The 57671-nt window shown below is 58.2% G+C and carries 39 protein-coding genes, 1 tRNA gene, 1 other RNA gene and 8 pseudogenes (1 of these 49 only partly in view); 17 read left to right on the forward strand and 32 right to left on the reverse strand.

Annotation, left to right across the window (positions count from 1 at the left end):
- The 3 genes and pseudogenes from MLPF_RS04060 to MLPF_RS04070 form a co-directional block, all read right to left on the reverse strand.
- Positions 1–646, reverse strand: the 5' portion of a protein-coding gene (locus tag MLPF_RS04060; protein WP_045843224.1) for an ESX secretion-associated protein EspG. It extends 257 nt beyond the left edge of the window; the window shows 646 of its 903 coding nt (coding positions 1–646); its start codon is at positions 644–646; its stop codon lies off the left edge, out of view.
- Positions 647–742: 96 nt separating this feature from the next.
- Positions 743–1012 (reverse strand): annotated as a pseudogene (locus tag MLPF_RS04065) (WXG100 family type VII secretion target); the annotation flags it as partial.
- A 586-nt stretch (positions 1013–1598) separates the two neighbouring features.
- Positions 1599–1909, reverse strand: a pseudogene (locus tag MLPF_RS04070) (PE family protein).
- Positions 1910–5154: 3245 nt separating this feature from the next.
- On the opposite strand from MLPF_RS04070, the gene MLPF_RS04075 reads away from it, so the two are divergent.
- Entirely contained in the window at positions 5155–5343 is a 189-nt protein-coding gene (locus MLPF_RS04075; RefSeq protein ID WP_237817253.1) for a hypothetical protein, read from the forward strand.
- Positions 5344–5886: 543 nt separating this feature from the next.
- On the opposite strand, the gene MLPF_RS04080 is transcribed toward MLPF_RS04075, so the two are convergent.
- Together MLPF_RS04080 and eccB are read right to left on the reverse strand one after the other, a co-directional pair.
- Positions 5887–10044: a type VII secretion protein EccC gene (locus MLPF_RS04080; RefSeq protein ID WP_045843225.1), complete on the reverse strand. Its 4158-nt coding sequence runs from the start codon at positions 10042–10044 to the stop codon at positions 5887–5889.
- Complete coding sequence (eccB, locus tag MLPF_RS04085; protein WP_045843226.1) at positions 10041–11561, reverse strand: type VII secretion protein EccB; 1521 nt, start codon at positions 11559–11561, stop codon at positions 10041–10043. The genes MLPF_RS04080 and eccB overlap by 4 nt, the downstream gene beginning before the upstream one ends.
- Positions 11562–12154: 593 nt before the next feature.
- Here eccB and MLPF_RS16120 point away from each other — a divergent pair.
- The 5 genes from MLPF_RS16120 (at position 12155) to MLPF_RS04105 (ending at position 14198) form a co-directional block, all read left to right on the forward strand.
- Positions 12155–12250, forward strand: coding sequence for a hypothetical protein (locus MLPF_RS16120; protein WP_337588828.1), 96 nt, complete (start codon positions 12155–12157; stop codon positions 12248–12250).
- A 71-nt stretch (positions 12251–12321) separates the two neighbouring features.
- Complete coding sequence (locus MLPF_RS04090) at positions 12322–12669, forward strand: hypothetical protein (protein WP_050039161.1); 348 nt, start codon at positions 12322–12324, stop codon at positions 12667–12669.
- A gap of 206 nt (positions 12670–12875) precedes the next feature.
- Positions 12876–13106 (forward strand): 4-alpha-glucanotransferase, encoded by a 231-nt coding sequence (locus MLPF_RS04095; RefSeq protein ID WP_236685058.1) that lies wholly within the window; start codon positions 12876–12878, stop codon positions 13104–13106.
- Between the two features lie 709 nt (positions 13107–13815).
- On the forward strand, positions 13816–13965 hold the full coding sequence (locus tag MLPF_RS04100) for a hypothetical protein (protein ID WP_175266396.1): 150 nt from the start codon (positions 13816–13818) through the stop codon (positions 13963–13965).
- 62 nt (positions 13966–14027) lie between these two features.
- A complete protein-coding gene (locus MLPF_RS04105) occupies positions 14028–14198 on the forward strand; it encodes a hypothetical protein (protein ID WP_237817104.1) in 171 nt (56 codons plus the stop codon).
- Here MLPF_RS04105 and MLPF_RS04110 read toward each other — a convergent pair.
- From MLPF_RS04110 to MLPF_RS16125, 7 genes and pseudogenes are all read right to left on the reverse strand, one after another.
- Positions 14195–14425: a hypothetical protein gene (locus MLPF_RS04110; protein WP_237817136.1), complete on the reverse strand. Its 231-nt coding sequence runs from the start codon at positions 14423–14425 to the stop codon at positions 14195–14197. The genes MLPF_RS04105 and MLPF_RS04110 overlap by 4 nt on opposite strands.
- A 370-nt stretch (positions 14426–14795) precedes the next feature.
- Positions 14796–17792, reverse strand: coding sequence for a bifunctional [glutamine synthetase] adenylyltransferase/[glutamine synthetase]-adenylyl-L-tyrosine phosphorylase (locus MLPF_RS04115; protein ID WP_045843280.1), 2997 nt, complete (start codon positions 17790–17792; stop codon positions 14796–14798).
- A gap of 52 nt (positions 17793–17844) precedes the next feature.
- On the reverse strand, positions 17845–19185 hold the full coding sequence (gene glnA / locus MLPF_RS04120) for a type I glutamate--ammonia ligase (protein ID WP_045843281.1): 1341 nt from the start codon (positions 19183–19185) through the stop codon (positions 17845–17847).
- A gap of 95 nt (positions 19186–19280) precedes the next feature.
- Positions 19281–20800, reverse strand: a pseudogene (locus MLPF_RS04125) (alpha/beta hydrolase).
- Positions 20801–20886: 86 nt separating this feature from the next.
- Complete coding sequence (locus tag MLPF_RS04130) at positions 20887–22449, reverse strand: alpha/beta hydrolase (RefSeq protein ID WP_156147147.1); 1563 nt, start codon at positions 22447–22449, stop codon at positions 20887–20889.
- Between the two features lie 57 nt (positions 22450–22506).
- Positions 22507–22752 (reverse strand): WS/DGAT domain-containing protein, encoded by a 246-nt coding sequence (locus MLPF_RS17080; RefSeq protein WP_420329612.1) that lies wholly within the window; start codon positions 22750–22752, stop codon positions 22507–22509.
- A 391-nt stretch (positions 22753–23143) separates the two neighbouring features.
- Positions 23144–23755, reverse strand: a pseudogene (locus MLPF_RS16125) (wax ester/triacylglycerol synthase domain-containing protein).
- Positions 23756–24079: 324 nt separating this feature from the next.
- On the opposite strand from MLPF_RS16125, the gene panB reads away from it, so the two are divergent.
- Positions 24080–24940, forward strand: a complete 861-nt coding sequence (panB, locus tag MLPF_RS04140) for a 3-methyl-2-oxobutanoate hydroxymethyltransferase (RefSeq protein WP_045843295.1) — start codon at positions 24080–24082, stop codon at positions 24938–24940.
- A gap of 1916 nt (positions 24941–26856) precedes the next feature.
- Here the strand turns inward: panB and rnpB are convergent.
- An RNA gene (gene rnpB / locus MLPF_RS04145) (RNase P RNA component class A) lies at positions 26857–27274 on the reverse strand.
- Positions 27275–28572: 1298 nt separating this feature from the next.
- On the opposite strand from rnpB, the gene MLPF_RS04150 reads away from it, so the two are divergent.
- Positions 28573–28788, forward strand: a complete 216-nt coding sequence (locus tag MLPF_RS04150; protein WP_237817254.1) for a hypothetical protein — start codon at positions 28573–28575, stop codon at positions 28786–28788.
- Between the two features lie 218 nt (positions 28789–29006).
- Here MLPF_RS04150 and MLPF_RS04155 read toward each other — a convergent pair whose 3' ends face one another.
- The 5 genes from MLPF_RS04155 to MLPF_RS04175 all read right to left on the reverse strand — a co-directional run bounded on the left by MLPF_RS04155 (position 29007) and on the right by MLPF_RS04175 (position 33002).
- The gene (locus tag MLPF_RS04155) at positions 29007–30146 is read right to left on the reverse strand and encodes a bifunctional RNase H/acid phosphatase (RefSeq protein ID WP_045843284.1); all 1140 of its coding nucleotides are present in this window, start codon (positions 30144–30146) and stop codon (positions 29007–29009) included.
- On the reverse strand, positions 30143–30841 hold the full coding sequence (locus MLPF_RS04160; RefSeq protein ID WP_045843285.1) for a zinc ribbon domain-containing protein: 699 nt from the start codon (positions 30839–30841) through the stop codon (positions 30143–30145). The genes MLPF_RS04155 and MLPF_RS04160 overlap by 4 nt, the downstream gene beginning before the upstream one ends.
- A gap of 48 nt (positions 30842–30889) precedes the next feature.
- The gene (locus MLPF_RS04165; protein ID WP_045843296.1) at positions 30890–32047 is read right to left on the reverse strand and encodes a Nif3-like dinuclear metal center hexameric protein; all 1158 of its coding nucleotides are present in this window, start codon (positions 32045–32047) and stop codon (positions 30890–30892) included.
- Positions 32048–32386: 339 nt separating this feature from the next.
- On the reverse strand, positions 32387–32602 hold the full coding sequence (locus MLPF_RS04170) for an aminotransferase class I/II-fold pyridoxal phosphate-dependent enzyme (protein WP_237817255.1): 216 nt from the start codon (positions 32600–32602) through the stop codon (positions 32387–32389).
- A gap of 94 nt (positions 32603–32696) precedes the next feature.
- Entirely contained in the window at positions 32697–33002 is a 306-nt protein-coding gene (locus MLPF_RS04175; protein ID WP_156147149.1) for a hypothetical protein, read from the reverse strand.
- 417 nt (positions 33003–33419) lie between these two features.
- Here MLPF_RS04175 and MLPF_RS04185 point away from each other — a divergent pair, with 417 nt between their 5' ends.
- Together MLPF_RS04185 and MLPF_RS04190 are read left to right on the forward strand one after the other, a co-directional pair.
- A complete protein-coding gene (locus MLPF_RS04185; RefSeq protein WP_420329613.1) occupies positions 33420–33953 on the forward strand; it encodes a low molecular weight phosphatase family protein in 534 nt (177 codons plus the stop codon).
- Entirely contained in the window at positions 33953–34765 is an 813-nt protein-coding gene (locus tag MLPF_RS04190; protein ID WP_045843286.1) for an SURF1 family cytochrome oxidase biogenesis protein, read from the forward strand. Before MLPF_RS04185 ends, MLPF_RS04190 begins: the two co-directional genes overlap by 1 nt.
- Here MLPF_RS04190 and MLPF_RS04195 read toward each other — a convergent pair.
- The 8 genes and pseudogenes from MLPF_RS04195 to MLPF_RS04230 all read right to left on the reverse strand — a co-directional run bounded on the left by MLPF_RS04195 (position 34747) and on the right by MLPF_RS04230 (position 43224).
- A pseudogene (locus MLPF_RS04195) lies at positions 34747–35657 on the reverse strand (cobalamin biosynthesis protein). The gene MLPF_RS04190 and the pseudogene MLPF_RS04195 overlap by 19 nt on opposite strands.
- Positions 35618–36774, reverse strand: a pseudogene (locus MLPF_RS04200) (epoxide hydrolase family protein). The pseudogenes MLPF_RS04195 and MLPF_RS04200 overlap by 40 nt, the downstream one beginning before the upstream one ends.
- Before the next feature lie 2317 nt (positions 36775–39091).
- Positions 39092–39364, reverse strand: a complete 273-nt coding sequence (locus MLPF_RS04205) for a hypothetical protein (RefSeq protein WP_156147150.1) — start codon at positions 39362–39364, stop codon at positions 39092–39094.
- A gap of 104 nt (positions 39365–39468) precedes the next feature.
- Positions 39469–39696, reverse strand: a complete 228-nt coding sequence (locus tag MLPF_RS04210; RefSeq protein ID WP_237817256.1) for a hypothetical protein — start codon at positions 39694–39696, stop codon at positions 39469–39471.
- 2234 nt (positions 39697–41930) lie between these two features.
- Positions 41931–42005, reverse strand: a tRNA-Val gene (locus tag MLPF_RS04215).
- Between the two features lie 75 nt (positions 42006–42080).
- Positions 42081–42513, reverse strand: a pseudogene (locus MLPF_RS04220) (redoxin domain-containing protein).
- Positions 42513–42935, reverse strand: coding sequence for a DUF3052 domain-containing protein (locus MLPF_RS04225; protein WP_045843288.1), 423 nt, complete (start codon positions 42933–42935; stop codon positions 42513–42515). Before MLPF_RS04225 ends, MLPF_RS04220 begins: the two are co-directional and overlap by 1 nt.
- Before the next feature lie 151 nt (positions 42936–43086).
- Positions 43087–43224 carry a hypothetical protein gene (locus MLPF_RS04230; RefSeq protein WP_236685070.1) on the reverse strand — a complete coding sequence of 46 codons (138 nt, stop codon included), beginning with the start codon at positions 43222–43224 and terminating at the stop codon, positions 43087–43089.
- Between the two features lie 640 nt (positions 43225–43864).
- Here MLPF_RS04230 and aceE point away from each other — a divergent pair.
- From aceE to MLPF_RS04265, 7 genes are all read left to right on the forward strand, one after another.
- Positions 43865–46678: a pyruvate dehydrogenase (acetyl-transferring), homodimeric type gene (gene aceE, locus MLPF_RS04235; protein ID WP_082082386.1), complete on the forward strand. Its 2814-nt coding sequence runs from the start codon at positions 43865–43867 to the stop codon at positions 46676–46678.
- A gap of 80 nt (positions 46679–46758) precedes the next feature.
- A complete protein-coding gene (locus tag MLPF_RS04240) occupies positions 46759–48078 on the forward strand; it encodes a PucR family transcriptional regulator (protein WP_045843289.1) in 1320 nt (439 codons plus the stop codon).
- Between the two features lie 134 nt (positions 48079–48212).
- The gene (locus MLPF_RS04245) at positions 48213–49127 is read left to right on the forward strand and encodes an ACP S-malonyltransferase (RefSeq protein ID WP_045843290.1); all 915 of its coding nucleotides are present in this window, start codon (positions 48213–48215) and stop codon (positions 49125–49127) included.
- Between the two features lie 99 nt (positions 49128–49226).
- Positions 49227–49574 (forward strand): meromycolate extension acyl carrier protein AcpM, encoded by a 348-nt coding sequence (acpM, locus tag MLPF_RS04250; RefSeq protein ID WP_045843298.1) that lies wholly within the window; start codon positions 49227–49229, stop codon positions 49572–49574.
- The gene (kasA, locus tag MLPF_RS04255) at positions 49571–50821 is read left to right on the forward strand and encodes a 3-oxoacyl-ACP synthase KasA (protein ID WP_156147151.1); all 1251 of its coding nucleotides are present in this window, start codon (positions 49571–49573) and stop codon (positions 50819–50821) included. The genes acpM and kasA overlap by 4 nt, the downstream gene beginning before the upstream one ends.
- Positions 50822–50848: 27 nt before the next feature.
- On the forward strand, positions 50849–52111 hold the full coding sequence (gene kasB, locus MLPF_RS04260; protein WP_193386753.1) for a 3-oxoacyl-ACP synthase KasB: 1263 nt from the start codon (positions 50849–50851) through the stop codon (positions 52109–52111).
- Between the two features lie 30 nt (positions 52112–52141).
- Complete coding sequence (locus MLPF_RS04265) at positions 52142–53563, forward strand: acyl-CoA carboxylase subunit beta (protein WP_045843293.1); 1422 nt, start codon at positions 52142–52144, stop codon at positions 53561–53563.
- A gap of 293 nt (positions 53564–53856) precedes the next feature.
- Here MLPF_RS04265 and MLPF_RS04270 read toward each other — a convergent pair whose 3' ends face one another.
- The 6 genes and pseudogenes from MLPF_RS04270 to sepIVA form a co-directional block, all read right to left on the reverse strand.
- Positions 53857–54087 (reverse strand): hypothetical protein, encoded by a 231-nt coding sequence (locus MLPF_RS04270; protein ID WP_237817102.1) that lies wholly within the window; start codon positions 54085–54087, stop codon positions 53857–53859.
- Between the two features lie 123 nt (positions 54088–54210).
- Positions 54211–54337, reverse strand: a pseudogene (locus MLPF_RS04275) (OsmC family protein); the annotation flags it as partial.
- A 107-nt stretch (positions 54338–54444) separates the two neighbouring features.
- On the reverse strand, positions 54445–55293 hold the full coding sequence (gene mutM / locus MLPF_RS04280) for a DNA-formamidopyrimidine glycosylase (protein ID WP_045843299.1): 849 nt from the start codon (positions 55291–55293) through the stop codon (positions 54445–54447).
- A gap of 55 nt (positions 55294–55348) precedes the next feature.
- Positions 55349–56065, reverse strand: coding sequence for a ribonuclease III (gene rnc, locus MLPF_RS04285; protein WP_045843300.1), 717 nt, complete (start codon positions 56063–56065; stop codon positions 55349–55351).
- Positions 56062–56667 (reverse strand): YceD family protein, encoded by a 606-nt coding sequence (locus MLPF_RS04290; RefSeq protein ID WP_050039192.1) that lies wholly within the window; start codon positions 56665–56667, stop codon positions 56062–56064. The genes rnc and MLPF_RS04290 overlap by 4 nt, the downstream gene beginning before the upstream one ends.
- Positions 56668–56753: 86 nt before the next feature.
- A complete protein-coding gene (sepIVA, locus tag MLPF_RS04295) occupies positions 56754–57491 on the reverse strand; it encodes a cell division protein SepIVA (RefSeq protein WP_045843323.1) in 738 nt (245 codons plus the stop codon).
- Positions 57492–57671: the final 180 nt, after the last annotated feature.

Below are 57671 nucleotides of genomic sequence, written 5' to 3' on the forward strand. Positions count from 1 at the left end.
GCGCCTGGCCCAGCGCGGCCACCGTGGCGGCGCTGATACCCATACGCCGTAAATCTCTGCCGGAGAACACGTTAAAGCCCGCTTCCTGCCACGATTTCGTCGTTTCCAGCATTTCTTCTAGAGGCACGTTGACCGCGTTAATCGCCGCGGGATCCGCGTGGTGAATCGATTCCAGGCCATCCATCACTAGAGAAGTGATCGACGCGCTGTCCGCAACGACGACATCGTCAATGGTGATGTCGTTGCCAACCCGAACCGCTGACACCCAGCGCGAGCCACGACGAACCAACACCACCCGGAACTCGTTCTCGGGGATATCGCGCGAACCCGGTGGTTGGTTCTCGTCGTTGACCACTCCGTAGAGCAGTTTTCCCCGCGACAGCAAAGCAACAACTTCAAGGTCGGGTGCGGCGAACGCCCGCATTCGAGTCGCGACATGCTCGTTCACCTTGCCATTGACGACGATGCCCTGCTCACGCATGACTGCCATCCCGGGATGTTCATGCAGCCAGTCGTTGGAGTCGAGCGATACAAACGGCCTGCACCGTAGCTCCGGCGCGACATGTCGGATGTCCAGGAGTGCCTGGAGCATCCAAAAACCATCAACGTTGACAGTGATATCAGTGCGGGTGCTCTGTTGGTCCATCAGTACCTCAGGGGATCGACATGGTCGGACATTGCAGCACACAGACAACACACCGACGGGGGTTGTGCTGCCACGCCTAAGTATTGGGTGTTACGTTCAGCCGCCACCAACAACGCTATCGGTGCTAGCCATGTTAATGCTGGTCGTCTGCACTTTCTGCCCATGGACGCTAGTTTGCTTGTAAATTCACCTGGAAGTTACGACCCAGCTGGGTGATAAACTCCTGACAAGTCACCGAACCAACACCACCCCAAAAGTCCCTGAGCAGCAAGTTATCACGGATGATGCCCGGGTGCTCGTCTTCCAATGCCGTGGCTTGGGGCCGAATATTAGCCCATGGGCGTCGACGTCTCCGAACTGGTAACTGAATCATATTTGATATTCTCCTTACGGGTAGAAGGGTACGCAGCCACGGCTTTCCGTGCTAGTTGCCAAAGGCCTCTTCTTGCTGCTTGTAGTTGTTGGCGAAACACCTGACTCATCTGCCCTATGGGTCGTACAAATGCACCTGGGCGGTACCCATTGCAGCCCACGCTCGCAGTATTCAGCGAGAAAGGTCTACATATTGCGGACCGCATCCTCGACCTTCTGGGTATGCATCGCCAATCGGCCCGCAATATCCCGCATGGCGATCAGATAGATCATAAAACGTGGTGCCATGTTAGCTGGTGGACAGCGGTGGCCGAATCGATTACCCACCACGCAATCGCCGACCCGAATAATTTACCGATAGATCCCCCTTGCTTCTTTCAGCCGGCGACCGCCGAGCGCTGTAACGCGGTTAAACCCAGGACGGACCGCGACCGCAGCGTCCGCGTTGAGGAGATCCTCGTGGTTCTTCGCGGCACGGTGGCCGTCCACTCATAAGGACCCAAGATCACCAGCTGGCTGAAAGGTTGCCATGACGCCCACGCCTGTGGCGATCCTGTCCAAGCCTCACTTGCCAGCCGGATTAGCCGGCAGCAGCCGCATTGGCGGCCTTGGTAGCAGCGTAAGCGAAGGAAGAGGAATTGGTATTAAGGTTTGTCACAAACGACTCGTGAATTTGCGCTGTCAAAACATTAGCCGCACGGTACAGCTAGGCGTGCACAGTGAACTAGAGCGCGATCAGCAACTACACCTCATCGGCAGCTGCTGAGCAACCCACGCACCCGTCGTTGGGACCGCCGAAGCGACGTTCTGAGCGCTCATGGCCGTGCGGATAACCTGTAAGACGCAGCGACCGCGGCCAAAACCTCGGACCTGTGTAATCGCAAACAGGATGACTGTTCTTCCTCTAATATATCCCCAGCAATCGCTCTCTGTCGAGGATAGATGACTGTCTATGCACAACTGTTCACGGTACGACACCATGAATTCATCGTCGGTAACGCCACCGTAACAGCGGCCGACTCTGCTTGTGGTCGGATCAACACGATTAAAAACCTGTAAAAAATTGCAGTACACGCAATTCAAAAGCAATACTAACCAGTGCTTTTCAGAAAAAATTTATTGTAACACTGCATTAAAAATCGATCCACTGGACTAACCTTCGGAAGCACCGTCTAGTTACGGCCTAAGCGAGTGGTATTGAGAGGTATCCTTAGGACTCGGTGTTGATATCGCAACGCTATAACCGACCACTTCAACCACTGACAAACCAAAGCCAGGAAAAACGAACGAAAACGCTCAGGTGACTTTGTCAGAACGATTGTCCGCAGCAACTGCTGACGTCAGATTTGCGTGGTAATCCAGCAAAGGGTGGGCTGGCCATGACGATGGGGAGGTGGAATCCATATCAATGACCAGCAGCCGACCGCACCGACTACCTAGACCGGCCAGTGTCATCCCGCCCAGGAGGGGTTTCCGAACCCGCCAACTTCGGGATGACACTGGTATAGTGCTGATAGGTAACGGAGCAGCCGCGTTTGCCCCCGACAGCAGTCCGCCCCATACCGACGGAACCGACAGAAACTCGACTGAAGCCGTAGTGCCCCGCCTGCCGATATCAGTCCCCCGCTGTCACCACGCAAATCATCCCCACCTAAGCCGCCCCAACCCCCCCCTTTGCAGCCTCCCAGCTGCAGCCACCAGCGTCGCCCCACCACTCAACCTAACAGGCCTTTGCGGTCTGAACGAAGTTGCGGTGACCACACCGACACCGCAATAAGGCAGCCCCCCTCGGGGCTATAGAAGCTATAGCAGAAGCCCACTTACGGTGTATACGCGGTCAAAGCACTTCAAGTTTGGACAGAAAAGTGGCCGTAACGAACAGGATCTGCCCACAACAGCGACAGCATACTCACCGACGACCCCTAGGAACCCAATTCGGTCTGAAAATAATCTGAAAATAAGTTGGGTAATGGGTACCGTGAGAAACGACGTAACCACCAAGAGGCCGGCGCAACTATACACCGCCGCGGCATCTTGATCCCACACCTGACCCATATTGGGCCTCCAAGGCCGCAATCGAACGGTGTTTTTGGCGCAACACATTGCTTGACAACAACTAGCACCACCTCAGCACGATTGGCCGCGCTCAACAGCGGTGCACCACAGAGGCAAACGCGGTCTCAAAAGCCACTGAGGCCACCCTCGCCTGCATAGCCTTAGCATTAATCCAAGACATATTGCGGCCCGACCACTTCAGTAATCAACGCCGACGCGGACCCTGCCAACACCTCGCTCGAATTCGAAAGAGCGGTAACTGCCTAATCATAATCCATAACCACCGAATTCAACTCGGCAGCCAACGCATTCTCAGCTGACGCTGCAGCCGTCAACACTTCACGCTGAATAGTCACAAACGACACGCCCTCTCCCTCTCACTAACCCTTTAGTTCAAGGAACCTCGAAAATTAGTTCTTCATGACGCTAGTTGGTTCTCTCCGTGAGCCACCGCAATCGCTACTAATTGTTCATTTCCAAAAGACTACTGTTTATCCGCCGGTCCACCGTTTCTTCCCGCAATTCGCTTGTTGATACAGTCTTTGGGGAAGTGTCGAACATCCTTCCGGCGGATGTTGTTTGGGTAAGCACATTTTGGCATAATCTGTATCGGTGGATAAAGCCCGTGGCAGCGCGCTATATAATCGCCGCCCATCGGTCGCCCCCACAGTAGACCTCCAGCTCCCTTTGACGAACTATCGGATACATATGCTGACGGCCGCCAACTGGGCAACCAACTGTTCCACCGATCCGAGCAACGCACCCCTACGTAGGCGGCACCGAAATCAGCTCAATCCTGTTCACGGAGAAAAACAATTTACAACGCCTTACCACCCCATACCCAAACTAAGGTCGGCAAATTGCGAAATCAGATACCGTGTCCCGACCGAGCCTACCGTAGTTCCGTTGCCGAATGTCAACTGCCGTCCGGCTCAGCCGAAAAATTCTGGTATGCCTAGACCGAAATACGAAAGCTGCAGCCACCGCTATCAACTTTCGGTGTTGACAATAACGAGACGTGCCTTTCGCCTCAAATCCGTTCGGCGCTAACCGCGATCCGCCAAAGTTAATTCGTAACGAACATCCTAGCTACGAGACTCTAAGAGAAAAACATGATTCGTAAGATGGGTATGCTAAATATTAATGCAGAGCAAACCATTGTTAAGCTGCCATAAAAGTTCCAATAGACTCGGTCATGGCCACCTGCACAAACACCTAACTTCTAGATAGCCGATCGGAAGCGAGTTCAGTTAGTCCTCTTCGAAAATGAACGCCATTGCTAAGTAAGCTGCGACACCACCTCGGTGTCGACTGTGCGTCCTCCGACCGTATCTCATACTCCTCAAGGGTAGAATAACCCGAGTCACCAATCGGGGAAAGTAGTGAACCACACGGCGTAGCATTGCTCGCGCCCCACGCACTTGGACTGTTCTAGAGAGGAACCTTAACACCGGTATCCTCACTCACGTAAGTCGGACAGAAGCCAAATCCGGCCATAACTGGGTCAAGACGTAGATTAGCTGCTGGGCAAGCAACGGCTACGGCGGCTCGCCACCGAAAACCATCCGCCAGCGCTACAAACCGGCAACTAAGGCCAGACCCCATACGGACAGCCTGCAAAGGAGGGGTTCCGAGAACAGAGAACAAACAAACGAAAGACATGAGCACCATTCGACGAAGGCCAACCCGACACAATTCATCTACTGCAGCTTGAATTCTCAGCATTGCCTACGGCCACCGACAGAAGTGTGAGATGGAAGATACTGCACGGTGCAAGGCCGATGATTTTCATGAACGGCTGATATTATCTAACATGTCGTGAAAATGTGTTCTCCCCACTGCATCAATAACGCAAGAGTTCTCCTCAAGGGAAGCCACTGCCGTTGCTTCCACTAAACATTCAACCCAGCCGCCTTAAATCTTGAATAAGGCGCTGCCGGCATTGCGTAACCACACTGTTGCCATGCTCAAGACTATCGCCAGCCGGGAGGAGTGTGAGACTATGGCCTCTCTGTTCCCTTTGTAGCTGTTCCTTGTCCTGTACGGACTATCAGCCGCAGGATCATGACTATCTGATTGCCTTGAATGACGTCGTCATCGGCATGTCAGACAAGCCCTTCCACTCCCAAGCCGACATTGCTGCTCAGCGAGAACTGCGCGAATATCTCGTGGATGCCATTACCGAACGCAAACAGAACCCTGCCGGACGTGCTGTACCAGGTTCTCATCGGCGAAGAGCCGCTCAGCGAAATCAAGATATTAGGCTTTGAGTCACTTGTTGATAACGGCTGAACTGGACACTGTGACGGCGACCGCAAGTTTCCCCCTGATCGAACCCACACGCAGACAGCAGCTGCGCGCGATGCTTCGTGACAAGCCCAAGCAGATCAGGTATTTATCGAAGATAATCGTACAACTCGAACCGTCAAAGTCAATAATGGCTTACATTACTACCGAATCCGTCCACGTCGACGGCATGACGCTTTCTCCAAGCTCACGGGTGCAGTTGTGTATATTCGCGATCAACCGCAACGACACCGACGAATTGGTTATAGACAGAAAAGTTCACCGAAGCTAGGGGTTGCGGTAGACCGCACCAATGCCCAGATCATATTTACGCGAATGGAACTAGCCATTGCTGTCGATTAGTGGTTGAAACATATCCGAATTCGAACTGATGTAGAGGCTACCCAACCAAAAAACCAAAAGTCAATGCCTGTCGAAGTTTTTCGTGCTTAAGGTATTGCCGCTACGCTGAAACTAGTCAAATCCAGGTAGTGCAAACGCGCTAACGAGATAACGTAACTTGCCCACTATCGGCGCACATCGGTCGCTGCCACCTGCACCAACACACCGGTGTCTTCGGCCATCAACAGGCCTCGGCCGCAGGGCAACGGACCGCCCTTCATCTTGCCGCGGATGAAGCCCTCATCGGGATCAGCGTCCATAACCAGCAATGGTGCGTTCGCCTGATGCAGGGCCCGCAACATCGGGTCACTGCCCGCCGAAGACCAGCCGCCGAACGTGCGGGTGGCAATGACATGCAAACCGACATCACCGGCTCGAGTCACCCAGGGAACAACCTTCTGCAGCGGTGAATCGAAACCGGACGGTAGTTGCTGGATGTCATCGATGATCAAGAAGATCTCGGGGCCGCTCCACCAAGATCGCGACAATAACTCTTCCGCAGACAGACCAGGCGGCGGCTCACGGCTGGCCAACAACGCCGCTAACTCACCCACCATGGCAGATACTCCATCGAGGTTGTAGGCGAACTTTTCCATATAGCTGGAGCCCAGCGCCGTCAGCAGCTGACGACGCGGATCGATCAGCCATACCTGCGCAGAACGTTCTGACGTCGGCGGTGCACTGGTACCTCCCGGCGCATAGAGCCGGCCGATTTCGGACATGATGGTAGACAGCACCGTGGTCCGGCCACATTCACGTCGACCCGTTATCATCAAATGCGCGTTTTCGGCGAAGTTTAAATAGACCGGTTGCAAGTCCAATTCCGATATCGCCCAAGCGATTCCTCCTACACCAACCCCTTGACGGGTGTCTCGGACTGCCCACTCGCGCACTTGTTCCACACCGAACCGAGCTGGCAACCGGCGCACAGGTGGGGCCTGGGCGCTCGTTAACCGACTGACCGCTGCGACCACGCTGTCGGACTCGAAGACGTTAGCGGGGGTATTGGCCAACGCTGGCCGGGCGACTAACGCGTGCAAACCCGCCTGTGGATCGCTGTCAAGTCGGACGTAGTTGACCGTCACCATGCCGCGTCCCGGCTGGACCGGAACGTCCTTGGCAAACCGAGAACGCACCAACTTGGCGTCTTCCACAGCAGCCAAGCGCAACTCGACTCGGGAACCGAAGCCGCTACGCACCGGTGGCCTTAGCTCTGATTCACGATCAGCAGTGACGATAACGTGCACACCGAACGAGGGGCCTTGATTGATGATCTGGTTCACCTGCTCGATCAACACCTCGTTTTCCTCGAACAGCGCCCGGTAGTTGTCGATCACCAGGTAGACATCACCGAACCCATCATGAGGCGCCGGACCCAGCTCACCACCGAACTTGCGGCGCCGGAACACCTCCATCGAGGCAATCCCGTGTTCGAGAAAGCTACGTTTACGATCGCGAACCAGGGCCAGCAATTCGGCCACGGTACGGCGCACACCGTAAGGATCCGTAGGACCTGCTACCTCGCCGACGTGGGGCAAGTGCGCCACCGTGGTTAACGCGGTGCTGCTGTAGCCCAGACAGTAGAATTGAACCTGTTCAGGGGTGTGAGTCAGTGCTGCCGAGCATATCAGTGTCTGCAGCGCAGTGGTTTTTCCAGAACCACCAGCTCCCAGAACCAACACGTTGGAGCCAGATCCGGAGGTGTCAACCGTCCACGCCGGCTGGTCATGCTTGAATGGCCGGTCAATAATACCTATGGGAAACACAAGATTCTTGCTCGAGCCGTAGTCCTTTTGCCAGGGGTGACCCAAAAACCGGTTGACCAAATCGTCGATGGCAACGGGCTGGTTCAGCGGGGGTTGCCACAACCGGTAAGGTTCAAAGTCGATCCTGCGAAGCTGATCAATGATTACCGTACCGATTTTCGGTGTCTTGATCCCTCCTTCGACTTCTTCCCCAGCGATCTCCTCGTCGAACACCTGACCATTGGCCAAAACAGCCTCCGAATCGACCTCGGGGCCTCCTACACTCACCTCGAGTGGCGTGAATAAGTTGGTAAACAATTGCGGGCGAACATAGTCGATGTTGTGCACCAACACTGGTTGTTCTTCGCCGTCGAGGGTGACGGCGCGGAAGTAGTCTCGCCACAGGAACTCAGCCTGAAACCGGATGACGTCTTCACGACTCTTACGAAAATACCCCAGACCCGCCTGAGCCGGTAGGTTCACCGCGTTCGGCACGCCAGCCGCCTGCGCCGCGCCAACAGTACGTGCTTTCAGCACCAAACGGTAGCCCATGTTCTCCATGAGCTTTTCCGCTCGGCTCTCAATGGTCTGCGACGCCATCATCAAGTGAATCCAGTAGGCGCGGCCCTGCCGGCCGATTGAGTCGAGCACGTCGACCGCCGTCGGCATGATGCGGAACCACTCGTAAAACTCGTCGATGACCACCACCAGCATCGGCAGCGCCGGCATGTCCTGGCCGCGCGTCCGCATCCTGGTGCGCACCGAGTTGTATTCTTTAGCGTCGTCCACACCGGCGTTGTCGCAGATCGCTTTGCGGCGGGCGATTTCGCCCCACAGAGCATCCAAGAAGCGCTCCATAAGCACTTGGTCTTCTTCAAGGTCGGTGATGATCCGGGACACGTGCGGAACGCCGGCGAATGGCTTGACCGCTGACCCGCCTTTAAGGTCGGCCAACACGAACTGCAGCTCCTCCGGCGGATGAGCGAGCATCAACGATTCGATCACGGTTCGCACTAGTGTCGATTTGCCCGAACCAGTTGTCCCCGACATCACCCCGTGCGGACCATCGCCGCCTTCGTCAAGCGATTTCATGTCCAAAAACAACAGTTCACCGTTGTCGGATCGATTGCCGAACGGTACCCGCAATCGCGACTTGCCCATTGCATCGGTGCGGCGGTTCCACAGCGCGTCAAAGTCGATAGCAGATGGATCATCAATTCCATAGTAGGACAAGATATCTCGAGCGCCGATATGGACCACTCTCTGACCAATCTCTTCGTAGGCCTCGGCTGGCCGCCAACGCGCCAGCTTTTGGGCGAACTCTTCAGCTTCGGCGAAGCTAAGTTGGTCGGCGAGGGCGAAAAACCAAGGCTTGTCGTCAATCACCATCCAGGTATCACGGTCGCGCGGCAGCGCGTCAATCACACCTTTTTCGTTAAACCGCAAAGTGCGCTTCGGGACTCCTGTCCACATCGAAGAACCGGTCAGGTCGAAGAACGTCACACCGTCGACACCTTCGGCGCTGATCACGTACTCCCACTCCGGATCGACGACGTCCGCGACTATCAGGTGGTGAGGTGTCGGGGTTTGTGCCGACGAACTGACGTGCCGAGGCATAAACGACCCCCGACCGGTGAACAATTCGGCTTGCTCCGCGGCGAATTCCCGTACCGAACTGTACACCATCCGCGCGTTGCCTGCTGCGTCCTGACGTCGGGGATCACCGAAATGCGGCAGCCACTTCACCCAATCCCACTGCTCCAAATCGGAACTGACAACCACCATCTGCACGTGGTCAGGACCGTGCGAGAACGTCAGTTGGCAAATGATTGACCGCATCAATCCCAGCGTCTGCTCGCGGTCCCCAATTAGCGCATACCAGGGTTCCACCAGCAACGAAACCATTTTTGGCAGGTTGTAGACAACGTTTTGATAACGCCCGAACTCCTGTAGCGCCTTCCCGGTTACCGGCTCCAGCTCGATGTCGGTCGGCATATTCTGCGGTTCTCCCCACGTCACCTCGGGACGCGTCATACCCACGCCAACTCGGACGACGCAGAAATTGAGGTCCTTGCCATCAGGCTTGCGCTCCCACATTCTGGACGATCCCACGGCAGCAACCAACGTGGTGGGCGCCGGGTGAAACCACCGGTAATTGGCGTCCATGCTGTCGGCCGACTCATTAGCGGCCTCACGCAGCGTGTCCAGCATCAACATGAACTGGGCGCGCATCGCGTCCAGCTTCGGCCGGCTCATTTGCTGCTGTCCACCCATTCGGCCGCTGAACATCATCATCGAAACACCGCCGATCATGAAAAGCGGAAAAATCGAGCCGACGCCCCCGAACACCCGTGAACCGCTGGCGAACGTCATGGCGACCATGCCGCCCACCAGGCCGATCACTACGACGCCGACCACGATCATCCACCAGGGCTTGCCCTCTGGTGGCGGAATACTCAAAGGTGTTGGCAAGACAATGTTTTCCGGCCTGACAACCGGAGCCTTTTCCGGTGTCGGCCGTGCGAAGCCACGTTTCACTTCGGTACTACCAACTCGGCAGGAGTCATGTCCATCGGTAGCGTTTCATGCTCAATCAATGCATCCACTCGGGACAGTGTCGGTCCTTGCGGCAATAGCCGCAAGGCCACCCAGGGTGCCAAACTGGGCGTGCCGTTCAAACCTAATGAGTCACGCACGTCCTTGGTGTCTTCCACCCCAAACCGAGCGCCCGTCCGCGTGACCCACCATAACGATTCCGTTGTTTGTGCCGATGGATTGTTGCCAGTGACCGCAACGAAGTTGGCATAATTAGAACCGAAGTAAACTTGGTCAGCTTCGCGTCCAGTCGTGTCCGCCTTCACCAACGACACCACCTTATTCACATCGGCTGAGTTAATCGGAATGGTTGACCCAGTTATCACCTGGATACGAGACCGATTCTCACCAGCGGTCCGTTCCCACCACCAGCAGGTTGACGGATTCTCTCGGAGGTCCACCACCTGCAACGGGGTGTCGGGATAAGCAGACAGATCCAGCTTGTTGACCACCGGCATCTTTACCAACACAGAGGGTGCCACGGTAATTAGTTTGGTGTTCCCTGGTTTACCGGCGTTTTGCATAATCTGGGCCACCAGTGGGGGGAGCGTCTCCACGCCGTCAGCCAACACCAGCGAATACTGTTGCGGACCACTGATCTGTGGTGTAGCGATCACCGTACCCACCGGGCCCGGAGCACCCGGAAAAGAGGCCGGATTGCCCTCGTTTGGTACGTCTGGCACCACCAAGTCGGGCCCCACCGGCAAAGCATCGAACAACGCCCGACTCATCGGGCGCGCTTGACTGACTTGCTCTGGCGTCAAGCCCAATGGCAACAGCACCGACCGGTTCATGGCATCGATGCGGGACCGGCGTCCCTGCCGGATGACCCAGGCATCCCCGCCATAGTTCAGCACTACCGCATCCGAGCCGGTCAACACCCGCCGATGGCCGGACAGGTCTGGGGATCCGTCGATCACTGTGACTGTCACCCCCGACGACGACCCAGCCCCGGTCGAGGTGGCCACCGTGTCGCACACCAACCATGATGATGTTTGCGGAGTTTTGGGCGAGAACTCCGACGGTGCACCTGGAATACCCACCAACGGTCCATGCGGTAGTGTGGCGATCTGACTGGGCCGAACCAGGTGCGGATTGTCCGGTCGTCCGGTAATCAGCCGCGCGGAAGCCAGATTCAAAGCGGGGTACAACCTATCCCCTACCCGGACGTACAGCGCGCCGGAGTCACGGTCAGCGATGATAGGCGACTCATTCAGCTGGCCGGATGGACTGATAAACGACCACAGCAGCGCTCCCAGACAACCCACCAATGCCGCGGAAACCGAAGCCACCACCGCCAGCGTCTGGCGGCGACCTGGTTCGACTTCCATGCGGACACGCCACCGCGTCAACGCCATTGCAGTTCGGCGGGCCAGGAACTGGTAACCCGTCACCTGGGTCCGTGTCGACAAACCAAGGCCATACTCCGACCCCCGCTGCCCACGGCTCTCTTCGGCCACGTTAGATCGCCTTCCGGTCTAAAAACTCCTGTACACTGACATGGCTTTAAAGGCTATGCATTACTCATTCTCGATAACCGTAAATCACGTGTATCTACCTTGGCCAAAGTAGATACACTCGCCCATCTCGACACCGGACTACAATTCTTGAATGCGGTCAGCCTGCCGGTCAACGGAACCGCACCAAAACCGGGGTAGTATAGCTGTCAAGGTGATTACTGAACCGCCACGTTCATGTCCCACATCCGCACTTTCACAGCATGGTAGCCGTGGATAGCTAGGCTCGGTCCTGTTGAGCGTCCACTCCGGCCTCCGTCTCACTGACTGCGAAATAGTTCATTTGGCAAACCACCCCAAGGGGGCTATTGGGCAGAACGTACCGTCACGGGGCGCATCCGGGACTCAAGATTGGCGGCATGGCTAAACGTGCGCCGGTAAGCAAACGACATTTTGGGTGCAGGTGAGCCACGGCACTCCCGCCGAAGTATAGTTGCAAGCTCGATGACGACAAGAAACGGGGCGGGCTGCAGCAAGTCAACAACTTCACTCCGCCTTTCGATCTGGACGGACGCTGAATCGACAAGGCCAGTTTCGTGACGCCCACCGATTTGCCGCTGGGCTACCACCGCGTACAGCTATGTTCTGGCAACCCCCAGACCAACACAGCGCTCATCATGACATCGGATTGAATCGGTCTGCCGGAGCAGCTCGGCACCCGCCAGGCACAGGGCCTAACCGCCCAGCTCTCCAGCGCTATAGGGTGCGGTCCCAACAGTCCTGGGGTATTGGTGATCTCACCGATGCATGGCCGGCATCCCAGCACGACGCTGACTATGTGGTGCTGATCACTCCATTACGCGCGTCCACCCCGGCGATTCCCATAGAGTCGTCGGGGTATCTGCCGACTGCGCGACGCTTTATTATTAATCTTAATCGGCTACATATAGACGTCGAAGCAATCCCGGAATTCTCCGGCCTGAAGAAACGTGGCCGGGTACAGGAGCTGCGGACCGAGGTCCGGCACGCGCCGGTCGACTCGGCACTAGCGACCGTGACAGCGTATAGGTGGCCAAGCGGGCGACGCTGCTGCTGTATCGGATTACCGTGATCAGCAAGCCGACAGATGGCTTACACCGCCTTCTGCCAAAGTTAAGTACGCGCATTCGACGACTTCGCCACCTGGTGCGCGTTGGCCGAATGCTACGGCGGCAACTGGCCCTGCTGGCCGAGCTTTCTGCAGCATCTGGCCGGCACCAAGTGTCGCCCGTTTCGTTGAAAACATTCGAATGCCATTGATTTCCACAGCTGGCTGCAATGGCAGCTCCACGAAGAACTCACCGTGGCACAATCGCATGTAGTGCCAACCGAAATGTCTTGGTCATCGGGCACAACCTGATTGTCGGCGTGCACCCGAATGGGACCGACGCGTGGGCACAACAAGATACGCTGGCGCAGCGCATAACCGCGGGCTCGCCGCAAGATGAATTCAATCAACTCGGCCAAACTTGGTCGCAGCCGCCATGGCGGCCGGATAGGTTAGATTGAGCTGAAATACCACCCCTTCCGTGTGCTGATCCAGGCTGTGCTACGTCACCCCGGTGGAGTACGTGCATCGACTAGGTTGTTCCGGCTGTGATGGATCACGTGAGGGGGCACTGTCAACCCACGGCACCTACGTGCACTACGACCCATGAAGCGATGATCGACATCGTCTCCTTGAAAGCGCACTGGGCCGAAGCGGTTATCTTCGCCAAGGACCTCCGGCACGGTCGAACCGCGAGTGCGTGACTAATCTTACTGCAGGGGCTTGTCAGGCACCTCGATTCTCTGGTTTGAGGCTGGATCGGGACGGAACTGGCGGTCCATTTCGACCGGAACTCTGGCACAAATACTGCTTGTCGTCGGTACCCAGGATCTACCGCCAACCGCCGGCTACCCGACTGGCGACTATATGCGGCTACGGGAGTCACTAGGGTCTGTTGACCCGGCCGGGCGAGGTAAAGTCAAGTCCAGCTACGCCGACCTGGAGACTTGGATATGTGAGTTGCGCCGGGTCGGGTTGCTAGAAGACCAGGAAGCGGACTCTAGAACAGATTGCTCTAGCCTTTTATCAGTATCGGGGCTGAATGCCCTCACGGCTGTTGGGGGTGATGCTGACCGACGCAGTCGATGACCAACGGACGCAGATCAGCCAGGCATGAACAGCGAATACCCAACTAGCAGATTCCGCTGAACCGGCCCCGACGGCCAGCTGTTGCTTGAAGACGTGTTCGCTGGCTTGGTCACTGCCGCATTTGGTGCACCTGAACTGCTCGCCCGAGCCGTTGTTGTTGTGTGGTGGCCGGGGGTGTTGGTGTTTGTGGCAGGAATTGTTGGTCGGTTTCATAGGTGGCAGGTGAAGTAGTGTTCTGGTGTGCCATCGCTGGCCGATACGGTCGGGAGTTTGGTGGGCTAGCCTAGATCTTGTTGGCGCTGGGTGTTGGGGGCGCTTTCGGGTGCATGCTATGGCTGTGGGGTGTCTGTTTGTTCACCGGCCCTCGGCCAGCCGGTGTGCCCCCGGCTGTGTTGGTGCCGTGTTGGTTTCACAGTTCGTCGATGACCTCGCAGCCGGTGATGACGCGTACGGCGGTGCTCTAGCCTAGGGCAGTACTTGACTTTTTGTGGGGATCGACCGCGGAAGGAAGATAAAAGCCATCCACGGCGTGATCTGGTGACTTGTGCGCGTGGCGGGCTAACACATCACCAGAAAAGCGCAACTGATCCCCGGCCACCCGCCACACCATACGCACCCCCAGCATCGCCAGCTTCGATGTCGCGGCCGGCGACCAACACCAACTACTCAGCGGCCCTTGCAAGCAGCCCACCTACGCCGCGACCAACCCTAAACCACCAACACAACCCAGGCAGTGCGAACTAGCTCATCCACCAGCGCCTCACACACTGATGGATGAGCCCAATCAGGCCGCGGCTTGCCCCATAGCAGCAGGCGACCGCCAACCCGATACTTCACGCCCCATGGCCAAAACAACTCACTGAGCAGTGATTCGGTAACCGCTTAGACCGCACTCGCGCCTGGCCGATGAAGTCATAGTCAGCCTGGGTAAGAACGGTCGCATCGACCCTAGACCCCGAACATCACACGGTGTCAATCACGCACTGAATGACCGGCAGCACCAAGATTAGCTCCTCTTCGCTTAAGACCTCGATGGCAGCCAGCCGGAGCAGATTCCTGCTTCAACTACCAAACACCTTGCGCACAAAAGTTTTTGCACGTCGCGTCACCCGTAGATAGTTGTCCAAGAATTCGCTGCCGTCGCCATTTGGCCAGCCGGCGGCGACAGCGACCGCGTTGAGCTGGCGTCCAGGCCCTGGCAGCTGGTCGGTGGTCTTACCCCGGACCAGCACCAGCGCATTGCGGGCCCGGGTAGCGGTCAGCCACGCTTGCCGCAGCAGGTCCACGTCTGCTTCGGGGACCAAGTTGGCAGCAGCGATAACATCTAGGGATTCTAATGTGGAAGTGTTGTGCAGAGCCGGCAGCTCGTGCCCATGCCGCAACTGCATCAGCTGCACAGTCCATTCGATGTCGGCCAGTCCCCCGCGGCCTAGCTTAGTGTGCGTGTGGGGGTCGGCACCGCGCGGTAATCGTTCGGCCTCGACGCGCGCCTTCATCCGGTGAATCTCACGCACCATCTCGGCCGATACACCATCGGGCGGATAGCGCGTCTTATCGGCCATCAGCAGGAACCGCTGGCCCAGATCCACGTCGCCGGCAACCGCGTGCGCGCGGAGTAAGGCCTGAATCTCCCAAGGCTGAGCCCACTGCGCATAGTAGGCAGCATAGGCACCCAAGGTACGAACCAATGGCCCGTTGCGACCTTCGGGTCGCAAATTGACATCAACATCCAGCGGCGGGTCAACGCTGGGTGTCCCCAACAGTCTGCAAACCCGTTCGGCGATCATCCCCGACCACCGCAACGCTTGCGCATCCTCGACCCCAGTGGCCGGCTCGCAGACAAACATCACGTCTGCATCTGACCCGTAACCCAGTTCAGCACCGCCTAATCGGCCCATACCGATGACCGCGATGGCCGCCAACGCCTTGCCATCGTCAGGCAGGTGAGCCCGGATCACTGCTTCCAAAGCGGCCTGCAACACCGCCACCCACACCGACGTCAGTGCCTTGCACACCTCGGTGACCTCCAACAAGCCCAGGAGGTCCGCGGAACCGACCCGGGCCAACTCACGACGCCGCAGGCTACGCGCGGCGGCGATGGCCCGCATCGGGTCAGCGTAGCGGCCTGCCGAAGTGATCAGCGCGCGAGCCACCGTCGCAGGCTCGACCTCCAGCAGCTTCGGGCCCGTTAGCCCGTCTCCGTAAGACTGAATGACCTCGGGCGCGCGCATCAGCAAATCTGGCACATACACAGAGGTACCTAGCACATGCATGAGCCGCCTGGCCACCGCTGGCTTGTCACGCAACGTGGACAGGTACCAGGTTTCGGCCGCCAACGCCTCGGATAAGCGCCGGTAAACCAATAGCCCGCCGTCAGGGTCGGGCGAATACGACATCCAGTTGAGCAGCCGGGGCAACAGCACCGACTGCACCCGCCCTCGCCGCCCGCTCTGGTTTACCAGCGCCGATATGTGTTTCAACGCGGCCTGCGAACTCTCATAGCCCAGTGTGGCCAGCTGCCGCTCGGCTGCCTCCGATGTCATGCCGTGGCGAATTTCTAGGCCGGCCGGCCCGATCGACTCCAACAGCGGCTGATAGAAGAGCTTGTCATGCAGCTGCGAGACCCGCAGGTTCTGGTGCTTGAGCTCCTCGCGCAGCACCCCCGCAGCGTCGTTCCGGCTGTCCGGATGGATGTGCGCCGCGCGGGCCAGCCAACGCACCGCCTCTTCATCGTCGTCTTCGGGCAGCAGGTGAGTGCGTTTGAGTCGCTGCAGCTGTAGTCGGTGCTCAAGCAGCCGCAGGAACTCATAGGAGGCGGTCAAGTTCGCGGCGTCCTCGCGGCCGATATAGCCGCCCTCGCCCAACGCCGCCAGCGCGTCTACCGTGGAAACCACACGTAGCGTCTCGTCACTGCGGCCGTGCACCAACTGCAAAAGCTGCACGACAAACTCCACGTCTCTCAAGCCGCCTCTTCCGAGTTTGAGCTCGCGGCGGCGGACATCCGCAGGCACCAGCTGCTTCACGCGCCGCCGCATAGCCTGTACCTCGGCCACGAAATCCACACGCTCACAGGCGACCCAGACCATCGGCATCAACGCGGCTAAGTAACGCTCGCCCAGCTCCGCATCGCCAACCGCCGCGCGGGCTTTCAGCAACGCCTGGAACTCCCAGGTCTTCGCCCAGCGCTGGTAGTAGACAACGTGCGACTCGACCGTACGGACCAGCTCACCGCTGCGGCCCTCCGGGCGCAGCCCGGAGTCCACCTGGAAGAACGCCGCCGAAGCCACCAGCATCATCTCACTGGCCACGCGAGTGCTGAGCGGGTCAGCGTGCTCGGCGACAAAGATGAGGTCGACATCGCTGACGTAGTTCAGTTCGCGGGCCCCCCATTTGCCCATCGCGATGACCGCCAGCCGCGGTGGTGTGCGATCACCACACACAGTTTTCTCAGCCACCCGCAGTGCGGTCGCCATCGCGGCGTCCGCGATATCGGCTAGCTGAGCGGCGACCAGGGTAAACGGCAGTACCGGCTCGTCTTCGACCGTTGCTGCCAGATCGAGCGCGGCCAGCACCAGCAGCTGGTCATAGTATAACGTACGCAATCGAGGCAGCACCGAGTCTGGCCCACCCAAAGTGTCGTTCCCCAACTTGCTCACGCACTCGTCGAAAGCTTGGTGCAGCTGGGCACGGGACGGCAATCTGACCCTGCCCCGCAACAGCTTCCAAGACTGCGGATGGGCGACCAGGTGATCACCTAACGCCAACGACGAGCCCAATACGGCAAATAGCCGTCCACGCAGACCGCGATCGGTGAGCAAAGCCGCGTTGAGCTCGTCCCATCCGGTGGCTGAGTTCTCGAACAGCCGGACCATGGCGCGCAGCACAGCATCGGCGTCGGGTGCCCGCGATAGCGACCACAACAGGTCCACATTTTCCGGGCTATCGTAGTCATACCAGCCCAGTAGCGCGAGATTCTCCGCGGCAGGAGGGTCAAGCAACCCGAGCCGGCCGACGCCGGGCAGCTTGGGGCGCTCCGTCGTGGGCTTGCTCACAACCACAACGGTAGTCGCAACACATCCTCCGGTCGAACCTAACCGTAGAGAATCTAGGCTACAACGACAGGTAGGTCTTCAGCTCATAAAGCGTGACATGACTGCGGTAGTTAGCCCATTCCGCACGCTTATTACGCAAAAAAAATTCAAAAACATGCTCCCCCAGGGCTTCCGCGACGAGCTCGGAGGCCTCCATGGCACCAAGAGCACTGTCAAGACTGGTTGGCAACTCGCGATATCCCATCGCGAGCCGTTCTTCGGGTGTGAGGTCCCAGACATTGTCCTCGGCCTGTGGCCCCAGCACGTACCCCTTCTCCACCCCACGCAAGCCAGCGGCTAGCAGCACGGCGAATGTTAGGTAGGGGTTGCAGGCTGAATCGGGACTGCGCACCTCGACCCGCCGCGATAAAGTCTTGTGCGGCGTGTACATCGGCACCCTCACCAGGGCAGACCGGTTAGCCGCCCCCCACGAGGCAGCGGTGGGCGCTTCGCCGCCAACCACCAACCTTTTGTAGGAGTTGACCCACTGATTGGTGACCGCACTGATCTCGGAGGCATGCTCAAGTATCCCAGCAATGAACGACTTGCCCACATCCGACAGCTGTAACGGATCGTCGTCGCTGTGGAAGGCATTAACGTCACCCTCGAACAAGCTCATATGGGTGTGCATCGCTGAGCCAGGGTGTTGCGCGAATGGCTTGGGCATGAATGACGCCCGCGCACCGTTTTCGATCGCGACTTCTTTGATGACGTAACGGAAGGTCATCACGTTATCGGCCATCGACAGTGCGTCGGCGAAGCGCAGATCAATCTCCTGCTGGCCGGGCGCGCCTTCATGGTGACTGAACTCCACCGAGATACCCATGAATTCCAGGGCCTCGATTGCGTGCCGGCGAAAGTTCGACGCGGAATCGTGCACTGCTTGGTCAAAATAGCCGGCGTTGTCCACTGGAATGGGCATCGACCCGTCCTCAGGCCCCGCCTTGAGGAGGAAGAATTCGATTTCGGGATGGACGTAGCAGGAAAAGCCAAGGTCGTTGGCCTTTGTCAGCTGACGTCGCAAAACGTGTCGCGGATCCGCCCACGATGGCGAGCCGTCCGGCACAGTGATGTCGCAGAACATCCGCGCCGAGTGGTGGTGGCCGGCGGTGGTAGCCCAGGGCAGGATCTGAAAGGTCGACGGATCCGGATGCGCTACGGTGTCGGATTCCGAGACCCGGGCAAAGCCCTCGATCGAGGATCCGTCGAAGCCGATGCCTTCCTCGAAGGCACCTTCTAACTCAGCAGGAGCAATCGCGACCGACTTGAGGTAACCAAGCACGTCGGTGAACCACAGGCGCACGAAACGGATGTCCCGCTCCTCAAGCGTGCGCAACACAAATTCCTTCTGTCGATCCATAACCCGAACATTATGCAACTGCTGCTAATCTGATGTTACCAAGCTAGCCCATTGGCATTGCGAAGTTCCCAGGTAAACAGTCGTTTATGGGCAGCTTAGGGATGGCATTGCAAGGACGCTGGTGGCAACGTCTCATCCACGAAATAACGCATCACCGCGCTATCCACACACTGGTCGCCATTGAACACGGCGGTGTGTTGGGTTCCGTCGTAGGTGATCAGCGGGCAACCCAGTTCGCGAGCGAGGTCTACCCCGGCCTGATACGGAGTGGCCGGGTCGTGCGTTGTGGAGACCACGACAACCTTGCCCAACGCGATCGTCGGCGCGGGGTGTGGCATCGATGTCGCCGGCACCGGCCACAGTGCACAGATATCGCGGGGTGCGTTGCCGGTGAATTGCCCGTAGCTGAGGAACGGAGCGGCCTGACGGATCTGCTGATCAGCCGATACCCAGCTCGCTGAGTCCGTTGGTGCCGGCGCGTCTACGCAGCGGATCGCGTTAAACGCGTCCTGCTCGTTGGTGTAGTGCCCATTGCGGTTTCGGCCGTTGTAGTCGTCGGCGAGCAACAGCAGGTAACCGGCGTCGGTGCCGCGCTGCAGCCCAAGCAAGCCGCTGGTCAGGTATTTCCAGTGCAACGGGGTGTAGAGGGCATTAATGGTGCCTGTGATCGCGTCAGCATAGCCCAGGCCGCGTGGATCCGACGTCCGCCCCGGCTTGGTGGCCAAGGGATCGATCAGCGCGTGGTAGCGGCTGACCCATTGGCTGGGGTCAGTGCCCAGGTCCCCGAGCGGGCGCAGTCCGCGGCGTAGTCGGTAAATGCGGTCTGAAATCCGACCATTTGCTGGATGTCTTTCTGGATTGGTCCGACAGTCGAGTCAATGGCGCCGTCAAGCACCATCGCCCGCACACGGTTGCTGAACCGCTCAAGATAGGCGGTACCCAACTCGGTTCCGTAACTATAGCCGAGGTAGTTGATCTGCTCGTCTCCCAGGGCCAAGCGAACTATATCCATGTCGCGCGCGGCCGACGCGGTGCCCACGTTCGCCAAGAATGCGGTGCCGACTCGGGCAACACACTGTTGGGCGAGCTGCTTGTAGACTTCCTCGATGTGCGCCACACCGGCCGGACTGTAGTCAACCATCGGTTCGGTCCGGTACGCGTCGAACTCTACGTCAGTGCGACATCGAAGCGCCGGGGTTGAGTGGCCGACTCCTCGCGGGTCGAAGCCCACCAGGTCGAAGTGACGGCCAATATCGGTCGATCGTAACCCTGGTATCATTGCGACGACCATGTCAACCGCGGACGCCCCGGGTCCTCCAGGATTGAACAGCAGTGATCCGATCCGTTGACCAGTCGCCGGAACGCGGATGACCACCAACTCGGCGTGCATCCCACCAGGATTATTGTAGTCGACCGGCACCGACACCATTGCACATCGTGCCGAAGGGATGTCGCTGGTGTCGGACAGGAACACGCTGCAGTTACCCCAGTTCTGTTGCGGCACCGGGCTAGGGGTCTGCTCTGGGCTAGCACCAACCACCGGCAGTGCCATTGTCGATTGCAGCAACAGCCCTAACGAAAGCAGCGCTGAGCTCGATGATCTCAAGCGCAGCATAACTTCTATCGTTGCATCACTCGTATACCCACAGCAGCGCGAAAAGATCACGCTTTGGTCACTTAAAAATCTATTGTCTTCAGGCGTCAGCACTTCGCCCCGATCGGCGGCGTGGTGCCGCCGATCAGATACTCCGTCACGTAGTCGTCAACGCAGCTGTCGCCCTGGAACACCACGGTGTGCTGGGTTCCATCAAATGTGAGCAACGAACCCCGAAGCTGGTTCGCCAAATCCACCCCGGCCTTATACGGTGTCGCCGGATCATGAGTGGTCGACACCACCACTGTCGGTGCCAGTCCGGGAGCCGAGACGGCGTGCGGCTTGCTGGTCGGTGGTACCGGCCAGAACGCGCAGGTGCCTAGCGGGGCGTCACCGGTGAAATGCCCGTAGTTCATGAACGGTGCGACCTCCCGTGAGCGGCGATCTTCGTCTATGACCTTGGCCCGGTCCGTAATCGGGGGCTGATCAACGCAGTTAACTGCCACCCGTGCATCGGTGGCGTTGGTGTAGTGGCCGTGCGAGTCACGACGCATGTACATATCAGCCAAGGCAAGCAGGGTATCTCCGCGGTGGTCGACCAGCTCGGACAGACCGTCGGTGAGGTGGTGCCATAGCGTGGGCGAGTACAGCGTCATGATCGTGCCTACGATGGCGTCGCTATAACTCAACCCGCGCGGGTCCTTCGTCGGCGCGGGCTTGCTGACCATCGGGTTCTTGGGATCGATCAGCGGGTTAACCAAGTTGTGATAGACGTCGACAGCTTTGGTCGGGTCAGTGCCAAGCGGGCAAGACAGTTTTCTCGCACAGTCTGCGGCATAGTCGTTGAACGCGTCTTGGAATCCCTTGGCCTGGCGCAGATCCGCCTCGATGGGATCGGCGTTGGGGTCAACAGCGCCATCGAGAATCATCGACCGCACGTTCTGCGGATAGGCCTCAGCGTAGGCCGCACCGATCCGGGTGCCGTACGAATAGCCGAGGTAGGTCAGCTTATCGTCGCCCAACGCCGCACGGATGGCATCGAGATCCCTGGCGACGTTGACCGTCCCGATGTTTTCCAGGAATACCTTGCCCATCTTGGCGATACAACGACTGATGAACTGTTTGGTCTCGTCCTCGATGTGCGACACACCTGCCGGGCTGTAGTCAACCTGCGACTCGGATCGCAACCGGTCGTTGTCAACATCGGAGTTACACCAGACCGCGGGCCTCGATGACCCCACCCCACGGGGGTCGAACCCGACCAGGTCAAAACGTTCGCGGACCCGCTTCGGCAACGTCTGAACCACACCCAACGCGGCCTCGATGCCGGACTCGCCGGGCCCTCCAGGGTTGATGATTAGCGAACCCATCTTGTCCCCGGTCGCGGGAAAGCGAATCATCGCCAGCGCCGCCACCTCATCATCGTGGTGGTCGTAGTCGACCGGCACGGCAAGCTTTCCGCACAACGCACCGCTGGGGAGTTTCACCGCAGGATCGCTAGGACGACACGGTGCCCACGCCACCGGCTCGCCCAGTTTCGGCCCAGCCATCAGAGCACGCCCGCCAACAACGCGGACACAGCCAGCGAGAACTAGCGCGACGACTGCGATCGCAGTCCCAATCAGCAGCATACGCGCGATCTTGTCGCGATTAGACAGGGCCATACTCACCTATGCTGCCAGAGAGGGCTTCGGCTCCTGGTGAGCGGTTCGTCACCTAAGTAGCTACTAGATGGCTGGGCGCAGTTCTTCTAAACCAATGCTGGACTCGTTGGCCATCTCCCATAAGGCCGGCAGCAATTCCGGGCACGATATGAGCCCGCATCTAAGTTGCCGTTCAAGTACATCACGGTGACGTTGAGACCTGCACCGTAAAAAAATCGGCCCAAACGGATACATCGCCCTGACCTCACAGCCCAATATGGACAACCACGACTGGGGACCGAGCGCATCGGAGACCACCGAGTTATGCACCAGCAGGATCTCAGTCTATCGGGTTCGAGCGTAGAGCCGCATCACCACCTCAAAGACCTCTAACGCGGCAAACTACGACCAATCATGCAACAACATGGCGCTGATAGCCGAACTAGATTTCTTAGCAAGATAATTCACTCGCACTATAGCGTTCAGTCATTCTACTGGATCGGCAACATGGATCTGTAATCCTGGAAACCAGGCCCGAAAACCGTTTGTGAACAGGATGATCGGACTGTCATGCACGGAGAGTAACACCCGAGCCACCAATGACGAATCGGGCAACGCGTTGCGCTAGCCCCAAAAATTTTGTCAAAGAATCACCGAAAATCATTTTTTCACAATATTATTAACCTTGACGGCGAAATAATTCTTCACCGTCTTGATGTCCTCAAGATCCAGTTGAGCGTAAGCGATGTTGCAGCGGTCGTTTATTGCGCGCATTGCACGACGTTCGGAGCGCTGTGAACGGACGCGCCATGGTCAGGCCGTCGTGGTCCCGGACCGCCGTCGCGATCACTGAAGACACCATTCCGGGCAACACATTGGCCAGAGGCAATGACCGGATGGCGAACCGCAAGAACCCGCCCGCGGGGATCTGCCAGCCGGTGACATAACCTGAGCAGTATACCGGGGTCCTGTGGGAGCGCATCAGCGTCGGTGGCACACAGCCGCGATAGACATCAGATTGGCGACAATCATTAATCATTCCATCCAGGCCAATACGGTGCACCTTGGTCATCATCGCCACGCAGCCGCCGTTGCGATGGTATTCGGCACCCACCATGCCTTCGATCATCCACATCTCCAGCAACGGTCGTCGGCGGTTCAATGGCAGCTATGCGATATGGCCACAAATTTCCGAAAGTTTGGCCTGCCCTCCTAGGGATGACAACCCGATGCGATGCAGATGTCGGTCCACATGGCAGTTCGGATCGTCCACCCAGACCGGACGGTCGAGGGTAAGCCGATTCGTGGCGAGCTGTTCGCGAAACTCCGGCATCTCCTTGATGCACAACGATTTAGTGCGCACAGCCGGCTAAAAGTGTAGCCGAACGGCATCGTCGAGGTGTCCAAGTGGCCATGATCGAACAGACATGCACGGGCTGCGAGGAGGTGTCCAGGTACAGGAAGCTGGCATCTAGTCCATCTAAGCTGCTGCATGCGACGTGGTATAGTGTGGCTCACAGAGCCAGAGGGTGCAACTGCGCAAAAGAGATGGCAAACTGTCAGTGTTAGACGAACCCGGGGACCCTATCGAACCAGGATTCTTCAGGGCTACGAGGATCGACTCGACCTAAATACAAAATAGCTACAAAGGCCAGTGATGTCTGAGCAGAATGTTAATGTTTATGGGGTTGACCCCTCTACACCCTCCACCCAAGCAATACAGCGCACCAAAATCCGCACCCAGCATCTCCAAAAAATGAAGGCCGAAGGCCACAAGTGGGCCATGCTGACAGCCTATGACTATTCGACTGCTCGGGTTTTCGACGAGGCCGGTATCCCGGTGTTGCTGGTGGGTGATTCGGCGGCCACCGTGGTGTACGGCTACGACACCACGTTGCCGGTTGCGGTCGACGAACTACTCCCGTTGGTTCGCGGCGTGGTGCGGGGTGCGCGGCACGCTCTGGTCGTCGCCGACCTGCCATTCGGCAGCTACGAACCCGGACCCACTGCCGCACTGGCTGTCGCCACCCGATTTATGAAGGAGGGCGGTGCAGACGCCGTAAAACTCGAAGGCGGTCAGCGGGTAGCCGAACAGATCGCGTGCCTGACCAGGGCGGGCATTCCAGTGATGGCGCACATCGGGTTCACACCGCAAAGCGTCAACAGCCTCGGCGGTTTCCGGGTTCAGGGCCGCGGCGACACCGCCGAACACATCGTCGCTGACGCCGTCGCTGTTGCCGAAGCCGGAGCATTTTCCGTCGTAATGGAAATGATGCCGGCCGAGTTAGCCACCCAGATCACCGGTAAACTAGCCATTCCGACAATCGGGATCGGTGCGGGTCTGAACTGCGACGCCCAGGTCCTAGTCTGGCAAGACATGGCCGGTTTAAGCAGCGGTAAAGTGGCACGCTTCGTCAAGCGGTATGCTGATATCGCTGGTGAGTTGCGCCGTGCCGCAACGCAGTACGCAGAGGAAGTAGCTAGCGCAGTTTTCCCTGCCGAAAAACACTGCTTCTGAAACACTAGCCGTGGATCCGCGCAATCTCGCCAGAGTCCTTGGTCAACAAGGACTTCCATCACTGAATACCAGGTCTTTTAGATGTGGTCAGGATCGCAAGTCAACGTACCGAAACCAGGCCTGATGCAGTGCCAAAAGACAATTGTGCGACAAAAATTTTCAGACTGTCATCAGCAATGGCGTTAAGCCAGAAGATACCATTGCTCACTATGGCCCGCTGCTGCCGGATGATGCGCCAGCGTACATACTGCAGCACTCACCAGTAACCACGTATTGTGGTGTACCACGCTAGGTATGCCGGTCTACGTCACACCCACGACTGCGCCACAGAACCCTCATCGGACGCGAAAATGCCGATAAACGCGCCTAAACTATCGCACTATTTTGGAGGTGGAACGCAGGTTCGAAGTGGTCGAGTCGACAGTGTCCCCATCCTTCAAGGACATCGCCGCGGTGGCTCACATCGAGAAGTCACCGACGCAATCTGCTGGATGGCGATCTACTTAGACAAGCCGAAGCAGAACCTGGTGCGCAATAAAATTATCCTGCAGCGCCACGCTGGTGGCCCCGATCCAGGTTGGCACCTGGAGTTGCCGGCTAGAACCGATGTCCGTACCGAGATCTGTGCGCGCCCTTGGTCGCGTCCGGCAATACGGTGCCAACCGAGTTGCTGGATGTGATGCTGACATTGTTCGCAACCGCCAGGTAAAGCCCATAGCACAAATTACCACTCAACGGAAAAATCAAGTCCTGTAAGACATCAACGGCACCGCGCTGGCGGAACTCAGCAACGTGCATGTCACCTGCGTGGTCTACCAGCAGTTCGGCGAGCTCCGGTTAGGACCCGGTCGAAAAAACATTGGCTCGAATGGGAACTAAAATTCGTCAATGGGAACGTCAAATACGAGCCGTTGGATCGGCTGAAGCAACTGACTGCTCGATACAGGTGTCACATCCGCCGCCCACGACTCCAAGAAGCTAACGTGGGCTCCTGGCACAACGTTGCAGCCGCACAACACACGAGCACCCGCGAATCCAATACTCCAATATACCAAAGGCTTAGCATGGCAAGTTGACGAACTGCTGGTGCGGGATCGCGCTTTGCGCACCAACACATATGACGCCGTGCATCAGATGAGGGTAACTACCCGCATCTGATGCTTGCTGCGGGATTCCCGGGATTCGTTCGGATTGTCCAACAGCGCGTGGATCCTCAATGAACTGCGGGAGCTTGCCAGTGTCTTAGTGGCGAGCGACACCGCGGTTATCAGGAGTGCTGCCAATGCTATTAGACTAGCGAGCGCCGGAGCTGGTGCGTGAACCGGTACCGGAACGTCTCGTTGAGAGCGCGCAACACCGCTATCAGACCGGGCTGCTGCGGTAGCTGATCGCTATGCGGTCGCAATGATACTTCCGTCTGCTCGACGCCCTCGATTCGGTTATGGCCATCATCCCGGCCAGTCCGGTCGACAAAAACTGGCACCGTTCACCATTGACTCGGCCCACAAACCGGTCCGCAAGGCCGAGAAGGCTGCTGCCCAACGGAGCAAAGCGGGACACGGCGGTAAAGTAAGCACTATACCGATGAAGAACTAAATCGAATCAGTAAGTGCACCAATCTATTACGATAGAACTCGACAGCGACCGGAGTGAACCGCGTGTCGCAGTAAGACAAGGCCATCCACACTCTGCTGGACGATCGCCAAGACAGCGTAGTCAGCCGCGAGCATCTTATTGGCCAGACCGAGGCCATGAACGCCGCTGGCGAGGACACCTTTACCTATGGTCTGCTCTTCCAGTTAGAGGCCAACTTGGCTGACCGTTGCCGTGAACAATTCGACGCTGCGCTGAGCAAAACTCGACAAGGCGGTGCGCAAAAGCGTGGCGTTGAGCCGGACCATCAAACCAAAAGATGACGGGCGAGTTGGCCTGTAAGCCGGATTCTGTTCCCCGCCGCCGTGGCATTGCCTACGGTGGCGCGGCGGCGGCCATCCATCTGGACACACCGTTGCCGGGTGCCTCGAGCGGCCTACCCGCAGGCTCGGGCGAGCAGCTCTCGAACGCCTGCGCGGCTGCACTTGTGGTGCGGCCTTCTTGGCCTTGCTTCGGGTGGGGTTTACCAAGCCATCCCGGTCACCCGGGATGCTGGTGCGCTCTTACCGCACCGTTTCACCCTTACCACCGCGAGGATGGCGGTTTGTTTTCTGTGGCACTATCCCGCGAGTCACCTCGGATTGCTGTTAGCAATCACCCTGCTCTGTGAAGTCCGGACTTTCCTCGACTCGGTACCGGGCTTTTCAGACCGACACGAGCCGCGGCCGCCCAGCCAACTCGTCCGCAACAAATACGGTACTCGTTGCGGGGTGCCAGGGCCAGGGACGACAACGCTCGTTATCGACAATCACCATCATTGTCCAAGGATAATGATGGTGTCAGGTTGGCCAAATGACACCAACTGAGCTGTTTTCGTCGAACACAGATATTCTATCTGAGTAACGTGCGCCGGCTCATTCCCTAGCAAATCAACCCGACCAAGCATACGAAACACCACCGCGTCCTGGATCCGCTATCACTCTGTAGGAGATGGACCGACGGAAGCTACCCGGTGCATAACGCCCGCGATGGCGCGTGGTTCTAATACTCGAGAGCAACGGTCGAAGCAGCTGTCGTACCCGAGCAGACTGACGCGGCATCACAATACCCACGACTACACTAGAAGCCATTCGGCGGTGTTGGCCAGTAGGGCATTGGGCCGGGAACTCGGAACGTCGACGGAATCAAGCCATACACCCAAGCGCACAGGTTCATCCAGCACCCGATCCCACGTTAGCTGAAAACGCCAGTTGCTGTACCACCAGCCACTCATGCTACAGCTAACCACTTTATAAAAATGATAGTGCATGCAATATCGGCATTTCGAAGCCCGTCCGATTACGTCGCTCAAAGTCCAAAAAATCAGAGGTGGTATGACTTATGCGCAATCACTTTGCTAAATCGACTCTGCCCAGTTTGTTGAGCTTGATCTGGTAGATGTGACTGGACACAGTCGATACTCAATGCCATACCCGGCACAGTTGCCAACTTTGCATTGATTGCCCCACATCTGCTCCTGAACATGCATCTTGCCCAGATGAGGACTACGGTGGCGCTCAACGCGCTGCATCACCGTCACCACCGAGCGACTCAAACTGGTTGGGTTGACAACGAGGGAAACCGTATACTTGCGGATTCGATTGTCAAGATGACCCAGACCCTATTCAATCAGCATGGCCCGCAGGATCGCCGAGCGCATAGCGATGGTGGCCGCATCCTTATTCTGCCGTACCCGACAGTATCGCCTCCGCGAAGCCGGAACCCGTTGTTCCAATGGACTTTATGGCACTGCAGAACATCGAATCCAACAATCCTGCAGGACATCCACTACTTTACGGCGCACAACTTCATCGGCGGCCCCATCACCGGCTACGAGACGCCAACGTGCATTCTCACTTGTGATGCGAACGAAGGACTCAAACGCACACAAGAACAGTTGGATCAGCGAAATTTCATCTTGAAAATGTATGACCGCTGCCGTACACGGCGGACGGTTAACTACTTGGCCTTCGTGGACTAACGATCGCAGTAATCAGCGGATGAACGTCGAGTTCTACCCGCGCGTCGATAAATCGATCATCTTCCGCGGCGGGTACATCGCCGAGAAGTCGAGACACCGTCGTGGCATCACGATAGACCTCACACCGGTGGAGCTCCCGGTCTATACCCGCCCTGCCATACGTGCCCAGCAAGGTCTTAATCAATTATACCGCAACGGTATCGGCGAGATTGTCAGAAAAATCAATAGAGTATAGGAATCGGCTTTGACTGCTTCGACTCCCTTGTGCCCATACGCTCGACTCTTAGATCCAGGGCGACCAACTCGCAAGCTGGCTGCTTAAAGACACACTTCAATCTCAGGGCTTTGTTAACTACGAGGACGAGTGGGTGGCATTACACCTATCAACCAGAGCGCCATCCGTACACCTACTTTGACTTCCCAGTCTGCACAACCTTCGCTTGGTTCATTTGATTATGAGGGCCGTTCCGACACGCTTCGGAGGTAGCCAGTTTGATTCATCAACCGCACCGAAGACGCGCCATCGGGATAGAACTCAGCGATGCTCAACGACCCCAAATCAAGATGGAGCCTGTACAGGATGCCCGCCCCGGCATCCAACGCGAGCCGCAGCAGCATCTTGATCGGTGTGACGTGTGACACCACCAGCACCGTTTCACCCTGATAGCCGGCGATGATCCGTGCACGCGCTAAGCACACCCGGCCCAGCACATCATCGAAGCTTTCACCGCCCGGCGGCAACGTGGCAGTGTCGTGCAGCCAGCAATGATGCAATTCCGGATCGCGCGCGGCGGCCTCGGCAAACGTCAACCCCTCCCAGGCCCCGAAGTCGGTTTCAATCAGATCATCATCAACCGTCAAGTTGGCACCCAGCACGTCGGCGACGGTTGCCGCGGTGTCGTAAGCCCGTTGCAATGGCGAGGAAACCACTGCGGCGATGCCGCCAAGCTGCGCAAAATATCGCGCCGCAGCTCGAGCTTGACGCCAACCCACGTCATTTAGTGCCGGGTTACCGCGTCCCGAATAACGTTGTTGAACCGACAGCTCGGTCTGGCCGTGTCGCAACAATAACAGGCGGGTGGGCGCACCTCGCGCACCCGTCCAACCTGGCGCTGTTTGCAATTCCTTCGCAACAGCTTTCGTGGACTGAGTAAGCGGCGTAGCAGCTTGGTCAACCCGGCCTTCAGCGCAAGATGCGGCGTCCATCGCCTCGTTGGCCAACCGGTCAGCGTGCGAGTTCCGGGTGCGCGGAATCCACGTATAACTGACACGCGCCAGCCGCGACGCTAACGTCTGCGCGTGTACGTATAACTCAATCAAGTCGGGGTGCTTGACTTTCCATCGCCCCGACATCTGTTCCACAACCAACTTGGAATCCATCAAGACCTCGGCTTCGGTGGCACCCATTTTCACGGCATCGTCCAACCCTGCTATTAGGGCACGGTATTCGGCGACGTTGTTAGTTGCTCTGCCGATTGCCTGCTTGGTTTCCGTGAGCACAGTCGAACGGTCCGCGATCCATACCACGGCACCATATCCGGCTGGTCCGGGGTTTCCTCGCGACCCACCGTCAGCCTCGATGATAACTTTCACTGGTCAAATCCTTTGACCAGCAACTGGCTAGCTCCAGATTCCGGGTAACTCACTACTTCGTCGTCAGCGTCCACCGAGATGCAGGACAGCTCGCCGTGGCTGATCTCGCTCCGACAGGCCCTGCAAGGATGTCCCTGCAATTGGCTGACGCCCAACCCTCCGGCAGCACAAAGTCGTTCGTAAAGGGCGGAGAGAGCAGGGGCCAGTTCCGCGATCAACACATCGCATCGTGAGGAATGCGGCTGGCTGGTCTGGTCGATCCCGGCAATGGCAGCGTCAAGACCCTGCCGAGCAACGTCCAGGTCAGTCTGCATCCCCTCGATTGCCCCTAGCTCTGCAATCAGCTGGTCCTGCAGCCCTTTGCTGCGCTTCATAAACTCCAGCAGGGAATCTTCCAGGCTGGTCTTACGGGGTCGCCAGATCCCCAGTTGATATTGCAGATCAGACAACTGCTTAGCGTCCGTTGCCTCCGAATGGAGCAGCGACCGATCCTGGTCTTCACGCTGTCGCGCCGCGTCGATCTCCGAATCAAGTAGCAAAACCTGGGAATCTATTTCCTCCAAAGCAATTCGCACAGCTGTCAGTCGGTCACTGGCTATGGTACTTTCGACCCGCATCCGCTCATCGGCCTCCCGCTGCGGTAAATAGGTGGTCCGGTGCGCGATCCGGGACAGCTCAGCATCCAACTTCGACAACTCCAGCAGCGAAAACGTTGTTGTTGTTGTTGTTTACTTCAGCTTTCATTACTGATCTCTCCCACAATCGCTCACATCATTCACTCTTCTTGCGCCTAGGTTCCACGGGTCAGTGCGGATAGTGCACACCCGCAACGACAATGCTGTACCGAAATGGAATCGCAACACGTCAGCGGCCTGACCGCACCACGGGAATTCACTTGCCCAATGCGCGATGTCGATTAGCGCCACGTTTGAAGACCGCCGATGTTCGTCGGCTGGATGGTGCCGCAAGTCGGCCGTGACATATGCCTGAACGTCTGCGGCAGCCACGAGGCTCAGCAACGAATCCCCAGCGCCGCCGCACACCGCGACACGCGATATTAGCATGTCGGGGTCTCCCGTGGCGCGCACGCCCGAAAAGGTTTGCGGCAATGCGGCGCTAACCCTGGAAACGAAAGCGCCTAACGATTCTGGTCGCGGCAGTGTTCCAAGGCGGCCCAAGCCGACATCCCTAGGCGGAGGCACCAGAGCAAAGATGTCGAACGCCGGCTCTTCGTAGGGATGCGCGGCGCGCATCGCCGATAACACAGCAGCCCGTGCGTGCGCGGGTGCTACAACCTCAACCCGGTCTTCGGCCATCCGCTCGACGGTGCCGATGCTGCCCACCACAGGCAACGCCCCGTCATGCGGCAGGAACTGCCCGGTGCCGGTGACGCTCCAGCTGCAGTGCGAGTAGTCGCCGATGTGGCCGGCACCAGCCTCAAACACCGCCGCCTGCACCGCTGCTACATGCTCGAGTGGCACATAGATGACCCACTTGTCGAGGCGGGCCACACCGAGCAGAGGCTCAAGGACCGTGTCGACGGTGAGACCCAAGACGTGTGCTAACGCGTCTGACACACCGGGTGATGCCGAGTCTGCGTTGGTGTGCGCGGTGAACAATGAACGTCCGGAACGGATCAGGGAGTGTACCAACGCACCCTTTGGCGTATTCGCCGCCACCGTGTCGACTCCGTGTAACAACAATGGATGATGAGCCAGTAGCAAGCCGGAATCGGGAACTTCGTTAATGACCGCGGGCGTGACGTCAACCGCAATAGTTATCGACTCCAGCACATCCTCGGGGTCGCCGCATACCAGACCAACAGAATCCCAGGACTGGGCAAGCTGCGGCGGGTAGGCGCGATCCAACACTTCGATGACATCAGCCAACCGCACACTCATCGGCACCTCCCAATATTCGCGCAGGCGATCGCCCTCGCAATGGCTTGGATTAGCAGCGGCCAATCCGAGCATACCGCCGCCTTCAGATACCGTTCACCGAGGTCGACGAATGTTTCATACCGATCAATCGCACTTCCATTGTTCTGCAAGCTCTTTCATACTAGCTTCGCGTCAGTCATGCTGAACAATACGAACGGGGCCACACCGTCAACACCCAGCGATTCCAGACCAGCGACCATCTCGGCGCAACAGGCCGCGATAATCGCCAGTTACAGTGTATCCACCGGCCAGTGCGCCCATGGTGCGGTCAACCGCGCCAGCACTTCTGGCGAGCCAAGGTCATAACCCATCCGCAATCCCGCCGACGACCATATCTTGGTCAGGCTGCGCAGTACCAGCACGTCGAGCAGCGAATCGCCAACCAGCGACTCCGCCTTCGCCGGGAACCGAATCAGCGAACACCTCGTCGACCACCAGAATCCACCCGGGCTGACGCAACGCGAGCAGCTGCCTGCAAGTGTACAATTTCGAGGTGGGATTAGTCCGATTGCCCACCACAACAAGATCTACGTCCTCGGGTAAGTTCAGTTCCATCCAAGGCGAACGATGGCTCGAGCATGTATATGGCACAAGGGAACTTCGGTCGCGGTCAGTGCCACGGCCGGGTCGGTACCTCGGATTCTTCCGCTACCGCATCCATGACCAGTCCCGCTGATGCCTGGGTGGGGCCACAACACGAACGCTGCCGCCGCCTCGGCCAGCGGCAACACCTCATCACGGGCTCGTTGATAACGGTCGGCAACCGCGTCTTAGACCTGGTGCACATCGTGGATACCAGGGTAGCGGGCCATACCCAAAGCTGCTCAGCCAGCCGTTGCACCAGCCATTCCGGCGGCTGGCTAGAACGGACGTTAACGGAGAAATCCATCATGCCGGTCATGACCGGCATGATCACCGTGATAGCTCGCCGGTGCGAGGCGAATTGTCGCACTGTGGTCCAAACTCGCTACCAGTGAAACAATAGTGGGTCGCCTTGGGAGCCTGTCGTGAACACCGTCCCACCCAGGTGCGCTCATCAAGGATAATGATCACGTGACAAGCCCGGATAATGGCCCAACCCCCATCCATGTTCGCGGATCGTCGCTGAGTGCGGCGCCGCAACGCGAGCAGGCCAAAAGACCCGATCGCGACCTACCGGGCCAAGTACGGCACCCGAGGCTGGGCGATGAACAGCCTTTGCGATGGGATCGGTCCGCTACTGGCCGATCTACGTGCAGCCGATATCAGCCTAACTGTGGCCAACTCAACGCTAGAACTGTGGCACGGTGCATTTTCGCCCTTGTCGAGCTTGATCCGGCCACCGACGTTATGCATGCTACAACAGTGGACGAGCTGTGGAAGACACCGGGTGTCCGATTTGACTGCACTGCACGTGACGTTCGTTTGTACCAGCAACATCTACCGTTCGCCGATAGCCGAAAAGATGTTCGCTGAACAGCTCCGACGGTATAGTCATCGCGATGCGATGCGGGTGACCAGTGCGGGCACCGGCAACAGGCATGTGAGCGATGGAACCGACGCGCTGGTTACCCGGGTCTTGCGCGCCCATGGCTACCCCACCAACCACTGCACCACCCAAGTCAATGCCGACCACCTATCGGCCGATCTGGTGGTTTCCTTGGGCCGCAACCAAGTTGTGATGTTGCGACAGCTAGGGGTCGAAAACAGCAGGATACGAATGCTGCGATCATTCGACCCGAGCTCCGGTGCTTATGCTCTTGACGTCGAGGATCCCGACTGCGGCGAATACGACGACTTCGAAGAGATTTTCGCCATCATCGAGACCGCCTTGCCGGGCCTGCATGATTGGCTCGATGAGCGATTTGCGCAGAACGGACATAGTTAATGCGCCGCTTGGCGTTATTGCTGCGGCCAGGCTGGATCGCACTGACCTTAGTGGTTACCGCGTTCACCTACCTGTGTTTTATGGTGCTCGCGCCGTGGCAGTTGGGCAAGAACACCAAAACAGCGCGGGAAAACAACCAGATCGAATATTCCCTCAACACACCGCCGGTTCCGCTGAAAACCTTACTACCGCAGCAGGATTCGTCGGTACCGAAATCGCAGTGGCGCCAGGTTACGGCGACCGGGCGCTATCTACCGGACGTGCAGGTACTGGCCCGGTTGCGAGTGGTTGATGCCGGCCAGGCTTTCGAGGTGCTGGCGCCATTTGTCGTTGACGGTGGACCGACCGTCCTGGTCGATCGCGGTTACGTTCGTCCCGAACCAGGCTCGCACGTGCCGCCCATCCCTCGCCCTCCCACCAAGGCCGTGAGTATAACAGCTCGGCTGCGCGACTCCGAACCGGTCATGAAAGACAAAGAACCGTTCTCCAGGGACGGCGTCCAGCAAGTGTATTCGATTAACATCGAACAGGTCGCAGAGTTGACAAAGATCCGGTTGGCCGGGTCCTATCTGCAGTTGATCGGTAACCAACCCGGCGGACTCGGTGTGATCGACATACCGCATCTCGACGCTGGGCCGTTTCTGTCCTATGGCATCCAGTGGATCTCTTTTGGCATTCTCGCGCCAATTGGATTGGGCTATTTCGCCTACGCAGAGATCCGCACCCGCCGTCAGGAAAAGCTAGCGAAACCGACACAAGCTCCGATGGCCGTCGAGGAAAAACTCGCAGACCGCTACGGCCGCCGGCGGTAAATCGACAGCCCAGCTAGTAGACCCCCGCCTGGATCGCTCGCAACGGCACCACTGCACGACGCAGATCGGCGACACCTACCTGCGAACCGTCACCGGGGGTGGGCCAGATCTGCAGCTCATAGTGGTACGGGTCCGTCCTGCCACACGCCAAGCGCCCCAGTGAAACCCGCCTCGACAACGACCACGTTGGGGCCGAGATGCCCTGCAGCGTCACGGCGCCAGGCACGCACCGCACTCGACGGTGATCCGCCGACGACTGGTTTCACACACCATCACCAACACTGCGGTCGCCCGTGACGCGACGTAGTTGACTACGTCAGCCCAATCGCTAGCAGCCCAGCCGAATCGGATATGTGGGGGGAGAATTAACCAAACATCAAATCTTTAAAGTGTTGACCGCACGGTAGGCTAAAACCCAGGCATGTCGCCCACCGTCACTTACAGCAGCGGCATCACCGCGGCGTCCGACGTGTTCTCCGCTACCGATCCGAATGCCGCAAGTGTTAGGCCCGCGCTGTCCGGCCGGGCCAGATCGCGCCCGCACAATAATAGCAGCAGCCGCGACATCGCCGGTGTGCACCCGGGAAGTTCTCCCAAATGACACCCAGCTGACCGTAGTGGTAGCTACAATCAACCAGGGCCGACACCGACGTATGGCGCTGCGCTGCAGCGCCATACCCAGCAAGCTAACCAACCCGACCAACAAGCCCAAGTGCACCCCGCCGACAATCCTGCTGCCGCGGTAGGTAACTTGCTCCAACTTTGCAGCCGCTTGGCCAAACATCGCGACCGTATGACCTCGTTGCGGGTCACCTAGCACCAGGTCAGCTCGGTAGCCGGTCAGCACCCCGACTATGCGGGCCTGCCGTGTGGGCGTAAACCTTGCACACATGCGACACCAGTGTCGTGCTGTGTGCAGATGAACGCGCGTACGTCCTCGATAAACAGCTCCGGTTGTTCAAATACGGCAAAGTGACCGCCGCGCGGCATGGGTTGTCCAGTGTATAATGTGTCTAGTGCGCCTCACACTAACTCCTCGGCGGTCGCAGTATCGCCTTAGGGAAAGCCGCGATGCACGTCAGCATTCCGCCCCGACCTGGTGTTTGGAAGGCGTTGTAGCTCTCCCAGTACAAGCGGGCCGCCTAAGCGTCGGTACCGTTCACCATATACTATTACCTTGTCGAAGAACTCGTCCCTGCTGAGCGCGTTCTCCTGGATTCTCATCGCAGTCCATCCACGCCCAAAACTTCTCGACGATCCACGCCAGTTGTGCCACCGACGAATCAAGGAGTCCATAACTTGATGTCTAGGTCGGATCGACTGCTGTTTAGAATAACCGGTGCCAGTACAGCGATGCCTGGCTAGCCCAGCCAGGATCTGCTGCTCTTCCGTGGTTGGACTGATGAGCGTCTCTGCTGGAGCCAGCCGATCGGCATGTTCAGATGAATGACAACGCAATGCACGCTGTTACGACCGAGCTGCATGGTAATGGCTGCACCCCAATCGCCGTCCTGAGCACCGTAGCGGTCGTAGCTAAGGAGAACCATGAGCATCTCCTAAGCCTCCACGATCTTTTCAACGCCTCATCCGGTGTAGGCAGGCTCGCCAGAGAAAGCCGTATCCGGGCAGATAAACGTGGAATGTGTCTTCGGCGCCTCAACTGTGAGCCATCGGATCAGCCAGCGACTCAAATCACTTTGTGAAACTCCACGATCGAACCCCAGCCAGCCGTATATGATCAGCAGTGGGAAGGCGTCCTCATGTTGGGACCGTTGATGGGTGAAATGAATTTCCAACCAGCCGATTTCGTTGATAGACTGGTCCAAGTGGTTGAACGCGGCCTTACGAAACCGCTAGTCGTATACGTAGGCTCAGTAGCGTGGTCGGGTCGCAGGTGTAGCCAACGGCATTCCCTGGTGCCAGTCATATACACATTCGACCTCGGGCCATCGGGTAAGCGCTAGGCAGAGGTGTAAATCATCGAGAACATCGATGCGAAACGGCTTCACTGACAAAAGTCTTTGCGACCCAGTGTCAGGAGCGCCAATCCTCCGGTAGCTTTTGCCCGATCTCGCCCGTGGTCTGCTCTAGATCAGTCACCCGGCTGTCCGTTGCCTGAGTCAACGTGCAGACGTTCTCTAGCAGTTCACACATATCGGCCGAGTAGCGCATCCACTGCGGTCATACAGATTCGCCTTGGTCGCCGGGTATTGCTCGGACGACAACAGCCCGATGGACGGTACGCGTCCTGCTGCTTTTCAACACTGCCCTGCCGCTCGGAAAATCAGAATGCTCGTCCACGCCTCCCCGACGTTTACCATACCAGTTCAGCACCGACAACAGACCCTAAGGGATACCGTCGTCTGGCTGTGCAAAGACAGTGAGCACGAACGGTAAAGAACCATGGAACCATTGATGTACAAATTCGGGTAAGGGCATCGACCGCGTTTCACGCGGTCCCCATATTCCTGTCTTGGCACAGCGCGAATTTGGTCGCCAAACGTTCATTCGCGCCTTACGTGACTAACTTGCTTTTTCGCTGCGAAAAATTCACGATCCGACTACCTATGGTGAGTATACATTCACCATACACTGGGCAAAGAGGAAATGCGGGGTGCCATCGTGGCCATCAAAATTTAAGCGCATCGAGCTTCACGCGGAGCAGGCAATCTGGACCGCATTCAACGAGCCACCATTGTTCTGCATAAGCAGACCTTGGAATGCATACAAAAAGCAGCGATGCAAAACGCTGAGAACGACCCGCGGCAGGAGCTGTTAACGATGATGGCGGCCGAACAGGCCGATAAGCTGATATCCCTCGCCGGATGTTGCTGATGCCGCGTCGCGACTGACAGCAGCCGCACGTATGCCGATACGTGTTTTAAAAGGTGCTAACTAGTGTTTGAATCTACGCGGCTGGGTAACAACCACATGCTGGCGGGTTCAACTGTGGTAAGGAGTCGCTGACCACCTAACTGGTAACTGGTTAAGCAGGCCCCCGCCGCACGGATAACAGCGAAGTAACGCACGTGTACGTTTGGACTCCGCTCGGGGAGCCTAAGGTAGGTGCCTATTTCGCCATCTGTCCCACCAAGATCGTACGCAAAAATGACAGCATGCGAGGACCATAGCTGCGGGATTTCCCGCCTACCCGGGTATTTGATTACTCGCCTAGCATCGATGTAGTACTACATTAGACAGAAATACGGCGAGCAGTTGCTCCTGGATGCACTAGGGAAAGGCGCCGCTGCATAGGAAATCGGCGGAGGGACAGCTTATCGTCGTCGATGCGATCGACGACGATAAGCTGTCATTCTACGAGCATTACCACTTCGTCCCTGTCAGGGAACCATAAGCGCCATCTGGTAATGAAGGTGTCCACCGTAACGAAGGTCCTCGGGGAGCGCTGGCGGGACTGAAATATATCTTTGCCATGCGAACGTGTCTGATCTAGGCGTTGTCGAATACATGAGTGCGCTCACTTGACCGCCAGTAAAATATAGGAAGAATTCGTTTGTTTCGTTACGGCTTTCACGTTCGTAACAAGCTCTACGTAAACCGCTAAGAGGTGAGGGAGATGGAGTTCAACCGAATGTTGACTTTTGCGACATTGTCGGCCAGGAAGAATCGGCGGCTTTGACAAAACTAGGCCCTAATATGAATAGACGGCCAATCTTGCAAACCATGTCCGCGATGGAGCCTCGGTAACCTTTGTCTCGGCGGTGCGGGTCGCAAAGATGTCCTCGACTGCCGCGCGGATCTCGGTCAATGACGGATGCCCGGTCCTCTGAGTAAAGGTACACAAGTAACAAGAGGCCCGCGAAATCACAGGAACGGTCGTTGACAAACTCAGGCGGGTCGTACAGATCCGCGGAGGCATGGAACCTCCTGGGCAATCTGACAACGCATCGACAGGCTGAGGAAGGTGGTCCGGGTTAGGCAGCTCGAATCCAACAAGTTAGGGTGAAGGAGTCTGCTCGGGCGTTATTTCGGCCCGGCCTTTGTCGGGGATATTTCGATCTGGACCCGTCGCAACGACACACTGTTGAGTAGCACAGTCATGTCGAAGCACCGTGGCTTAACGAGCTTGTGTGGGACGTCAATGATCTCAACTTCTCCGAGCACAAGCGTCAGTGGTCCCCAGGGCTCTCCGAAAATCACGCCCAGTTATGTTAGGCATCGATCGATGTCCCCCACGTACCAGGGCTGCCGATATCTTGGGTGATCGGGTGCCATGCCGGGCAAGCGGTATTGCATCGTGGTACCGCCCTTCATCAAGAACAACACAGCGCCGGACTCGTCCACGGCTGCGTTAAAGCGCGGCGGTCACGAGTGTAGCAGCGACCGGCCAACCCAGAAGCGGACCGGCTGATGATCCGAGGCTGTCTTGGGTTTTAGTCGATCCAGCAACTGCGCAAAGTTGAACGGCTCAAGCTCATCCGCTGCCATAGCGAAACTCCAAGGCTGCAGCGAGTTGTTCGGCGTATGCCGGGCAGTAGACAACTGGCGCAGCCAGTCGTCCGGTCTAGAGTTTGGCAGACCAGATAGGTCGGCACACCGGAGAAAATGCGCTGGAAAATCGGTAGGTACGTTCACCATCGGTATCCCTTGCCACCATGTCATCTATCTCGCGTCGAGGTCCTGGTAGGGGACAACGTAGAGTCCACCATCGATACGACGAATACGTTGGCGGTGAACGACAGTTAGATGGATACAGTCGGGATTGATGCTGCTGACCTCCCACGCTGCCAGCAGCGAGTCGTGGCTGAGGATACGTCTCCGATGCCGCCAGCCCACAACACGGCCGGCTGGTACTGATCGAACTCAGTCTCTGCAACCTGTGGCGCCCAGTAGACACCATGGGCAACAGGTTCCCACAGGTCGCAGGCAACCATCGTGGATAATTCGGCGTGCGATACGCTTTCCTTCACAGCCTACGCAGTTGTGACGGGAACCCATGCTGATCCAGCTCTACCTCACGTAGTCGCTCCAGCTTCGCCACCACAGCCATGTCAAAGTCTTATGTCCTTATGTAACGGTTTTGACATTTAAATGGCCATGAGGTAAAGCAAGAGAAAAATTTCCCGCACCGGCCTCAAGCAGCCACGTCTTCCACTCACCAGAAGCCATCGCAGCGGTCGATACAGTTGCCGAACGCGCATTAATGGCACGAATGGCACGGATTGAGACGATGACTATAGTGAACGTCTATAAGCCTTTATGACACATTGCACGCCAGGATTCGATCCGTGTCAACCGCACCATCTCAGCAGCTGCGCCACATTTAGTTCACAAAACGAGGGCCACGTCGGACCTTTGATCTCGGCCGCAAGGTCGCACGACAGTAACAAGTCGACTACGTCGCAGGCACGCCCGTTGCTGGAGTCTGACAGTTCGTAGAGGTCGGAGACCACGTGGATCTTTTGCGTAATCTGAAAGCACATGGCGACTCCAACGGGGGTGTCGGGGTCCTGTAAGCCCAACTCACTCAGTGGCAGCGCAATTACTTCGAAGTCTAGCAGATACCTGAATCGCTGAATGGGACTTCACTGTCAACATCTGGGACGTATTCGACCAATTTCTCGAGAAACGGCTGTAACAAACCCTTTTTACAACTGCCGGCTGCAAAGAGTGACTGCATCCAGGTCCATGGAGTTCTATCGTGGATCTATCTCATCCTATTCATTGTCATCGGGTCCGCTTCTCGTGAAATTTTGTTGGTCGTGCAACACTATAACATTATGATTTTTGAGGACTCCCAACCGCCAAGTGGTTGCTCGTCTCCAAGTACTAGATCATCAACAATATGACCCAGCAGTAACCATAGGGCCGATTTAATTACTCGATGCTGACTGTTACCAGCAAACTATCTTTTTGCTTATTGTCATGCTCAGCGATAAATCTGCACAACTCAAGTATGGGATCATTCAGGGGAACAATCAAGTGGTAACGTAATTGTCAGTTCAAATTCATGATCGTAACGAAAAGGGTTTTGGTGACTGGAACAACAATCTGGAGATAACTTGCTCCATGTGAACTATACGAACTTACCTGCCGAATAGACGACGAAGTCTGATTCCGTTGCATCTTGCCGATAGCCAACAGCCTCGCCACTGGGTTCATCTGCTTAAACTCAACAATCGTCGATTCAACATCTATAGGCCTCCTCGGCGGTAATTGTTATATCAAGGAGCCTATTTAGCTATCAAAGTATGCTACACTGAGATATCTGCTTGCTGTGCTAAAATTTGACAAGAGAACTTTTACAAAATTTCCTGACGAAGTTTATCGAAGGTCTCCCAACAGGCGATAGCTTAATTTACTTGTTCCTAGCTCCTAAGACATAAGGAACCTAGGTTGTTTAGATACCAAAGTTCTTTCCTATAAATGCATGCTATTACATCGAATGTGTCGGTCGGGAACACTTTGGTGAGTAACACGACTACTTGCCAAATGGCGGGCTGTTACACAGAAGTACTTTGACATCATTCGGTTTTGACTCTAATACTTATCAACGGGGCGATGGGTTTTAAAAACCGATTATCTCAACGGGATCTCCGTCAGCGTGAATCCCTCTGACCCACATAACGACTATAGGAATCCAAGTAGCGACATAGGTGGAATTTATCAAATTTTCCGACTGTATAATCTCCCGAAATAAATGTAACAGCGGAATAGTGCTAACATTTTTCTTTGCGGCTGCACGGTATGAATTTCCAGAAACGGCATAGCTATGGACACTCCCCAGACAGCCCAGCGGCCTAGATAGACCGCAGCACCTAACCTCGACCATGCAATACTATGCAATCCAGACGCGGCCAGCCAAAAGCAAGCAGGTGCGTTCATGTTGGCGGAGTCATCCCCACTTGCAGATACCCGGTTTCAGGCAGAAGCTTTCGCGCCGAGTCCCAAGCACTACCAAACGAACGTCACTTGCCAACGTCCGCGGCGACGCAAATTAAAATCACCAGCCCACCGCCACGAAAATCCCTGATTTCATGTGTAAAAACTCGCTACCGTCGAAAAAGTTCGAGTTTTGCAAGACACCGGCAGACGCTACGCTAACCGGCGCGATGTACTAGGCCGGTTCAATTTACCCCCAGGGTGTCGCCTGGCAGACTGCTAACCTGCGGCGACGCTGTATCTGTGTGAACCGCACAAGCACTGGTGGGCGCGGACGGTATCGAACCGCCGACCGCTGGTGTGTAAAACCAGAGCTCTACCACTGAGCTACGCGCCCCATGCCCGCCGCAGGCTACACGCCCAGAAACCAGCTGCCAAACTTCAACCCTTTAGGGCCCCTTAGGGCTTGAGTTCACAGCCGCTGGTCGCGGTCCGCACCAAGCTGCTTCATCTCAGGTAACCAGAATGATTCCCGACCGATCGACGAAAAAGTACCACGGTTGGAGTAGCCGGTGGTGTCGCTGAACACGTCGCAATGCGAGGTGACCTCACCATACGGCCAGAGGTCCGACAACACCGGAAACAGGCATCCGCTCCGGGTCGCCCAGATCTTGTGGGTGGTGGCTCGACCGAAATGGCCAGCGCCATGCTGTCGTCGCTTTTCAAATTCAGGAAGGTGATCGCGCAATTGATCCAATTCACCTTAGCAAATCCTGGTGAATGCCAGCAAGAAAAACGCCACCAGCACATTCCTGGTACCGTATATATTAGCTGAGCGTTACGGACCGCTGATTCTGGTCGCACAACGTGAAGTCCTCGGGGGGCGGTGACTCCGACGCCAGCATCAGCGCTTCCCGATCCGCGACTTCATCTGAACTAACCGGCTAGCGCTCCAGTCACCCAGGGTGACGGAAGAAGTCGGCATCAGGCCGGCGGCGGGGGCCGCTTCCGCGATCTCGGCGGGCAATACGTGACCGGGCTTTCCGGTCTTGGGAGTCAACAGCCAAATCACGCCATCTTCGGCGCGCGGGGTGATCACGTCCATCAGGGTGTCCACTAGATCCCCGTCTCCGTCTCGCCACCACAGCAAGATAACGTCGACCACCTCATCGGTATCTTCATCGAGCAAATCGCCACCACAGGCCTCTTCAACCGCTGCGCGAATGTCGTCGTCGATGTCTGCGTCCCAGCCCCACTCTTGGACAACTTGGCCTCGTTGGATGCCTAGTTTGCGCACGAAGCTCGGAGCGTGATCCGCCGCGACCACCGCGGAGCCTCCTTAACAACTATCCACGAAACTGATCTGCACGCCGTTGCGATGAGCACTATCGTCGCACAAGCCGACCTCGACCCGGGCGACTACCTCAGCACGAAGCCAAGAATAGTTTCAATACTTTAATGTCTTTGGTGCCGTTAAGCTAATCGACCTTCCTGGTGAATTCCGACGTCGGAACGTACGTGCCAATGGCGTTGGCCACCGAACGGACAGCGTCGACATACGCGTTGAGCGCATCAGACAGCTGCGACGACAACGCCTCGGTGAGAGCTACTAACAACCGTCGAGGCGCTGTCGTTCAGCATGTCTATGGCCGGGCGTTCGTTCGGACCAACGTTGCATCGTTGCGGCCCTGATTGAACGCCCAAACAAAGGTGTTTACTTTGTCGATTGCGAAGCTGCTGGTGATAGCAAACGAGTCGCACGAGCTCGAATTGCCTTGGTGGTCAGCAATTGTTGCCACTGCAACTCTTTGGATGCTAGACGTCGCCGCCGCAGTCGACAACTACTCGGACACCGAGGCGCGGTTAGTCCGAAGCTACCACGGTGTACAGCTCGCCGTGCCATCAATGAGGACGGTACAGTCCACGAGACCCATCAAGGCCGCCGCACTACCGCCGAGCAGCAGCGCACCTCACCTTAGGCCTCGATTAGGACCGTTCCCCACGTGCCTGCGCGGGATGACACGCCATGCAATGAGCACAACTTGTGACGTTGCCGGATCACAATTCCGACCGCTCGCGACGCATCAAGTTCGGGTCGACAAACGGTCTCGTCACGGCACTCACTCGAGGACCTCCAAGGGCAACCGGGGCGGCTAACGGCCCGAAATACCGGTGCGGCACGATAGGGGGCGATGGTTCAGATAGCCCCAAAGGCATCATCCCAGCTAAGCCCCCGCCAACTACAGGAGTAGTGCGTTGACAACCGAGTTCGCGCGCCCGGATCTGGCCAAAAACCCGAGTAGCGCAAACAATTCCGACCGCGTTCAGGTGATCCGCGAAGGTGTGGCCTCGTATTTGCCCGATATCGACCCCGAGGAGACAGCGGAGTGGCTGGAGTCCTTCGACGAATTGCTGGAACGCTCGGGGCCGTCGCGGGCACGATACCTGATGCTACGACTATTGGAGCGAGCCGGCGAGCAGCGAGTGACGATCCCGGCGCTGACATGGACCGACTACGTCAACACCATCCCAACCGAGCTCGAGCCGTGGTTCCCCGGCGATGAGGACATTGAACGTCGCTACCGTACCTGGATCAGATGGAACGCGGCAATTATGGTGCACCGCGCGCAACGACCGGGTGTGGGCGTCGGTGGTCATATCTCGACCTACGCTTCGTCCGCGGCGCTCTACGAGGTGGGGTTCAACCACTTTTTCCGGGGCAAGTCGCATCCCAGCGGCGGAGATCAGGTGTTCATCCAGGGTCACGCGTCCCCCGGAATTTACGCACGCGCCTTCCTGGAAGGCCGATTGTCCGCAGACCAGCTTGATGGTTTCCGCCAGGAGCACAGTCATCCCGGCGGCGGGTTGCCGTCCTACCCGCACCCACGACTGATGCCCGACTTCTGGGAATTCCCCACCGTATCGATGGGTCTAGGTCCGCTCAACGCCATTTACCAGGCACGGTTCAACCGCTATATGCATGACCGAGGCATCAAGGACACCTCCGACCAGCACGTGTGGTGTTTTTTAGGCGACGGTGAAATGGACGAGCCCGAGAGCCGCGGGCTCGCACATGTCGCAGCCCTCGAAGACCTGGACAACCTGATCTTCGTGATCAACTGCAATCTGCAGCGCCTCGACGGTCCAGTACGTGGCAACGGCAAGATCATCCAGGAGTTGGAGTCATGCTTCCGCGGAGCCGGCTGGAACGTCATCAAGGTAGTGTGGGGCCGTGAATGGGACGCGCTGCTACATGCCGACCGGGACGGCGCCCTGGTCGACCTAATGAACGCCACCCCTGATGGTGATTACCAAACATACAAAGCCAACGATGGACGCTTTGTCCGCGACCACTTCTTCGGGCGCGACCCGCGCACCAAGGCGCTCGTGGAACACATGAGCGACCAGGAGATCTGGAACCTCAAGCGCGGCGGTCACGACTACCGTAAAGTTTACGCCGCCTACCGCGCTGCCGTCGACCACAGGGGACAACCAACAGTGATCCTGGCCAAGACCATCAAGGGCTACGCGCTGGGCAAGCATTTCGAGGGCCGCAATGCCACTCACCAAATGAAAAAGCTTACGCTGGAAGATCTTAAGGAGTTTCGCGATACCCAGCGGATTCCGATTTCAGACGCCCAACTGGAGGAAAATCCTTACCTGCCACCGTACTACCACCCCGGCCCCGACTCACCGGAAATCCGTTATCTGCTCGACCGGCGCCGCGCTCTCGGAGGTTTCCTGCCCGAGCGCCGGACAAAGTCCAAAGCACTGACGCTTCCCGGCCGCGACACCTACGCCGCGTTGAAGACCGGATCGGGTCAGCAGGAAATCGCGACCACCATGGCGATCATACGCACATTCAAAGAAGTGTTGCGACACAAAGAAGTCGGCCCACGGATCGTCCCAATCATTCCCGACGAAGCGCGCACGTTCGGCATGGACTCGTGGTTTCCGTCGTTGAAGATTTATAACCACAACGGCCAACTGTACACTGCTGTCGACGCACAACTGATGCTGGCGTACACGGAGAGCGAAGTCGGACAGATCCTGCACGAAGGAATTGACGAGGCCGGGTCGGTGGGGTCATTCATCGCAGCAGGCACATCGTATTCGACGCACAACGAGCCTATGATTCCAATCTACATCTTCTATTCGATGTTCGGGTTCCAGCGCGCCGGCGACGGCCTGTGGGCTGCAGCCGACCAAATGGCGCGCGGCTTCCTACTCGGGGCCACCGCGGGACGTACCACGCTGACCGGCGAGGGACTACAACACGCCGACGGCCACTCGTTGCTGTTAGCGGCCACCAATCCGGCAGTCGTCACGTACGACCCGGCGTTCGCCTACGAAATCGCCTATATCGTCGAAAACGGGCTGGCCCGAATGTTTGGGGAGGACCCGGAAAATGTGTTCTTTTACATCACCATCTACAACGAACCATACCCACAGCCACCCGAACCAGAGAACTTCGATCCCGACGGCGTACTGCGCGGAATGTACCGCTACCACACGGCTAAGGAGGAACGTTCCAACAAGGCGCACATCTTGGCCTCCGGAGTGTCAATGCCCGCGGCATTGACGGCAGCCGAGATGCTGTCCGCCCAGTGGGATGTCGCTGCCGACGTATGGTCGGTGACCAGTTGGGGCGAACTGAACCGCGAAGGGATGTCCATCGACACGGCCCGGCTGCGTTACCCCGACCAACCGACGAGCGTCCCCTACGTAACCCAGGTCTTATCCGAAGCCCGTTCAGATAACGCCGGACCGGTAATCGCCGTATCGGACTGGATGCGCGCAGTGCCCGAACAGATCCGGCCATGGGTTCCTGGCACCTACGTCACGCTGGGCACTGACGGGTTCGGTTTTTCCGACACCCGTCCGGCCGCTCGGCGCTATTTCAACACCGATGCCGAATCACAGGTTGTAGCGGTATTGGAGGCGCTGGCACGTGACGGTGAGATAGACCCGTCGGTGCCGGTCGCGGCCGTACGTCAATACCAGATCGACGACTTGCGCCCCCCCAGAGCAGACATCGAATCCGGGACTGGAAGCTTAGAACTAGCATAATCCGGTCCCCGGTAAGACAACAGTAAGAGCCGAGCATGGCTTTGGGGGAAACTTCCACAAATCTGGCGTAGCTTTTAGGAGTGAATCACAATCATTTTGCGCCTGCAGCGCCTAGCAGGTCGCCGCTCGAACTACTGGACACCGTGCCCGATTCGCTGCTACGACGGTTGAAGCAGTACTCGGGCCGGCTAGCTACTGAAGCGGTCACAGCTATGCAAGAACGGTTGCCGTTCTTCGTCGACCTGGAAGCATCCCAGCGCGCCAGCGTGACGCTGGTGGTGCAGACAGCGGTGGTCAACTTCGTCGAATGGATGCAAAACCCGCACAGCGACGTGAGCTACACCGCGCAGGCGTTCGAACTGGTGCCCCAAGATCTGGCCCGACGAATCGCGTTACGCCATACCGTGGACATGGTGCGAGTCACCATGGAGTTCTTCGAAGAAGTTGTGCCGCTGCTGGCCCGTTCCGAAGAGCAGTTGACGGCACTCACCGTAGGTATCTTGAAGTACAGCCGCGACCTGGCGTTCACCGCCGCCACGGCGTATGCCGACGCGGCCGAAGCGCGCGGCACCTGGGACAGCCGGATGGAGGCCAGCGTCGTCGACGCAGTAGTGCGCGGTGACACCGGCCCCGAGCTGCTGTCTCGCGCGGCCGCGTTGAACTGGGACACAACCGCACCAGCGACGGTTGTGGTCGGCACCCCAACACCGGACCACGACGGCCCAAACGGCGAGGTCAGCAGCGAACGAGCCAGCCAGGAAGTCCGCGAGATCGCCGCCCGCCACGGCCGCGCGGCGCTGACCGACGTACACGGTACCTGGTTGGTGGCGATCATATCCGGCCAATTAGCGCCGACTGACAAATTTTTCAGTGACCTGCTGCACGCGTTCTCCGACGGACCGGTGGTCATCGGACCAACAGCGCCAATGCTGACTGCCGCCTACCACAGCGCAAGCGAGGCGGTTTCCGGGATGAACGCCGTTGCCGGGTGGAGTGGAGCGCCGCGACCCGTGCAGGCCAGAGAACTCCTGCCGGAACGCGCCTTAATGGGGGATGCATCAGCGATCGTGGCGTTGCATACCGACGTGATGCTGCCATTGACCGATGCCGGGCCGACGCTCACCAAGACACTCGACGCGTATCTGGATTGTGGCGGCGCAATTGAGGCCTGCGCTCGCAAGTTGTTCGTCCATCCAAACACAGTACGTTACCGGCTCAAGCGCATAACAGACTTCACCGGACAGGACCCCACCTTACCGCGCGATGCATATGTCCTGCGAGTGGCAGCGACAGTGGGTAAGCTCAACTATCCGACGCATCACGCGAATGCCGACCCAAAGACAATGCCCCAGGCACAACTACCGGTCACGCGGGGTTCCATGACATCGTCAGGACGATAGCAACCCCAGATCGCAATAAGATACCAAACCCGTAGCTTACCGAACAGTTTTGTAGGTTATATACAAAAACCTAAGACGAGGTTCATAATCTGTTACACCCCGCAAAACCGTCTTCACAGTGTTCTCTTAGACACGTGATTGCGTTACTTGCACCCGGACAGGGCTCGCAGACCGAGGGAATGCTATCGCCGTGGCTGGGACTCCCCGGCGCCGCAGACCAGATCGCGACCTGGTCGAAAGGGAGTGGCTTAGATCTGGCGCGTCTAGGCACAACCGCCTCGACCGATGAGATCACCGACACCGCTGTCGCCCAGCCGTTGATTGTTGCGACCACCTTGCTGGCTCATCAGGAGCTGGCCAAGCATGCCGTGTTTGAGAATGCCCTCGACAACCTCATCGTGGCCGGACATTCCGTCGGCGAGATCGCAGCGTACTCGATCGCCGGTGTGATCGCCGCCGATGATGCAGTCGCGCTAGCCGCAACCCGCGGCGCCGAGATGGCCAAGGCGTGCGCCATCGAGCCGACCGGCATGTCTGCTGTGCTCGGCGGCGACGAAGCCGACGTGCTGAATCGCATCGAGGAACTTGACCTGGTTCCTGCGAACCGCAACGCCGCCGGTCAGATTGTCGCCGCCGGTCGACTGACCGCGCTAGAAAAGCTTGCCGAAGACCCGCCAGCCAGGGCTCGGGTGCGAGCACTGGATGTGGCCGGAGCGTTCCACACCGAGTTCATGACCGCGGCTCTTGACGGCTTCGCAGAGGCGGCGGCCAGCATCACGACCGCCGAACCCATCGCGATGCTGCTCTCCAACCGCGACGGAAAACCGGTCGCGTCGGCAGCAACCGGGATGGAGACCCTGATTTCTCAGCTGACTCACCCAGCGCGCTGGGATCTATGCAACGTAACGCTGCGTGAGCACAACGTCACGGCGATCGTGGAGCTCCCGCCCGCGGGCGCTCTCACCGGAATCGCCAAACGCGAGCTTCGGGGGGTTACGACGCGCGCCGTCAAGTCGCCCGCAGACCTGGACAAGTTGGCGAACCTCTAACCGCCGACCTTGCCATTTGCAATGGCCAAAACAACCACACCGGTCTAAACAGCAAATCAATCCGATTTGCACACAACACATTACGAAGGGAAGCAGACTGTGGCCGTCACCCAGGAAGAGATTATTGCCGGTATCGCCGAGATCATCGAAGAGGTGACCGGCATCGAGCCGTCCGAGATTACCCCGGAGAAGTCGTTCATCGACGACCTAGACATTGACTCGCTGTCGATGGTCGAGATCGCCGTCCAGACCGAGGACAAGTACGGCGTCAAGATCCCCGACGAAGACCTCGCAGGTCTGCGTACCGTCGGTGACGTTGTCGCCTACATCCAAAAGCTCGAAGAAGAGAATCCTGAGGCCGCCGAGGCGCTGCGCGCCAAGATCGTCTCGGAGAACCCCGAGGCCGCCGCGAACGTTCAGTCAAGGCTGGAAGCAGAAAGCAAATAATCATGCCTTCCACTGGTAATGACGATTTCCCCAGTGTTGTGGTGACTGCCGTAACAGCAACGACGTCAATCTCGCCGGACATCGAAGGCACGTGGAAGGGTCTGTTGGCCGGCGAGAGCGGCATCCACGTACTCGAAGACGAGTACATCACCAAGTGGGACCTGCCAGTCAAGATCGGCGGCCACCTCAAGGAGCCAGTCGATAACCATATGGGCCGCCTGGACCTGCGACGCATGTCGTACGTACAGCGGATGAGCAAGCTACTCAGCGGTCAGCTATGGGAGTCCACCGGCAGCCCGGAAGTCGATCCCGACCGGTTCAGCGTCGTGGTCGGCACCGGTCTGGGTGGCGCCGAACGAATCGTGGAGAGCTACGACCTGATGAACGCGGGCGGGCCCCGTAAGGTGTCCCCGCTAGCCGTTCAGATGATCATGCCCAACGGCGCTGCGGCAACCGTCGGGCTGCAGCTTGGGGCATGCGCCGGAGTGATGACACCGGTGTCGGCCTGCTCGTCTGGCTCTGAGGCAATCGCACACGCTTGGCGCCAGATCATCATGGGAGATGCAGATGTCGCCGTCTGCGGCGGTGTCGAGGGCCCGATCGAGGCGCTGCCTATCGCGGCGTTCTCGATGATGCGGGCCATGTCAACCCGCAACGACGACCCCGAGAGGGCATCTCGGCCATTCGACAAGAATCGTGACGGGTTTGTGTTCGGCGAAGCCGGAGCCCTGATGCTCATCGAGACTGAGGAGCACGCCAAGGCCCGCGGCGTCAAGCCGCTGGCTCGGCTGCTTGGTGCAGGCATCACCTCGGACGCCTTTCATATGGTGGCGCCCGCGGCCGATGGCGTGCAAGCCGGGCGGGCAATGACCCGGTCGCTGGAGCTGGCAGGTTTGTCGGCGAAGGACGTGGACCACGTCAACGCACACGGGACAGCAACGCCGATCGGCGACAAGGCGGAGGCCAACGCCATCCGGGTCGCCGGTTGCGAACAGGCTGCGGTGTATGCGCCAAAGTCAGCACTGGGCCACTCAATCGGCGCGGTCGGCGCGCTTGAGTCTATCTTGACGGTACTGACCCTTCGAGACGGTGTCATCCCACCCACACTGAACTACCAAACCCCAGATCCCGAGATCGACCTAGACATTGTCGCAGGTGAACCTCGCTACGGCAACTACCGTTACGCGATCAATAACTCCTTCGGGTTCGGTGGCCACAATGTGGCACTCGCTTTTGGGCGCTACTAAGCACGGGAAGGAATGATCGCTAGACTAATGACCACATCGCCGGAGCTGGTTACAGGGAAAGCTTTTCCCAATGTGGTCGTCACCAGCATTGCGATGACGACTGCGCTAGCAACAGACGCGGAGACTACGTGGAAGTTGTTGCTCGACAACCAAAGTGGAATTCGTATGCTCGACGACCCATTCATCAAGGAGTTTGACCTACCGGTTCGCATCGGTGGACATTTGTTGGAGGAGTTCGACCACCAGCTGACCCGCGTCGAGCTGCGGAGGATGGGGTACCTACAGAGAATGTCCACCGTGCTAAGCCGGCGACTGTGGGAGAACGCCGGATCACCCGAAGTGGACACCAATCGGTTGATGGTGTCCATCGGCACCGGGTTGGGCTCGGCCGAGGAGTTGGTCTTCAGCTATGACGATATGCGTGCGCGCGGAATGAAGGCAGTCTCGCCACTGGCCGTGCAGAAGTACATGCCCAACGGTGCGGCTGCGGCCGTCGGGTTGGAGCGCCACGCCAAGGCTGGGGTGATGACGCCTGTGTCGGCGTGTGCATCCGGTTCCGAGGCCATCGCCCATGCGTGGCGGCAGATCGTGCTCGGCGAAGCCGACTCGGCGATCTGTGGTGGTGTGGAAACAAAGATCGAGGCCGTACCAATCGCCGGGTTCTCCCAGATGCGCATAGTAATGTCCACCAAGAACGACAACCCTGCTGGTGCTTGTCGCCCGTTCGACAGAGACCGCGACGGCTTCGTGTTCGGCGAAGCCGGCGCGCTCATGTTAATCGAAACCGAGGACAGTGCGAAGGCGCGCGGCGCCAACATCCTGGCCCGGATCATGGGGGCCAGCATCACCTCGGACGGCTTCCACATGGTGGCACCAGACCCCAACGGGGAACGTGCCGGGCATGCGATCGCGCGTGCTGTGCACCTCGCGGGCCTCAGTCCGAGCGACATCGACCACGTCAACGCCCATGCCACCGGTACCCAGGTCGGTGACCTGGCCGAAGCCAAAGCCATCAACAAAGCCCTCGGCAACAACCGACCGGCGGTGTACGCACCCAAATCTGCCCTCGGCCACTCGGTGGGCGCAGTCGGCGCGGTGGAATCAATCTTGACTGTGCTCGCGTTGCGTGACCAGATAATCCCACCGACACTGAACCTGGTAAACCTCGATCCAGATATTGACTTGGACGTGGTAGCGGGTAAACCACGGCCAGGTGATTACCGATATGCGGTCAACAACTCGTTCGGATTCGGCGGTCACAACGTAGCGATCACCTTCGGTTGTTACTGACCAAAACACCACTGAAACAGGAGACCTGCGATGGCAATCACGGCCCCAAAGGTGGTGGGCAAGCCCATTGACCCCCGCGATCCGTTATTGCGTCTGAGCAATTTCTTCGACGATGACAGCATCGAACCGCTGCACGAGCGTAACCGGTCCGGCGTATTCGCTGCGGCAGGAACCGTGAACGGTGTGCGCACCATCGCGTTCTGCACCGACGGCACCGTCATGGGCGGCGCCATGGGTATCGAAGGCTGCGCACACATCGTCAACGCCTACGACACCGCTATTGAGGAGCAGAGCCCCATCGTAGGCATCTGGCATTCGGGCGGGGCCCGGCTAGCCGAGGGAGTGCGGGCGCTGCACGCAGTCGGACAAGTGTTCGAGGCCATGATCCGCGCATCTGGGTACATTCCGCAGATCTCGGTGGTCGTCGGTTTCGCTGCCGGCGGCGCCGCCTATGGACCGGCGCTGACCGACGTCGTCGTCATGGCGCCAGAAGGTCGAGTGTTCGTCACCGGGCCCGACGTGGTACGCAGCGTCACCGGCGAGGACGTGGACATGGCTTCGCTCGGTGGCCCAGAGACCCACCACAAGAAGTCCGGGGTGTGCCACATCGTTGCCAACGATGAACTCGACGCCTATGAGCGCGGCCGCCGGTTAGTCGGATTGTTCTGCCAACAAGGTCATTTCGACCGTAGCAAGGCCGAAGCTGGTGACACCGATATCCACGCGTTGCTGCCCGAATCGTCCCGACGAGCCTATGACGTACACCCAATCGTGACCGCGATCCTGGACGAAGACACGCCTTTCGACGAATTCCAGACGAATTGGGCACCGTCCATGGTGGTCGGGCTAGGCCGGCTGTCCGGCCGTACAGTGGGTGTACTGGCCAATAACCCGTTGCGGCTGGGCGGTTGTTTGAACTCCGAAAGCGCCGAGAAGGCAGCACGTTTCGTACGACTCTGCGACGCGTTCGGGATCCCGCTGATGGTCATCGTCGATGTCCCTGGCTATCTGCCGGGGGTTGACCAGGAGTGGGGCGGCGTGGTGCGCCGAGGCGCTAAACTGCTTCACGCGTTCGGTGAGTGCACCGTTCCGCGTGTGACGCTGGTTACCCGAAAAACCTACGGCGGGGCCTACATTGCGATGAATTCTCGCTCGTTGAATGCGACAAAGGTGTTCGCGTGGCCGGACGCCGAGGTGGCGGTGATGGGTGCCAAGGCGGCCGTCGGCATCCTTCACAAGCGCAAGTTAGCCGCAGCACCGAACCACGAGCGGGAAGCGCTACATGACGACTTAGCTGCCGAACATGAGCGCATCGCTGGCGGCGTGGACAGTGCCATCGATATCGGTGTGGTTGACGAGAAGATCGACCCGGCACATACCCGCAGTAAACTAACCGAAGCACTGGCCCAGTCACCTGCCCGCCGCGGTCGCCACAAGAACATCCCGCTGTAAACGGCACGTGATGTAAACTGCAAAAGCAATATCGCATGTGATATTGTTTTTGCATACTCAGTGCAGGGTGCCACGACCCCGGTGTTGAGGAAAGCAGTGTGGCAGCTTTACCAGTCCTGAACGGCGATATGATATGTGCCGAGTCGGGCGATACCTATCGATTGCACTGTGTGAAACCACCCGATGTTTTAGGTGATCACCGTTGTTGTGTTGTGGTTGGCTGTGTTGGTGCCGTGTTGGTTTCACAGTTCGTCGATGACCTCGCAGCCGGTGATGACGCGTACGGCGGTGCTCTAGCCTAGGGCAGTACTTGACTTTTTGTGGGGATCGACCGCGGAAGGAAGATAAAAGCCATCCACGGCGTGATCTGGTGACTTGTGCGCGTGGCGGGCTAACACATCACCAGAAAAGCGCAACTGATCCCCGGCCACCCGCCACACCAGACGCACCCCCAGCATCGCCAGCTTCGATGTCGCGGCCGGTGACCAACACCAACTACTCGGCGGCCCTTGCAAGCAGCCCACCTACGCCGCGACCAACCCTAAACCACCAACACAACCCACACCACCGATCCCCACCACATAACCCACCACACCCCTCAACCACACAAAAATCAACAACACCCTAGGCTTCGCGGGTGAGTTTGATTTAAGCAATTTAACGGGCGTAAACACGCCGTAGACGTCCTCGGAGCCGACGAGTACCGGCGCATCTCGCAAGCTGTATTCTGTTACAGTGGCGCATTCCAGTGCGTTCGACCCACAGTTCGATCATGGCTTCTTTTTCTACCAGGTGGTCCTTGCACCGAGATCGACAACAGCGTGGAAAAGTTCGTATAGAGCACCATACCAACGTCGATCGCGACGTGTGCGCAGCCGAAGTTACCGACGGGGCCGCGGTTGGCATCTAGGGCAATAGAACGACGAGCGGTTCATGAACTTTTCCCGGTGCATCACCGCGCCGCAGCGCCGACAGCCTTCGCCTTCACGGCCATAGGCATCCAACAATCGGTCAAAGTCCCCCGATGCGCCGTTGACGTTAACATACAGCGAATCGAACGAAGTCCCACCCTTAGCTAACGAGTCGCGCATAACATCGGCGGCTGCCTCCAAAACCGCGGCCAGCTGCCGACGGGGCAACGTGGCAGCGATCCGCGCGCCATGCACTTCGGCCCGCCACAGCGCCTCATCGGCGTAGATGTTGCCGATTCCAGATACTGCCTTTTGAGCGAGAAGCTGGCGCTTGAGCTCGGAATTCTTGCGCCGCAACACTTCCACCACAGCTTCGACATCGAACCGCGGATCGAGCGGGTCACGTGCCAAGTGGGCGACAGGCACCGGCAACACACTGCCGTCCACCGTCATTAGGTCGGCTAGCAGCCATCCACCGAAGGTCCGCTGATCCGCGAAGCTTAACACGGTCCCGTCGTCGAGCAGCGCAGAGATCCGAACGTGATCGACACGAGGCACGGTCCCCAGCAACATCTGTCCGCTCATGCCGAGGTGCACCACGAGCGCAGTGTCTGTGTCCAGCAAGAACCACAGATATTTGCCGCGCCGATCGGTTCCGTTAATCCGGGTACCGAGCAGCCGGGCCGTGAGATCAGCTGATCCAGCAACATGACGGCGCACAGCGCGCGGATGGTGCACCCGAACGGCAGTAATCGTCTTGCCCACTATATGGTCCTGCAGGCCACGCCGCACCAACTCTACTTCGGGCAGTTCAGGCATGGTAGTGATGATCGCAAACGCGGCGAAGCCGGGCGCAACGAGTCATCACCATCGACTACACGGATGTTTTCCCGGCGCCATCCAGTACGTCGAGCGCTTTCCAAGCCGCTGACGCGGCGTTCTGCTCAGCCTCTTTCTTGGAACGGCCGATACCCGACCCGTACTCGGTGTCCATCACGACGACGACTGCGGTGAATTCTTTGTCGTGGTCCGGACCGGTGGAGGTCACCACGTACGATGGCACGCCCATGCCGCGTGCCGCTGTTAGCTCCTGCAAGCTGGTCTTCCAATCCAACCCAGCTCCCAGTGTAGGCGCAGCATCCAGTAGCGTGCCGAACAACCGTAGGATCACCTGATGGGCCACCTCGATACCGTGATGCAGGTAGATCGCACCCAGCAGCGATTCCATGCCGTCGGCCAGGATGCTCGACTTATCCGCTCCCCCAGTGTTTGCCTCGCCGCGGCCCAGCAGCAGGTAGATGCCTAGACCCCCATCGGATAAATTGCGCGCAACGTAAGCCAGTGCCTGGGTGTTGACCACACTGGCCCGCAACTTAGCCAGATCCCCTTCCGAACGGTCGGGGTGGCGATGGAACAACTCATCGGTAATGGTCAAGCTCAGGACAGCGTCACCAAGAAACTCCAGCCGCTCGTTGGTCGGTAACCCGCCATGCTCGTAGGCATAACTGCGGTGCGTCAACGCCAGCGAAAGTAGCCCGTCAGGAAGATCGACACCGAACGCATCGAGCAAAGCTTGTCGAGGCTGGGTCACCGCTTACTCCGCAATCCATCCGTTTCCGATGTCTGCGGGACGTCGGACGCCAACATATCAGTCAACTTAGCCCACCACGGGTCGATGCGGACATGGCGATGACCGGGCTCGGAAGCCAGCAAAGTACCACATTCTGCGCATAATCCAGGGCAGTCCGACCGGCACGTCGGCGCGAACGGAAGCTCGAGCCCTACGGCGTCGATTATGGACTGTTCAAGATCGATCGTGTTACCGACGACGTATTCTACCGCATCGTCCTCGGTGGTCGCCTCCGTTGCACTGTCGGGATAGGCAAACAGTTGGGTCAAAGTGACTTGCACGTGTCCATGGACCGCGGTCAAACAACGGACACACTCACCTACCGTAGGAGCAGCCACCACCCCAGTGACCAACACGCCCTCCGACACCGACTCCATTCGCAAGTCGAGGTCTATCGGCGTACCCCACTCGATCGCGACCAGCTCCAGTCCAATGCGCGTCAAGCTGGGCACGGTTTCTTGCAGGGCGATCATCGCTCCCGGCCGTCGCCCCAACGGGGTGATGTCGAACACTAACGGCAAGATCGGATTCCGTTGCGTCGTGACACTATGCTGCCGAGCCATGATAGAAATTCTACGGCACCCATCGACGGCGCCATAATACCAAATAACAGTCACCGTTCGTCGTGGCGGTGGCGCTTGGCAGAGAGCTAGCGTGTCACGTAATCGTGCGTACCAGCCGCCGTGCGGAGTTGGTGGCGGCCGCGCCCGACCGAACGAATCGTACCGTTGAGAAACTCTTCGAACTCGGCGAGCTTGTTGTCGACATAGATGTCGCACTCGCCGCGCAGCCGGTCAGCCTCAGCATGAGCCGTGTCGATGAGCCGGGTGGATTCGGCGTTGGCCGCCTGTACCACTTCGTTTTGCGACACCAGGCGCTGCTGTTCCTTGATTCCCTCTTGGATAGCCTTTTCGTAGGAGATGTTGCCGTTTTCGATCAACCGGTCGCATTCGGATTGGGCACGACTGAGGCTGGCCTCATACTCGCGCTTAGCTGCTGTCGCGATGCGAATCGACTCCTCACGCGCCTCCCCAAGCATCCTCTCGCTGTGTTGACGTGCGTCGCTGGCCATCCGATCAGCCTGCGATGTCGCGTCAGACAGGATCCGATCAGCCTCCGCGCGCGCGTGACTCAACAATGACTCCGACTCAGTAGTCGCCGAGGACACCATGGAATCGGCGTGCGCCTTGGCGTCGTTGAGCATCGAATCACGCGCATCGAGCACATCCTGAGCGTCATCCAGCTCACCCGGGATCGCATCTTTGATATCGTCGATCAGTTCCAGCACATCGCCGCGAGGCACCACACAGCCCGCGGTCATAGGCACGCCTCGGGCTTCTTCGACAATGGCACTCAACTCGTCCAGCGCCTCAAAGACTCGGTACACAACCACACCCTCCTGGCCTCGTTGGTTGTTACCAGTGTGCCTGCTGTTACCGCTATCACGATGCTGCTGGCTCGGTGTGTCGGACATTTGGTCTGAACAGCCACCCATGTGCCGACATGGTCAATTACAATTACATTACACCAGCCCGAGCCCGGGGTTGAAATTATACCTGTAGGTGTA

This window comes from Mycobacterium lepromatosis, from assembly GCF_000975265.2.
Lineage (GTDB): Bacteria > Actinomycetota > Actinomycetes > Mycobacteriales > Mycobacteriaceae > Mycobacterium > Mycobacterium lepromatosis.

Bases quoted from the DNA above. Each gene is read 5' to 3' on its own strand.
- glnA (WP_045843281.1), bottom strand. From the start codon at position 19,185: ATGGATCGACAGAAGGAATTTGTGTTGCGCACGCTTGAGGAGCGGGAC.
- MLPF_RS04190 (WP_045843286.1), top strand. From the start codon at position 33,953: ATGCGCCGCTTGGCGTTATTGCTGCGGCCAGGCTGGATCGCACTGACC.
- MLPF_RS04165 (WP_045843296.1), bottom strand. From the start codon at position 32,047: ATGAGTGTGCGGTTGGCTGATGTCATCGAAGTGTTGGATCGCGCCTAC.
- mutM (WP_045843299.1), bottom strand. From the start codon at position 55,293: ATGCCTGAACTGCCCGAAGTAGAGTTGGTGCGGCGTGGCCTGCAGGAC.
- MLPF_RS04265 (WP_045843293.1), top strand. From the start codon at position 52,142: ATGGCAATCACGGCCCCAAAGGTGGTGGGCAAGCCCATTGACCCCCGC.
- kasB (WP_193386753.1), top strand. From the start codon at position 50,849: ATGACCACATCGCCGGAGCTGGTTACAGGGAAAGCTTTTCCCAATGTG.
- MLPF_RS04205 (WP_156147150.1), bottom strand. From the start codon at position 39,364: ATGGTGAACGTACCTACCGATTTTCCAGCGCATTTTCTCCGGTGTGCC.
- MLPF_RS04290 (WP_050039192.1), bottom strand. From the start codon at position 56,667: ATGGCTCGGCAGCATAGTGTCACGACGCAACGGAATCCGATCTTGCCG.
- MLPF_RS04150 (WP_237817254.1), top strand. From the start codon at position 28,573: ATGAACGTCGAGTTCTACCCGCGCGTCGATAAATCGATCATCTTCCGC.
- MLPF_RS04095 (WP_236685058.1), top strand. From the start codon at position 12,876: ATGGCAGCTCCACGAAGAACTCACCGTGGCACAATCGCATGTAGTGCC.
- panB (WP_045843295.1), top strand. From the start codon at position 24,080: ATGTCTGAGCAGAATGTTAATGTTTATGGGGTTGACCCCTCTACACCC.
- MLPF_RS04185 (WP_420329613.1), top strand. From the start codon at position 33,420: ATGCTACAACAGTGGACGAGCTGTGGAAGACACCGGGTGTCCGATTTG.